This window comes from Brevibacillus sp. NPDC058079 (genome assembly GCF_042885155.1).
Classification (GTDB): Bacteria; Bacillota; Bacilli; order Brevibacillales; family Brevibacillaceae; genus Brevibacillus.
The window spans coordinates 57672-115073 of record NZ_JBHVSO010000004.1 but is presented as its reverse complement, the minus strand read 5'-3'; the positions used below and the strand labels follow the sequence as shown (position 1 = coordinate 115073).

Sequence of the window (57402 nt, the reverse complement as noted above, 5' to 3'; positions counted from 1 at the left end):
TTGCTGGTCCGATCGGCTTTATCGGATTAATGGTGCCTCATGTGACCCGACTTTTGCTAGGAAGAGAGAGTCAGCTATACCTCCCGATTACAGCGTTACTCGGCGCATTGCTGCTCGTCTATGCCGACGTTCTTGCTAGATTCATTGCATATCCGTATGAGTCACCAGTAGGCATCGTGACCGCTTTTCTGGGCGCTCCCTTTTTCCTCTATTTAGTGGGTAAGGAGAGGAGAGCTACATGACACGCAGACAAAGTATTGCACCTGTCCTTCTACTGTTGCTCATCGTCACTGCTGTTATCAGTATCGGAACTGGGGCGGTGTCCATATCGCCGCGTGAGGTAGTCGAGTCACTTTTCGGGACGGGACCGAAAAATCATAGCTTTATTATTGGAGAGTATCGTTTGCCACGTGTTGTCCTCGGCATGCTGGCTGGAGCGGGATTGGCGGTATCCGGGGCTATTTTACAAGGAATGATTCGCAATCCGTTGGCCTCTCCTGACGTAATCGGCATCACCAAAGGGGCGGGGCTCGCATCTGCCATCGTCATTTTTCTTTTTCCCAAATCTCCGGCTTATTTGCTACCGTTGGCAGCATTTGGGGGTGCGGCAGTTGTCGCTGCTATTTTGTATGTATATACCGCGCGAAAACGCGTTCAGCCCGCTACTCTAGCACTGGTAGGGATCGCGATCGGGGTCATTTGTCAGGCGGGCATCCAATACCTGATGGTCAAAAATCCGGGGGATGTCAATGCGGCACTGCTCTGGATGGCAGGCAGCTTGTGGGGGCGGGGATGGGAACACGTATGGGCGGTGCTTCCGTGGATACTCGTCTTTTTACCAATTGCTTATTTATTGGCGTACCGGCTCGACATACTGTCTCTTGGAGATGATGTAGCTGAAGGCTTGGGCGAGGATGTGACGAGACTGCGTGTTGTACTTTTGGTAACCTCTGTCGCACTCGCTGGAGCATGTGTGGCGGTTGTCGGTTCCATCGGGTTCGTGGGTTTGCTCTCACCGCATATCGCTCGTCGATTGGTAGGTGGGAAGCACGCACTTCTTCTCCCGGTGGCTGCTCTGCTCGGTGCTACGCTCATGGTCGCCGCTGATGGGCTAGGCAGATGGCTTTTGCCGCCGATGGAGGTTCCCGTGGGCATCGTGACAGCTGTCATTGGAGCTCCGTATTTCTTGTATTTGATCGGACGAGAGAAAAGAAGAGGAGTATAAAAGAAGGGACCGAATCTTGCAAAAGGACGTGCTTGCGAGATTCGGTCCTGCTTGGTTCTCTTAAGAGAACCAATGGTAAAATATAGTAGGTGGAGCCGGCGAGGCTGCGGCGTTTTTATTTCGTATCTGCTTTTTGCAAAAAGCTGCGGATGACTTGCACGTATTCGTCTGTCTCTTCCAGATAGCCGACATGTGAGCTGTTTTCAAAGACATGGAGCTCGGCGTTTGGCACCAGAGACTGATAATAACCTGTCGATTCAGGCGTCGCTTCATCATGACGGCCACAAACGAACAGGGAAGGGATATTTATTTGATGCAGCTTGGGTGTGTAGTCGAATGTTTTGAGATTCCCTGTCGGGCAAAATTCAGACGGCCCCCACATCGTCATGTACACTTCTTTGTTCGCTTTTGGACGGCTTTCTGTCATGACTGTTGGCATTGGATCAAGGCGGCACACATGGCGCTTGTAGTATTCCTTCATGGCATCCTGGTATTCTTGTGAATCAGTTGTGCCCTGCTCCTCGTGTGTGGCGATGGTTTGTTGTACATCCACTGGCAATTGCTCGATTAAGCGATCTGCGTCCTGTTTCCAACGCTCTGCGCTCAGGCATGGGCTGGAGAAGATGATGCTCTGTACCCCTTCCGGCTTGGCATCCACCAAATAAGCTGCTGCCAGCATCGTGCCCCACGAGTGCCCCAGGATGTGGACCTCTTTTAAGCCAAGGGCTTGTCTGATGCAAGCCAGCTCTTCCACAAAGCGTTCGGTTTTCCAAAGAGTCAGATCAGTCGGGCGATCGGAATTTCCTGACCCTAGCTGATCGTAGAAAATAACGGGTCTGTCGTTGCCTAGGACTTGAAGCGTTGATTTGAGCGGATCATGGGTATTGCCAGGTCCTCCGTGAAGGACGATCAGAGGCGTTTTCTCCCCTTCTCCGACACGACTGTACCATACTCTTCCGCCAGGAACGTCAATATAGCCTTCTTGCATACTCATCGATAATGCCTCCACTTCAGGTTCATACTGATCTCTTCTTCTATCAATATAGCATATGGAATTGTTTTTACACTTTTTTTAGAATTGATTTAGAGCGTGTTTAGACCCTCTATTTATCATCACTGGTATAGGAAGCGATGAAGATTGCTTTCGATGAAAATAGGAGGGATCAACATGCGAAAAAAATGGTTGGGTATCAGCTTGTCGGTTGGAATCACAGGAGCATTGATTTGGGGATACGGGGCATCTGTGAGTGCGGATAGCACGACGATGGGCGTATATGAATCAGCCCTGCATCAAACGAAGGAAGCGAAGAACATGACCGCCCACGCACAGTTAACGCTCACAGACAACGGAGCGAAGCTGCTCACACTGGAGGGAGTCGCAAAGATCGATCATAACCAGCACATCGGAAATATAGATGCGACTTTTACAGACACGCTGGGCGAGAAAAGCATGCAAGCCTTTCTGGAAAAGGATCAAGTTGTGGTTAAAAAAGGGGATAGTAACGTTTATCGGGTCATGGAAAAAATGGATAGAGGACACCACCCAGAAAATGACGTCGATAACAATCGCGGGGCCATGATGCATAAGCTGTTTGCTACGGTATTCGGCGATCTTGGAAAAAACGCGACCGTTGAGAATCTACCGGATGGAGGCAAGCGTACATCGCTTCAGCTCTCCGAAGAGCAAATTCCGGCATTTATCCAGGCAGCCGGACCTATTCTCTACGATAAGCTCGCCGAACATAGTCAAGAAGCGTCTTCCTCTGAAAACCATCTATCTGTCCAACTTCCTCGTTTGCAAAAGGATTTTCAAGTAGACCAAGTTTTGCTAAACGCCAAGATCGACGAAAAAAATCAAATCGAACAGCAATCTGCTGTGGTGCACCTCTCGGGAACAGACGCGTCTGGGAAAGAGCACAAGCTCCAGCTCTCTTTGGATATCCACTTGTCCGATCTGGGTACGACCACACCTGATCGCATCGAACTTACTGGCAAGCAAGTCGAGAAGGTTTCCCGCGAGGATATGAAGAACAAATGGAGAACAGGCTGGACGAAGCATTCCGATTCCGAGTAAACCATGACTGCAAGGGGGGATGAACCATGTCGATCAAAACAAGACTTTTGCTTTCCTATATTGCCATGATTATTATCCCCCTTGTTTTGTTTGGATTGGTGGCATCGGGATTGGCGAATTACTTCTGGGGAGAACGAGAAGCAGGCAAACCGTTCCTTCGTGATACGCTCAATAAACGAGACGAGTTGTTTGCTGGTGTCACATTCATGGCCAAATACGCTCCCGAACAATTGACGAACCAGAACATGCTGACAGAGACGGATGAGCAGCTACAAGCAGTTGGCGGTGCATTGATACTGACAAAGGACGAAAAAGTACTATTCTTCTCCCAGTCTATTGATAGCGCTGACTTGCCTGACTATTTGCAGGATCAGCCGGATCAGGAGCGTATGCACAGCTGGCAGCAGTTTAAACAGGACGGCTACACGTTTGATACGTACGAGTTCACTTTTGCTGATCAGAGTAAAGGAAAGCTCTACTTCCTTGCGAATTCTTTCCCATTTATGCAGACAGGCATTTATTTTTTTATCGCATTGATTCTCAGTCTTTTAACGATTGTGGCGCTGACGAACGGTGTACTAACGTTTCTTGTTTCGCGCAGTATCATTCGACCGTTGTACGCCTTAAAGCAGGCAGCGAACGAAATTAAAGAAGGCAATCTGGAGCATCCTGTTCAACTCCATCGCAAAGATGAACTAGGAGAGCTGGGAGAAGCATTTGAAGAGATGCGTGGCAGATTGTATGATTCTATCCACTTGCAGCTTCAGTATGAGGAAAATCGTAAACAACTGATTTCCAGTATTTCGCACGATCTAAAAACACCCATAACAGGAATCAAAGCCTGTGTGGAAGCAGTTCAGGAAGGAATTGCGGATACGGAAGCGAAGCGGGAAAAATATATGAAGATGATTGCCATCAAATCGGAACAGATGGATCGTCTGATTGATGAGCTGTTTTTATTCTCGAGACTGGATTTGAACAAGCTTCCCTTTCACTTTGAAGAAGTCGATATGCGAGCATATATGGCTCAGTTTGCCGAGGAGCTGCGGCTAGACCCGCGGATGAACGGCGTTCCTATTCGTTACGACGAGCATAATGAAAGTCCGATTCCAGTCATGGCTGACCAGGAAAAACTCCATCGCGTGCTCATGAATATCGTGGACAATAGCCTGAAGTACTTGAACAAGGACGAGAAGCTGATCCGATTGGAAGTGGAGAAAGCTGAAGGTGAAGTGATCGTGGCGATATCCGACAATGGGACAGGGATTGAAAAAGAAGCAATGCCCCATATTTTTGATCGCTTTTATCGGGCGGATCCTTCACGTAATTTGGCCATGGGAGGCAGTGGTCTTGGACTCGCCATCGTCAAGCAAATTGTGGAGGGGCACGGTGGTCGAGCATGGGCGGAGAGTGAGAGCGGACGCGGGACCCGCATTTGTTTTACCTTGCCAGATCTCAAGAGAGCCGGGGGTGACACGGAATGAAACATATTTTAATTATTGAAGATGACACGGTGATCGCAGAGGTGCAAAAGGATTACTTGGAGGCAAACGGCTACTCGGTCGATGTCGCTACTTCCGGCGATACGGGCTTGCAAAAGGCACTGCAAGAGGAGTATGACCTCCTGATTCTAGACCTGATGCTCCCCATCGTAGATGGCTTCGAAATCTGCAAGCAAGTGCGGAAAGCCAAAAATATTCCGATCCTGCTCGTCTCCGCTAAAAAGGAAGACATCGACAAAATCCGTGGCCTGGGTCTGGGAGCCGACGATCATATCAGCAAGCCTTTTAGCTTGGGAGAACTGGTAGCGAGGGTCAAAGCCCATCTGGCCCGTTACGACCGTCTCGTCTCCGATTCCAAACCGCGTACGGCAAAAGAGGAGATCAGGCTTCGTGGGATTCGCATCGACAAGCTGGCGAGGAGAGTTTACATTAACGGAAACGAAGTAGCGTTCACTTCCAAGGAATACGACCTCCTGCTCTTTTTGGTAACCCACCCCAACTGGGTATTTAGCAAAACAGAGCTGTTTGAAAAAATTTGGGGTCTCGACTCGTACGGGGATATCGCGACGGTGACGGTGCATATCAGCAAGCTGCGGGAAAAAATAGAAAGTGATCCGGCTAAGCCCCAGTACATCGAGACGGTGTGGGGTGTCGGTTATCGCTTTTTACTATAGTAGGTGGAAACCTGTGGTAAAGCTTGCGTAACAAAAAATGCGGTATACGTAAACACTTGGGTAATTAGTACCAAGTGTTTATTCTGTTTACCATAAATCGACAGACTTATGTAAAATATAGGGCAGATGTCGAATAGTGTGTGAGTAATGCGAGCTAAGGGAGACACAGATCATGGAGAGAAAAATCAAAATCCTCGGAACAGGGAAATACTTGCCCACTCGGCGAGTGACAGCGGCAGAACTAGAAGAAAAGCTGGGACTTGCGGCTGGATGGGTAGAGAAAAAATCCGGGGTAAGCGTCAGGCATTTTGTGACGAACGAAACGGCAGCACAGATGGGAGCCATTGCTGCTAGGCGTGCTTTGGAAGCGGCGGGCCTCTCCCTTCACGATATCGATTGTATCGTATGTGCAAGCGGGACGGCTCAGCAGGAAATCCCATGCACGGCTGCCTTGATTCAGGAAGAGCTTCAACTAAGCAAAACAGGTATTCCTTGCTTTGATATAAATGCGACATGCCTAAGCTTTGTCACTGCACTTGATGTGATGTCGTGCCAGATGGCGGTTGGTATTTACGAGCGAGTCTTGATCATTTCGTCAGAGATATCCTCCGCAGGTTTGAATTGGGAGCAAAAAGAGAGCTGCGTGCTGTTCGGAGATGGAGCTGCGGCTGTTGTCATCGGCAGGACGCCAGAAACAGAAAGCTCCCGCATCTTGGGTTCAAGTATGAAAACATATAGTGAAGGAGCGCATTATTCCGAAATACGGGGTGGCGGTACGTTGATCCACCCGAGCCAATTTGCGCAAGGAAGAGAAGCAGACTTTGCATTTGATATGGACGGACGGAAAATTTTTCGCCTGACCTCGCAGTTGATTACCGGATTTGTGGATCGCTTGCTGTCCTCAGCCTCCATAACCAAGGAGCAAATTCGTACTGTCGTTCCTCATCAGGCCAGTGGGATGGCGATGCGGATCATGGCAGGTAAGCTCGGATTTAGCGACCAGCAAATGGTTAACATTCTGGTAGAGCACGGCAATGTCATCGCAGCTTCGATCCCGATGGCGCTGCATGAAGCGATTAGGCAGAATCGGGTACAGCGAGGCGATCACCTGATGCTGCTGGGCACATCTGCCGGCTTGTCACTCGGGGGAATTGTGCTTGAATACTAAACAATCAGTCTTGCTGACAGGAGGACGAGCTCCAGCTACGTTAGAGCTGGCGCGCTTGCTGGGTTCTGCGGGACATCGGGTCATTGTAGCGGAGAGTGCGCGGCGACATTTATGCCAGCACTCTCGTTATGTAGAGCGCTCCTACCAAGTACCTCCTCCCCGACAGCAGCCCGATGCTTATATCGATAAGCTGTGCGGAATCATGCAGCGTGAGCGTATCGGTCTTTTGATCCCGACTTGCGAGGAAATATTCTACGTCTCGCGCGGGCGGGATCGCTTGCTTGACTTTGGTGAAGTGCTTGTAGAAGGAATCGAGGTACTACGTTCGCTGCACGACAAATGGCTTTTTGCCGAAATGGCGCGCGAGGTGGGAGCACTGGTTCCACAGACGGTTCGGGTACAATCTCCGGCTCAATTGCGGGAGGCCATGTTGCAAGCAAGGGCACCAGTTGTGCTGAAGCCCGTCTATTCTCGCTTCGCAGCTCACGTACAGATCGTGGCAGACCCGTCCTCTGCGGTAGAGCAGTCCACGTTACCCGAACCGACAGTTAAGCAACCATGGTTAGTCCAACAGTTTATAAAAGGGAAACAGGTGTGCAGCTACGCTGTTGCTCGTGATGGACAGCTCACCTTGTACGCCGATTATGAAACAACACATACAGCAGGGCAGGGTGCCTCGATTCACTTTGCCTATTCAGCCCATCCACAGGTAAGGGACTTTGTTAGTCGCTTCGTGCAACGGCATACGTTTAGCGGACAAATCGCATTTGATTTCATTGAGAATGAGCAGGGAGAGTTATACGTGATCGAATGCAATCCACGCCTGACAAGCGGTGTGCATTTGTTTGCGGGACAGCAAGAGGCTGCGGCTGCTTATTTTTCGGATCGGGGAAAAACCGTTGTTCCTGCTGGAAAACAAGCTTGCATGCTTGGGATGGCGATGCTGACATACGGCCTTGCTGGCATGACGAATGGCAAGAAGGCAAAGCGTTGGGTGAGCGACCTGCTTTCTGCGAGGGATGTACTGTTTCGGCGGGATGATCCGGGGCCTTTTTTTGATCAGTTCTCCATGCTGGCAGATTTGGCTTGGCAGAGCTTTCGAACGAGAAAAAGCATGATCGCTTGCAGTACGAGCGATATCGAATGGAACGGAGAAGAGGCGTAAGGACGTGAGGAAGAAATGAACAAGCGAGTTCTAGTAACAGGGGCGACGGGGTTTCTCGGACAGAAGCTGGCTACACGACTGCATGAAATGGGCTATGAGGTAACAGCGCAAGGACGAGACGAGCGAATCGGCCGACAATTGCAGGAGCGAGGCATTCGATTCCTTCGGGCAGACCTAAGAGACAGAGAAGCCATGTTGAAGGCTTGCCGCGATCAGGACATCGTGCATCACGCGGCTGCTTTTTCCTCCCCGTGGGGAACGTATCGTGACATGTACGAGACGAATGTGACAGGAACGATTCATGTCATCGAGGGCTGCAAGCAACACGGCATCCGGCGTCTGGTCCATGTATCGACGCCGAGTATTTATTTTGCTTTTGACGACAAGTTGGGAATCCGCGAAGATGAGCCGATGCCCGTACTGTTTGCCAATACATACGCACAGACCAAATATCAGGCGGAGCTGGAAGTCGACAAGGCGTTTCTTGCAGGGCTTCCGACGATAACGATTCGTCCTCGGGCCCTGTTTGGCCCAGGGGACAATGCAATCCTTCCCAGATTGATCCGCGCCAATGAAAAGAAATTCGTTCCGCTGATCGACGGAGGCAAGGCGATTATTGATTTGACCTATGTGGAAAATGTCGTGGACGCGCTGATCTTGTGCATGGATTCTCCAGCGCACACATTGGGACAGGCTTACAACATTACAAATGGAGAGCCAGTGACGATGATCGAGGTGTTGTCAGATGTGTTCCGTCGCTTGGGGGTTCCGCTGAAAACGCGCGAGCTGCCATATTGGAAGGCGTATGCGGCAGCTTGGGTGCTAGAGACACTCTCCAAGACCGTTTTGGGTTATCGCGAGCCGGTCCTGACACGTTACTCGGTAGGCGTGCTCGCCAAATCACAAACGTTGGATATCTCAAAGGCGAAGCGCGATCTGGGCTATGAACCGCGAGTGAGCATTGCCCAAGGCATAGAGACGTTTACAGAATGGTGGAGGACGCATGATGGACGTTAAACTGACGCTGATGGACACGGGCTACTGCCAACAACTCGAGATGTTTTCACGAAAAGGCGGCCGGATGAAAAACATTCCGTTTCACGCCATCGCTGGGCTTATCGAGCACCCCGTCCACGGCATGCTGCTCTTTGATACGGGCTATTCGCAGCGCCTTTTTGAAGCCACGAGCAAGCTTCCTTATTCGCTGTACGGCAAAATAACGCCCGTATTCTCGGAGGCACATGAGAGTATTTCTGAGCAGCTCGCGGCACGCGGAATCAAAATGACAGACATAGCGGGCATTCTTATTTCTCATTTTCATGCGGATCATATTGGCGGTCTGCGAGATTTTCCGCATGCGCGACTATACTGCTTCGAGAGTGCCTACAACCATGTGAAGGGAAAGACGGGTTGGGCGGCGCTGAGGGAGGCGTACTTGCCTGATTTAATGCCTGACGATTTCGAAGAACGGGTGACATTCATTGATCGAGGAGGGCTGGTGGCATTGCCTGATGCTTACGCGCCATACACGGAAGGCTACGATTTGTTTGCGGATCAGAGTCTGTACATCGTCGATCTGAACGGACATGCAATCGGGCAGTTTGGTGTGTTCCTGCGTGATCGGGATCGTGGGGATGTATTTTTGTGCGCGGATGCCGCTTGGTCGAGTGAAGCCTATCGCGGCAACCTGTTGCCCCATCCGTTGGCTAGGTTGATCATGGCAGATCGACAAGCGTATCGTGAGCATTTGCACAAGCTGCATGTGCTATCCCGTCAACGTCCCGACATGAAAATCATGCCGACACACTGCGGGGAAGTCTGGCAGGCCAGTAGAGGAGAGTTCGCATGGAGATCATGACGCTCTTGAAGCAGTATGTAAAAACGAAGTGGCTTGCCCGTCGGTTTTCCTCGCGTGAGCAGCTCGTAAAATGGCAAGAAGCGCAGGTCAGAGCTATGTTGTCCCGCATTTTGCCAGCTTCTTCTTTTTACCGAAAGAGATTGGGAACACCAGAACAATGGAGACAGATGGAGCCGATTGATAAAAAGAGCATGATGGACCATTATGACGAGCTGAACACGTGCGGGATCAAGAAGGAAGAAGCATTTGCGATTGCACTGAAAGGAGAAACGACACGCGATTTCACTCCCCAATTAAATGGCGTGACCGTTGGCTTGTCTTCTGGGACATCTGGCAATCGCGGGCTTTTTCTCGTGGGACCGCAGGAGCAGGCGAAATGGGTAGGGGTGATTTTGGCGAAAGCACTTCCTGGTCAGCTATGGTCGACACAGCGGATTGCTTTTTTCTTGCGAGCGAATAGCAACCTGTATACGGCGGTCAACAGGCGTCGCATTCAATTCTCGTTCTTCGATTTGCAAATACCGCTCGATCAGCACCTTGATCACCTGAATCAGTATCAGCCGACGGTGTTGGTTGCGCCAGCCTCGATGTTGAGAATGCTCGCGACTGCTCAGCGTCAAGGGAAATTGGGGATATCTCCTATCAAGGTGATCTCGGTGGCGGAAGTGCTGGACCCGTTGGATCAAACGTACATCGCAGAAGTGTTTGGGCAGATTGTGCATCAAATTTATCAATGCACAGAAGGGCTGCTTGCGGTGAGCTGCTCACACGGGACGTTGCATGTCAATGAAGACCTCGTGGTGGTGGAAAAGGAGTATCTCGATGAGCAAAAGGAGCGATTCTTTCCGATCATCACAGACTTTTCCCGGACGACACAGCCAATTATCCGTTATCGATTGAACGACATTTTGACGGAAAAGCGTACGCCATGTCCGTGCGGCTCGGTGTTTATGGCGCTGGAATCGATTGAGGGCAGAGCAGATGATCTGTTTGTTTTTCGCCATGAAAACGAAGCGCGATGGATATCGGTCTTTCCTGATTTCATCCGTCGTGCCGTCATTACCTCGTCTGATGCGGTCGAAGAGTATGTAGTACGGCAGCTAAGCTACGAGCAAGTTGAGGTAGCACTGCTCATGAAGGATGGGGAAGGACCGTCCACGCAAGAGCAGGAGCGAGTACGCCAAGGCCTGGAGCGAGTCATTGCCGATCAGCAAGGACAATTGCCTGCGATTGTGTTTGCACCGTACGAGTTGAATCTCGGCACGAAAAAATTGCGGCGGGTAGAGAGGATGTTTGTTCAAGGTGAGCAGGCACTTAATTGAATGGTATGAAGGGACCTCGGCGGGGCAAATCCCTTGGGAACAGGCGCAGGACGCCGACTACGTCAAAAGCTATTTGTTGCCCATGATGACGGAACATCCATCCCGCTATGTGCAAAATGTACAAACGCAGATGCATGCACTCCGTGTAGGCGATCGGATCATGCCCGTAACGGTGAACGATACCGAGTACGACAATTCGTATGTCAGTTCAGTGTTTACCCATTACGTGACGTATGCGAAGGAAGAGCTAGGCATGCTCGATTCAGTGGTGCTGAGGCGGGTATTGTCGACTGTACTGACAGGGCTTGGACGCTGGATGAAAAAATGCCATTGCAACCAAATGGTCATCGTCAACAATTGGCTGTTATCGACGAATCTGTATCATGATGTGAGTGCAGATGAAGTGAAGGACCTCACGGAAATAGGCATCCAAAAGTTCCCTGATCATATCATCGCGTTTCGTTCTGTTTGTCGGAGGCTGTATCCGGATTTCCACAAGGGGCTCATAGAGAAGGGCTATCTCATGGTCCCCAGCCGCTACGTCTACCTTTTTCACCCCGACTGGCCATCGCAGGGCAAGTGGCGGGTCCGCAATACGCTCAACCGCGATCGAAAAATGCTTGCCAAATCCGGCTATCGCATCCTGCGTCATGAGGAGCTGGGGGAACAGCATGTCGAGCGAATCGTTGCTTTATATAACGCGCTGTATCTGGATAAATACTCCCAGCATAATCCACAGTTTTCGGTGGAGTTCGTCCAACTGACGATGCAAAAGAGGACATTGACCCTCATCGGCTTGGAAAAAGACGGACGACTGGACGGCATTCTTGGCTATTTTGAACGAAATGGTGTGATGACAACGCCGCTATTCGGCTATGATACGACGCTCCCCAAAGAGACCGGACTGTATCGGATGGTGTCATGCCTCTTGGTTCAAGAAGCACAGAGCAAAGGCATCCTGCTCCATCAAAGTGCGGGCGTAGGCGCATTCAAAGCGGACAGGGGAGCCGAGGGGGAAGCGGAATATACAGCGGTGTATGTCAAACATTTGCCGTTTTATCGTCAAGCGGTCTGGAAGGTGCTCGCTGTCTTGCTGAATCAAATCGGGATCAAAATGGTGGAGAAGTACCGACTGTAAACCATTTGCACACTTCGACCCTCATCGAACTAACCGTCAGGTACACTACATGGAAGAAGAAACAAGTAGCTTGCCTGAAACGGGGGAACAACGTAATGAATCGAATTTTGTTCGGCATACTTGTCGTCGTGACGACATCATTGATGGGCTCGTCTTTTGCAGTAGGAAAGATTGGATTGGCCTATTTTTCACCATTGCTACTGGTAGGACTGCGTTTTACGTTGGCAGGACTGATCATGGGCGCGTGGGTATGGAAAAAGCCGCTCCCGAAGTCGGCGGGTGACTGGGGGAAGCTATGTTTGATCGGATTTTTGCAGACGACCGCCGTCATGGGGTGTATCTTTTTGAGTCTGCGTACAATCACAGCGGGTGAATCCTCGATCCTGACGTTTATGAACCCACTGCTCGTGGTCGTATGGGGAACGTTGTTTCTAGGTATATCCTATCGGCTGACGCAATGGATGGGTGTTCTGATTGGACTGGTTGGGGTGTTCATCACGCTTGGCTTCCATCTGCAATGGGAGACGGGAACGCTGTTTGGTATCGGGTCCGCCCTTGCGTGGTCAATGGCCACGATTCTCGTCAAAAAGTGGGGAGTCCGCTTCAATGTGTGGGTGATGACAGCCTATCAGATGTTGTTCGGAGGAATTCTTCTCCTCGTTATGGGGTTCACGCTCGAAACGCCGAAGCTGATTGTGACACCGACCGCTGTGTTCGTCGTCCTATGGCTCGCGATCATGGCTTCCATTGTGCAGTTTGCGACGTGGTTTTACTTGTTGAATCATGGAGATCCGGGCAGGACGAGTGCTTTCTTGTTCCTCGCTCCGTTCTTCGGTGTTTTATCGGGTTGGGTGTTGCTGGGTGAGGTAGTGCAATGGCATGTGTATGTGGGAGGATTGTTGATTTTCGCAGGGATTTTCCTGGTGAACTGGACGTTTGCTCCACGGAGGCAAGTAAGTGAAAAAGCACAGCTGGCAGAGTAGCTAGCTGTGCTTTTTGCATTCATCTACATGCAGTCCGAACTCGGTCATAAATCCAGAGCTGCCTAACGGCGTGACTCGGACTGCTCTCCCGCCCGGCACTCGTTCGATCCAGCCAAGCTCAAAAAAACGGTTGGTGAGGGAGGCCCCGAGGCTGCCTGCCAAGTGGTGGCGGCGCTCGCTCCAATCCAAACACGGACGGGCAAAACGACGTCTGCTCTTCGGCTTAGCCTGAAGGTCTACGCCGAGTGATTGCAGCTTGGTTTTCCCCGCTTCACTGAGCACGTAGTCTTGGCCGGATGCTTCAATCAACTGCAATTCCAGCAATTTCTGCGTCAGGGCAACGCCCACTTCACCTGCGAGATGGTCGTAGCAGGTGCGAGCATACCGGATGGCTCGCAATTGGTCGGACTCGCGCAAGGAACGGACAGGCTTAGGAGCAGCGATCGTCATTAATGATTCTAGGGCATGGGCGACATCAGGGCTGGCTAGGCGATAGTAGCGATGTCGGCCGTGCGACTCGCTGACCAAAAGACCGCCTTCCACCAGCTTTGCCAAATGCGTGCTTGCCGTTTGGGGGGTGACTTTTGCGGTTCGTGCGAGTTCACTGGCGGGGAGTGCCTTGCCGTTCATCAGGCTGACCAGGATGGAGACACGAGATGGTTCTCCTATGAGGGACGCGACCTCTATAATATTCGGGCTGGTACTCATCAGACAGAGGACCTCCTCCATTATTTTTTCTTCTATTAATGACTCTAGCAGAATCTTACAGCTAAAAAAACTAGAGATGTTCGTATATAGCTGGTGTAAAATATATCCAAACATGAAATGGGGGAGATCTACATGGAGAGCAAGCAATGGCGAGTAGGCATTTTTTTATTTGACGATGTGGAGGTATTGGATTTTGCAGGTCCGCTTGAAGTATTCTCGGTGACGTCTATGGAAAATGGCAGCCATATACCTTTTCGTGTAGAAACGGTATCGGAAAAAGGGAGCATGATTCAGACGCTGAATGGTCTGAAGGTTCAACCTGATTACAGCTTTGCCAATATGCCTGTTTTTGATATTCTCATCATTCCTGGCGGGGTAGGTGCGAGGGAACGAGAAGTACATAATGAGCAGGTGATTAAATGGATTCGTGAGCAAATGCAGCAGGTGGAGCTGATGACCTCTGTCTGCACAGGAGCTTTTTTGCTTGCAAAAGCAGGCTTATTATCGGGCAAAAAGGCAACGACCCATTGGGCCAGTCTCGATCGAATGGAAAAGGAATTTCCAAAAGTTATTGTGCAAAAAGGAGTAAAATTCGTGGATGAAGGAAATATCGTGACATCTGCTGGGATCTCAGCGGGAATCAATATGTCCTTTCACATCATTAAACGATTAGTAGGTGCGGAAGTAGCAGAACAGACTGCGAAGACAATGGAGTATGATATTGTCCTCTAAAAGAAAGCGGCAGTCCATCTCTTTGGATACAAGACCAAAGGATGGGCTGCCGATGTATAACAGCTATACGATTTACTTCGAGGTAATGCTTTCACCTTGACGCGGATTCAATCTGTTCTCCCACTGTACGCGAAGGGATTTACTAGTGAACAAATCTTTACCGTCAGAAACCTGATAATGCAGATGAGGCTCGCTGGAATTGCCAGAGTTGCCACATACCCCAAGCAAATCCCCTTTCTCCACACGATCGCCAACCTTCACCTTGGCGGAGCCTTCCTTTAAATGGGCGAAGTAGCTGAATTCTCCCTTGCCATGATCGAGGATGACGACGTTGCCAGCGGGCTGCTGCGCGTTCATCGCTCCGACAGGGACATTATCCTTGATATCATTGACGACATGCACGACGGTTCCTGTCTGCGGTGCAAGTATTTCTTGCCCGAATGCGAAGTAGCTCTCGTTTTTCGCAGGATCACCTTTGTAGGATAATCCGTCTTTGACCTGAATCAGATCGTATGCATAGCGTTGGCCCTCCACTTCGTAGTGATAGTTTGAAAGGACAGTCTGACCTCCCCAGAACACATACCACTCACCTGCAAACGGTGCGCTATACGCTAGCTTTGTCAAAGCATTGTCGGTGTCAGGGTAGCTTTGCAGCGGCTTTAATAAAACGCCCGTAATGATCCCTTTTTCATCCGTCGTAAGGACAAGGCCCCGTTTGGCGTCCTGATCCACCCAAGTGTCATAATCACTGCCGTTTACGGACGTGTGGGAATGGTGATTCCACGACTTCACCCCCGAGCTAAAAGCAGTATACCCTTCTACAAACTGTGCTTTTGAAATCTGCTGTTTGAATGACGGGCTTGTTTGCTCATATACATCCTCTATTTTTCCGTTAAGGAGAGCTTGCACAAAAGATTCCGTTTTAACCGTCATCGTCTTTGCACCTTCTTCTTTCTTTGTGGGAGATTCAGTAGTAGAGGGGATTGCGGTTGCTTCTGATTGCGCAGCACATCCTGTCAAAAGAATTGCTCCTACCCCTAGTGAAATCCATACGTTTTTCATGTCGCCACTCCTATCTTTTTCTTAGCGCTAGCTCTATTATAGAAAGCCACTCTTATCGGACATGAAACGCTGCCTTACAGGATGCTTAAATCGATCACGGCAAAATTATGATTCCGTTAAGGTTGTTGCGAACGCGCGCTGACACTACGCATGATAAAATGGAGGATAACGCAAAAGCGCAAAAGGAGCGAAGTGATCGTGAAAGATGCAGCTATCCTTCTCGTGGACGACGAGCAAGCCATTCTCCAATTGCTTGAGACTGTACTGCACAAAGAAGGATTCCACTCGATCGACAAGGTGAAAACGTCCGAGGAGGCGCTTTGTGCATGCGAACGAAAAAGCTATGACCTGATTGTCCTGGACGTAACGCTTCCGAACATGAGCGGCATAGAAGCCTGTCCATTCATCCGCCGTCTGACGGATGCGCCGATTTTGTTCTTGAGTGCGAGAGATACCGATTTTGACAAGCTGACTGGATTTGCCGTTGGCGGAGATGATTACGTGACGAAGCCGTTTAATCCGATGGAAATCGTCGCACGCATCAAGGCATTGCTTCGCCGTACGCGCAAACCGAACCCGATCGTACCGACAGCACCCGTTCAAGGGGTCTATGATTTTGGGTGTTTTCAAGTCTATGAAGCAGCAGGGGAGCTCTGTGTGGAGGGGAAAGTCATTCCTTGTCCGTCCCTTGTTTTTCAACTGTTGCTATTTTTGTGCAAAAATCCGAATCGGATATTTTCGAAAAGCGAGCTGTACGAACGAGTATGGGGCGTGAATAGTTTACGTGACGACAACACCATCATGGTACATATCCACCGGATTCGGGAGCGCATCGAGCCCGATCCAGGGCAACCGGAGTTTTTGGTGAACGTCAGGGGACTCGGGTACAAAATGGTGAAAAAGGGCCTTCCTTATGAATATTAAGAGTAGAATCGCGCTCCATCTGATCATGTGGTTGGTGCTGGTTGGCCTCATTCTTTTTGTGTTAGCCGGGTTTACGTTATATTGGACGCTTGAAGAAATGTCAAAAGTACAGTCCTCTCGTCAATTTGAGAGTGTCGGCTTGCAGAGGCTGATCCAGACCATTGAAGTAGAGGGAGAGGATGTCCGTTTTGACCCGAAGCTGCTCGAGGAGGTGCGAGAAAGCGGAGGGTGGCTTCAGCGAATTGATGAAAAGGGTTATGTCACCGACTCTTTTTTTACCCCGCCTGACGTACCCAGCTACTACGGTCCTGGCCAATTAACGGCTTATTGGCTCCGGAAAAGCCCGTTTCCGTATCAGCTATCGCTATGGATACAGGAAAAAGACGGCGTAGTACACACCTTGCTGTATGGAATGACGAACCGCGATGACGACTTCTTGCAGCAGATGATTAAGGAGGCTGATCGTAAAAATAACGAGATCATGCTTCCTCCAAGCGTCCAAAATCAATTGAAGAGTAAAGCGGGCTGGGTACAGCTCCTTGATCCGAAGGGAGCGGAGCTGGCTTCATTCAATAAGCCTGCAAAAGCGATTAAGGATTTCTCGGTGGAAGAACTGGCGCTACGCTCGATATACCCAGATCGCTACGGAGCAACAATCGTATCGCATTATGATCAAAAAAGCGGCCAAACCTGGGTACTCAGTTATCCGTTGCCAGGAACGACTCCCGGGGAAGAACCGCTATTGACACCGGAAAGTAAGGCCCTTTTCATCGGGATGGGCATGTTGCTCTTGTCGGCGATGTTCGTCTTCGGGATTGTGTCCTACTTGTTCGGACAGCGATTTGGTGCACCGATTGTTCACGTTTTACGATGGCTGACCTTTCTGCGTGGAGGAAAGTACGAGGAGCCAGCCAATGCGGATGGTGTTCCGCTCAGCCAAGACAAGCGAGGGAAAAGAAAGCGCAAATACCGTATCTACCAAGATGTGATTGACTCGATGGATTCCTTGTCGCAAACGCTTTATCGCAATGAAAAGCTGCGCCAAGAAACGGAGCAATTGAGAAATGAGTGGATCGCAGGCGTTTCCCATGATCTGAAAACACCACTGTCCTCTGTCAAAGGGTACGCGCATCTGTTAGGAAATGCTGAGTATACGTGGACGACAGAAGAGGTACATACTTTCGCCAAAATTATTTTGGACAAGTCAGCGTATATGGAAGACTTGATCAACGATTTGGCGCTGACGTATCGATTGAGGAACGGACAAGGCGCCCCTACAGTCGAGCTCGTTGACCTGAATGTTTTCACCGCTGAAGCCATTACCGAAGCAGCAAAACATCCCTTGTACCCGGAAGGCTGCATCCGGTTTACCCCCTCTGCTGAACCTGTTTACATGCTCGTCTACAAGCCATGGTTTCAGCGTATCGTGGATAATCTGGTAGCTAATGCCTTGATTCATAACGAGAGTGGTACGATTGTGTCCATCAGCGTACAGGCAGTCGAGCCATCAACAGCAATGCTCATTTTTAGCGACAATGGTAGTGGGATGGATGAAGAAACAGCAGATCGACTTTTCGAGAGGTATTATCGTGGCACAGACACCGAGTCCCGCACGGAAGGCTCTGGCCTTGGGATGGTCATTACAAAAGCATTAGTGGAAGCGTTTGGTGGTTCAATCGAAGTAAAAACAGCTGTCGGGCAGGGGACGACGATTTCGATTACGTGGGAAGCGGAGCAATCGCCTCGGGCTTAAATAGGCTAATATGGAGAGGAAAAGGCTGCGTTTGCGAGGTCAGGGGTGACCAGCAAAGGCAGCCTTTTTCGTTTGAGAGATTATCGTCGTTATACCTTAAATTGCTGAATCGATTCATGCAGCTCGTCCGCCATTTTTGACAAGGAAGCAGCAGAGGACGAAATTTCCTCCATAGAGGCTAATTGTTGTTCAGCGGCAGCAGAAATGTTTTGTGTTCCGAAAGCCGTTGTCTCCGCAGTGGTGGCAATCGCTTCAATGGAATGGACAGCTTGCTCTGCTCCGGTTGTCATGTGATGAGTGGCTGTGGTAACTTGCTGAATTTGACGTGCTACTTCTGTCGTTCCAGACAAAATTTCCTGGAAGGCCTTGCTGGCTTCATGTACGACTTCGATTCCAGCCGAAACCTCAGATGTCGTCGTCTCCATCACGTATACGGCTTTGTTCGTATCGACTTGAATCGCGCTAATGAGGTCTTTAATCTGTTGAGTAGATTTTGCTGATTGCTCGGCCAAGATACGTACTTCATTGGCGACGACAGCAAATCCACGTCCATGCTCTCCAGCACGGGCAGCTTCGATCGCAGCGTTTAGCGCCAACAGGTTCGTTTGTTCGGCAATTGATGTGATGACCTCAATAATTTTGCTGATTTCCGAAGAGCGGTGACCAAGCATTTTGATTGATTCTGCCAGCTCTTGGACAGTAGTGTTGATGGAATTCATTTGAGCGATGCTACCGACAATCGCTTCATTGCCGTTTGAGACCAGCATGTTCGTTGTATCGACTGTCAGAGAGACTTGTTCGGAACTGGATGCAATTTGTTGCAGACTCGAGGACATATCGTTGATCGTCTTAACCGTTCCATCGATCGTTTTGGACTGATCCTCTGCTCCGATGGCGATCTCTTGCATCGTGACGGCAATTTGCTCGGTTGCCTTGCTCGTCTGTTCTGCACTCGCCGTCAGCTCCTCAGAGGTAGAAGCAACATGCAGAGAGCTGATGCGGACGCGAGAGATGAGCTGGCGCAAATTCTCTGTCATATGGGTCACGTCATGTACCAATTGCCCAATTTCATCACGGTTTTTTATCACGATGTCTTTTCCGGACAGATCACCACCAGCAATTTCTTTCACACGCTCGGTAACCAAGGAGATCGGCTTGGAAATGAACCCAGAGGCGTACCACGAGACGACGAATCCGACGATCAAGAAGATTCCCAGCACGAGCATCAAATCAGACAGTACTTCTTCGGCAGGGGCATTGAAGTCTTCCATGTAGCTGCTTGCACTTACGATCCATCCCCAGTGAGGGTCTAGCTTGGAGTAGGCGATTTTCGGATAGAGAATATCTGGCTCCGCTGGCTTCAACCACTGATAGTATGTAAAGCCGCCACCTTCCTGACCGCGCTTAATCATTTCTTGGGTAAAAAAGATACCGTCAGGATCTTTTGCATCCCACTGATTCTTCCCCTCAATTGTAGGAGAGGCCAGCATGACACCTTTCTCATCCAGAACGAACATGTATCCACTGGCACCAGTATCGATATTTTTGTTAATGGAGCGGGTTCCATCTGATTGCTTAGGCCCGAGGATGTGAATTTTTACTTGCTCTTGTGCATCTTCTTTGCTGATTTTGCCAGCTTCGACCTGTTTCTGGAGAACATCAATCATTTCAATCGTCAAGTTCACGTTGTTTTTTAAGATGCGGCTGCCCATGTCGTCCAAGCTGTAGCTCGCAGAATAATAGCCCTGAATTCCAATATTAAGGGAAGGAATCGCCAATAGTAGCAGACATAACAGGACGAGCTTAGTACGAAGAGAGCTTGAACGGGAGAACTTGGTTGTTTTCATAAAGAACACCTCGTTGGTCCATAGTATTTGATCTAGAAAAGAAAACACCAAGATGATTGCCCTAGACTTACGTTCCTATATCGACAAAATGAAAACGTTTTTAAAGAGGATTTTCAAAAAATCTACAAAAAAAATAAGATAAGTAATCGTCGCTGCATAAATGAGCAGATTCGAAAGCAGTACAGACCAGCAGGAAATGGTATGATTAGGAAGATAGGACGCTTACGGATGGAGGCTATCTAATGAAATTCATCGATAATCAAGGGATTACAGATCCACGCATCAATTTGGCGATTGAGGAGTACGCCCTGAAGCATTTGCCCAACAGTGACGACTACTTGCTGTTTTATATTAATGAACCTTCTATTATTATCGGGAAAAACCAAAACACAATCGAAGAAATTAATGCAACTTATGTAGAGGAAAACAATATCCACGTCGTTCGCAGACTATCTGGAGGCGGCGCTGTTTATCACGATCTGGGCAATCTCAACTTCAGCTTTATTACGAATGATGACGGCGAGTCCTTCCACAATTTCCGCAAATTCACGGCTCCTGTGGTACAAGCCTTGAAAACATTAGGGGTAGAAGCAGAGCTGACAGGACGAAATGACATACAGGTCGGGGAACGGAAAATTTCTGGAAACGCGCAGTATTCGACCAAAGGACGCATGTTCAGCCACGGCACGCTGCTTTTTGATTCGGAGATGGAAAACGTCGTGTCTGCTCTCAAGGTAAACGCAGAGAAGATCCAGTCCAAAGGGATCAAATCTATTCGCAGCCGTGTCGCCAACATCTCGGAGTTTTTGGAGACGAAGATGACCATTGAAGAGTTCCGTCTGGCGATTCTCTGGTCGATTTTTGGAGAAGGGGAGATCGAAGAATACAAGCTGACTGAAAAGGACTGGGAGAACATTCACGAGCTTTCCCGTTCCCGTTATCAGACTTGGGAGTGGAACTACGGCAAGTCTCCGAAAAGCAACTATCGTCAATCCAAACGTTTCGATATCGGCACCGTGGAGATTCAGCTTGATATTGAGAAAGGCAAAGTGAAAGAAGCGAAAATATACGGAGATTTCTTCGGTGTACGTGATGTAGCGGAGCTGGAAGCAGTGCTGCGAGATACGCCGTATGATCGTGCCTCAATCAGTGATCGACTGGCCGATATCAATCTCCAAGAGTTTTTCGGGAAGCTGGATCAAGCGTCTTTTGTCGATCTATTGCTCGTCTAAAAAAGTACGTCAAAAACCTAACTTTTGTTAGGTTTTTTTCATTTCCTCCTCTGATAGCATTAGTTTGCATTATTTTGTCATACAGAAGAAAAAGAGGGGGTATTTACATATGGGCAAACAGCAGCCAAAAGCCAAAACAATCTTAACTGCCGTTGTTTCCACTGGTTTTTTGCTTTCCTTTGTCGGCAATGCCTATGCAGCCGTTTCCTATCCGATTAAAGAAATCCAGACAATCGGGACAGCCAGCCCGTCAGTAGCAGAAAAACAAACAGAAGAGGAAGTACGAGAGGTATCAGAGGAAGTAGTAGAAGAAGAGAACCAGTCATGGGAGTCCTTGCTAGAGTCAGAGGGGCATACAGCGACCAACGGCTTTATTGCCTATCGATTGGAGACAGCTCCAGACAAGGCACCTGTTGCAAAGGATTTCCGTTTGAGGGCCGCTATAGATGATCGAAATCCCACTCGGATCAAAATCAAAAGCTTTGTCTGGCTAGAGGAAGAACAGCTAGTTTTGCTCAGTTTTTCACCGATTCGTGCAGCGAAAAAAGAACAGACGGTTTCCCTGCGCTTACAGTATGACGGCGAAGAAGAGGAATTTGAACCATTCGTGATTGCCGAAAGAGGGACAAAAGCAGAGCGGATCGAGCTGGTAGCGGTCGCTGAGGATGCGCGGCTATCAACCAAAGATAATACGGATAAGTCGCTAACGCTGATCGCCGTTGCATTTGATGAAAATGATCGCGTGGTTACTGGACGGGAGCTGCTCTGGAGCTCTAGCAATAAACGAATTGCCTTTGTCAACATCGAGGGCAAGGTAACAGCCAAGAATGAAGGTCTGGTAGAAATTACGGCCAAAATGGACGATGCGGAAGCCGTCTTTGAGATAGCCGTAGATGGAGCGGAACTGCCTGATTTGCCCGCGCTTTCTGTCAGCGAGACGTTGATAGAAGAAGCAGGAGCAAATGATGGCAGCATCACGGCAAAACAAACGCTCAAGCTGTCTAACGGCAAGTTCCTTGATGAACTGTCTGCCGATGATATCAAGGTACATAATCTGCCTGACGGGCTGGATATTGAGGTCAAACAAGAGAGCGACGACGAGCTCACCATTTTGTTTACGGGACAGGCCAGAAAGCATACAGTCGCGGACACTGTAAAAGAGGTCAGCTTCACGATCGACAAGCGAAGCATCAAGCGCGCACAGAAAGATGTCACGAGCGACAGTTTTTCCATCCGTTTCAAAGACCCCGTCATTGTGATTACGCCCCCAAGCGATCCTCCGCCGATCCCGGCTCTGCTAAAAGCGAAGAGAGCAGTCGAAGAGCTGTTTACGGATGGGAAGAAAGAAGAACTACGGGCAGGAACGACCCAGAAACAGATCGATGATGCGAAGAAGCTGGTCGAGGGTCTGGACAATCGTGTATCGGAAAAGCCGGGTCTGCTTGCTGATATCAGGAAGGCACAGGAGCAGTATGACGACTTGCTGCTAGTCGAAGCAAAAAAAGCTGTTCGTGACCTGTTCACCGATGAAAGCCAGGCAGCGCTAAACCCAGAAGTGACACAGAGCACCATCGATGCAGCGAAGGCAAAGGTAGATAGGCTAAAAGATGGGTCGGAGACAAAGGTATTCCTGTTAGCGGCCATTCAAAGAGCGCAGGAGCTATTTGATCAAGGGGATAATCTGCTGGAGGAAGCAAAGCGAGCAGTTGAGGGACTTTATACGACGAATGATATGGTCGAACTGAGGCCCAAGGTCACGCTGGAAATGATCGATGCGGCCTATTCCAAGGTCGAGCTTCTGAGGGAAAGTCCAGAAAAAACACACTGGATGTCTTATGTAGCAAAAGCACAAATGTTGTTCAATAACCCACGCATAGATCGTTTGCCAGATGCCAAGATCGAGCTGCCGATTGCAACGACTCAGTCCCGTCAAGTTACGATTGCCGACAAATGGGAGCCAGCAATGGACAAGAGGGCGTTGAGTGAATATCTTGAGGTATCTGTAAAAAACCAGCCTCTTTCGTACAACTATGACAACCAGTTAGACCGTTTTGTGATCAATGAAAAGGAGTACATCACCGTCGAGGTCGACGAGTCTTTACTGGAAATGACCCATGGAGATTATGGAGTGACGATTAAGGCCAAACCAGCAGTTGCAGAAGATGACAACTCTTATGCAGTGTTCAAGCTGTATCGGGGTGAAAACTTGCTGGATACAGAGGAGATTGGTGTCGGCTTTGACGCTACCAACCCACAATTGTCTCCAGATGTCACCGAAGAGGGAACAACCTATACATTGTCGGCGTCAGAACCACTTCGCAATGACCCGAACCCTAATTTACAGTTGTTATTCTCACCTTCCGGGAATTTTGACGACAAGAGAGAAGTAACGGCGTATGCAAAATTCCAGGTGTCAGGAAACACCATTCGCGTTACGTTTCAAGATACTTTCTATACCATGTTCGGGTCTCTCATCACGGAACAGAGCAAGGTTTCCTTTGAACCGGGCTTCATGAGGGATAAGGCCGGGAATCTTATACAAGGTACCGCAACAGCACCTGTAAAACCCAAGCAATGAGTAAGCCAAAGTCCATCGAGGAGGTACGAACATTGCAACTAGAGGAACTGACTGCCAGCACTGCACGGGCGTATAAATCGTTAGTGCACCCCAAGCATCTGGAGTTGCTGGACCAGATCAATGGCTCATCTGTTTGGGGATTCGGGGCTTCTAACAACAATCAGCCTGCGGGCATCGTGTTGGGGCGATCCGCTGTAAACGAAGGACAGGCCAAGATCATCGAGCTTGTGGTAGCAGAGGGGCATCAACGGCGGGGAATGGGCATGAAGCTGCTGTGGCACGCTGAGCAAAAAATGAGAGAGCAAGGCATCAGCGATGGTCAGTTCGCTGGCTTTATCAAAGCACAAGATTTTTCATGGCTCTCCAAAATTGCGATCAGGGAAGGCTGGCAGTTGCCAAAGGTAAAAACCTATATGTACACACTCGGCTCGATGCGGTTGGGTGAATGCCATTGGGTGGAGAGGCTGGCGCTCCCCGTAGGTTTTACCCTCTTTCCCTGGAAAGACCTGACCCCAGCAGAGCGACTGGAAATTGAACAGGGAGAAGGGCAATGGTACACGCCGCAACTGTCTCCGTTTTTTGAAGAAGGAAAATTTGATCTCGATTACAGTACAGGCTTGCGCTATCAAGGGAAAGTCATTGGCTGGGTGATCGTACAGCGAATGGCCGGTAATCTGCTTTTGTACAAAACGATGTTCGTCCAGGAAAAGTATCAGAAGCAGGCAAGAGGAATTACGCTGTTGATGAAAACCATTGCACAGGTGCAGCCAGTGTTTCCCTTTGGCATGTGCTTTGTCGAGCATGACAACGAGCCCATGCTGCGGTTTATGGAAAGAAGATTAGGTCCGACGATTTTGCACCGGAAGCTCTGGATTGAAACGACGAAGGTACTAGTCAGACAATATTCGGATCACTTCTGTTAAAAATGTATGCTTTAAGATAGAGCCGTTTCCTTTTTCAAGCCCCTGTAGGTACAGCGACGATAGATATAAAAAAAGGATAGAGATTCAGGGCTTCCTGAATGTCTATCCTTACTTTTTTTAGACTACATGGAAGGAACTTTTCTTCCACTCGGTTGTTGCTTTGTGACTGAACGGTATTGTAGTTGCTTTCTTTGGAAGTGATTGTTCCCGATCAGGGCAAGGATCACGAGCAAGGTCCCGCACAATTCGTAACGGCTGATCTCATAGCCTTGAAACGCCATCATGGCAAAGGTCGTGATCGGAACCAGGTTGATAAACAAAATGCCGTTGAGCGGAGTGAGCAGCTTGATACCTGCATTCCAGCTCAAAAGAGCTACAAAGCCAGGTAAAAGAACCATGAACGCCATTTCGTATTTGATGGACATCACCGTTTCGACGGTAGGAACCGGAAGCCATTGAAAGAGGGAGGAAGTCGTGACAATCACGAAATTCACTCCTGTTCCTAAGAGACACGTCAACGTGGAGTAGCGAAGCGTAGACCACGTGTTAAAACGCCCGCCGCCGATCGAGTAGACCACCCAACCCACGACACCGATGAAAATGAAGAACAATGGAATAAAATGCTCACTTGCTGTAGTAAAGAAGGTAAGATTGCCATTGGTAATAACAAGGACAGCGCCGACCAAAGCTACGAGAATCGTCGCCAACGTATAGTACGGCGGCAGCTTTCTAGTGGTAATGGACAAAAGTATAATCGAGATCATTGGCATGAGCACTTCCATAATGGACGCTGCAATCGTGCCTGGCTCTCCCATCAAATCCTGCCCGAGAAATACTCCCATATTGTAGACGGTAAACGCCATTGTTCCAAAAAACAGCAGAGACTTCCCGCGCCCCTCAAAACGAAAAGCAGATAAGCCTTCTTTTGCCCAGAGCAAACCGCACAAAATGATTGTTACGAAAAAATAGCGAAGAAATGAGAAGTAAAATGGATCGATCTCTTGCAGTGCGATGTGCGCAACCGGAAACATCGCCCCCCATGACATACTGGCGACCATGCAGAAAATTGACCCCAAAAGTAGTTGCTTATTCATTATGCGATTTCTCCCTTTTGATATGTGTTCAAAAAGACATTTCTTTTTGAACTTTCTCTATGATGCTGACTTACCACATCATACTGGATGGAAATATGTTAGTATAATGATTGATAATAACTTTATGTATCATTTTCAGTGATAGATGGAATGAGGGGGAGAAACGTGGAGATCAATGATTTGAAAATATTCCAGATGGTCGCCACATTGGGTAGCGTGAGCAAGACCGCCGCCGAGTTGAGCTACGTTCAGTCGAATGTGACGGCGCGGATCAAGCTGTTGGAAAAAGAGCTGGGGACACCTTTGTTTTATCGCAACAAGCGAGGCATGACTTTGAATACAGAAGGGAAGCGCCTGCTCGAATATTCGCGAGAGATCATCGCCAAGTTCGAAGAAATGCAAAAGTACTTTCATCGGGCTTCCGAGCCGTCCGGGGTGCTGGAGGTTGGGATGGTCGAGACGATCAATGCCCTTCCGAGGTTGCTATCCTCGTATTGCAGCCAGTATCCGCATGTGGATATCTCTCTTAAGGCAGGTGTGACAGAGAATTTGCTGCAAAAAGTACTGGATCTCGCGCTGGATGGAGCGTTCGTGAGTGGACCGATCAACCATCCTTTGATCGAGCAGGAGCAAGTGTTTCAAGAGGAGCTGGTGTTGGTAACGAAAAACAGTTCCTTCACTGCCAGTGATATCACAGGGAAAGCTCTTTTGCTCTACAAGAAGGGCTGCGGGTATCGAGAACGGTTAGAGACCTGGATGAAGGTAGAGGGCTTGATTCCGAAAAAAGTGATGGAATTCGGAACGTTTGAGACAATTATCGGGGGCGTGGCAGCGGGGATCGGCATTACCATTTTACCGAAGTCGGCAGTACATCACTTGGTTGAGAGCGGAACGGTTCATATTCATCGCATCCCGGAGCCTTATCATGAGGTGACAACCGTCTTTATTCGCCGAAAAGATTCATTTGTAACGAACACGATGCAAGCGTTTCTGAACGAAATTCGTTTGCAGAAAACGAAAGCGTAAGTGCTGCAATTTCCTCTTCCATATGTCAGAAAAATATGGTAAATTTTATTTCAGAACAAACGTTCTATATTTTGCTGTGCAGAAGAAGGAGGGAGCGGCTCGATTGATGGACAGGTATACCGAAATTGACGAAGTGATCGCTTATATACATCGGCATTTAGACGAGCCGTTGCCGCTTTCCCGGTTGGCGAATCATGTTGCGTATAGCCAGTATCATTTTGCGCGGATTTTTAAAGAAAGAATCGGTCTCCCGCCTCTTTATTACGTATCGACCATGCGACTCCAAAGGGCAAAGGATTTACTGCTAAGGACGAATATGAGTGTTCGCGACATCGGTCTGGAAATTGGCCAGCAGAGCCTGGGGACGTTCTCTACCCGTTTTACGGAGCGTGTCGGGGTATCGCCTAGCGAATTTAGAGAAACCGCCCAACTAGCGGGAGACCGTCTCCTTTCCTTGCAGCAGTTGACAGAGTGGACTCGGTTACATCCGTCCCCCGAGCGACCGATGACCATCGCAGGAACAATCGAGTCCACGGAGCCTTTTCAAGGCGTCATTTTGATTGGATTGTTTGCCAAGCCGATTCCAGAAGGTCTTCCTCTATACGGAACATTGCTGCCCTCACTAGGCAATTTTTGTTTTACCAATGTCAAGCCGGGCACGTATTACTTGATGGCGACGTCTGTTGCCTGGGGCATGCAGGCGATGGATTTTCTCTTGCCGTACGAGACATTGCGCACACGTTCCAAGAAACCAATCATTGTCACACCAACTACGATCGTCCCTCATCAGCAAGTTACACTTCATGTGCCTCATCCGGACGACCCTCCCATCTTGATTTCTCTTTCTTTGCTCATGAACAGATTCATTCAGCGGCTTCCTCAATAAGAACAATAGTCCCTTGTCTCAAAATGGCGGTCTTTACGAATCAGCGGACTGCCTTTTCGTCATGCTTTGGTTAGAATGGAGCTTCTTGGGAAAGCCTACTATCACAATAGTCGAACTTTTTTCTGCGAGCAGGATATTGGACGAAAAAACGAAATGATAACTAGGCGCGAATATCATGCGCAAAAGAAAGGAAAGCAGGGAACGAGAATGTCAAAGCCTTACAAAAAAGTTTTTTGGGCAGCCGGTTTTGGCTGGATGTTCGATGCCATGGATGTTGCACTTTTATCTTTTATTATGGTGGCATTACGACAGGAATGGGGTTTGACAGGGGAAGAGGCCGGGCTACTAGGGACGGGCAATCTCGTCGGCATGGCGATTGGGGCGATTGTAGGTGGCTATTTGGCTGACCGAGTTGGCCGCAAGCCAGTGTTTTTGCTGACCTTGGTCTTGTTTGGCTTGGCGAGCTTTGCGAGCGCTTTCGCAACTGGTTTTGCGACCATGCTGCTATTCCGCTTCCTAATGGGACTAGGCTTGGGTGCCGAGCTGCCGGTAGCCTCGACGCTGGTAAACGAGTTTGCGCCACCGGAGAAGCGAGGAAGTACGGTTGTGCTGTTGGAGAGCTTTTGGGCAGTCGGTTGGATTGCAGCAGCAGTCATATCGTATTTCATCATTCCGGACTACGGCTGGCGCGTGGCTGTTATGATCGGGGCGTTGCCTGTCGTGTACGCCTTGTTTGCCCGGCGGAGCATTCCTGAATCTCCACAGTTTCAAAAGCAGGCCGAGAACATTCCTATTGCAACGCTGTTGACGTCCCATCGGACAGAGACGATTACGCTGTGGGTTGTCTGGTTTGCAATTGCGTTCTCGTACTACGGCATGTTTTTATGGATGCCATCTGTTTTGGTCGACAAAGGCTTTACGATGATCAAAAGCTTCCAGTACGTACTGATCATGACATTGGCCCAACTGCCAGGCTATTTCGCGGCAGCCTATTTCGTGGAAAAATGGGGACGGAAATGGACGCTGGCGACCTTCTTGTTCATGACCGGTGTGATGGCCTTCGCTTTTGGACAAAGCAGTGGCACCATGGAGCTGTTGGTGACGGGAGCCTTCTTGTCCTTCTTCAATCTGGGTGCTTGGGGTGCTTTGTACGCGTATACGCCGGAAAATTATCCGACACCGCTGCGCGCTACCGGTTCTGGTATGGCATCCGGTGTCGGAAGAATCGGCAGTATTATCGCGCCGTATCTCGTCGGTTACTACTCGTCACATCATTACAGCTACACATTCATTTTTAGTGTATTTACCGCAGTGCTGATCGTGGGAGCCATCGTCCTGCTCGTTTGCGGACGAGAAACGAAGGTGCTTGCTAATTCTGGCCCTCGTACAGGAGAAGTATAGCGCGAGCCTGCTCTGCGACCTCACGTTTCAGCTCTTGTGGCTCTAACACTTGAATGTGCGGGCCGAAGCTGAGCACCAGCGAACATGCTGATGCAAGTGTGTGAAATTCAACCTTTGCTTCCATCCAGTCGTCTGTTGCGGCTTGGGTGGAAGCTATTTTTATATAACGCTCCTGTTTTACAGCAGGCAACGTCTCTTTTTTGACTAGCAACCGGGCAGGATAACGTGGGAGGCTGGACTTGAAGTCCATTGTGGATTGTTCCCAATAAGAAGCGAGGTCGAAATCGCTTGGACGGATGAAGCCATCATCTAACAGCTGTGCATCCAACAGTCGTGAAATCCGGTACGTCCGCATGTCCTCGTCCACTTGGGCGACCAAATACCAAATGCTTCGCTTGGCGACGAGGCCGAGCGGGCAGACAATGCGCTCTACGGCTACATCCTCGCGCATGTAACGAATGAACAGCTTGCGGGAAAGCCATACGGCATCTTGAACCATGGATAAGAACGGAAACGTCTCCGTCGATTCATGCCAGCCAGCCCCATCGATATGAAGGAGCTGGCGTACGTGGATGGCGTCCTGCTGAACGGTTTTTGGCAGCGCGGACAACAGCTTGAGAAAAGCAGCTTCATAGTTTTCATGCAGCCCGAGATCATTCAACAAGGCAGCAGGGGAGGCTACGAGAAGTGATTGCAGCTCATCTATTTTCATTCCGGTCAAATTACTGCGATACCCTTCTGCCAGAGCCCAGCCCCCATCTGCACCGCGCAGCGCATAGACGGGAACGCCTGACGCACTCAAAGCTTCCATATCACGATGAACGGTTCGCTCGGACACCTCCAGCCTTTCTGCTAATTGCTTGGAAGTCATGCGACCGTGGTTTTGTAAGAGCAACAAGATCGTAAGAAGTCGATCTGCCCGCATAAGAAGCCCTCCTAGAAGTAAAAACAACATTACTTTGATTGTATCTTAACGAATATGACAGCGGTTGTCATATTTACTTCGTTATTCTTGATGTATGAATCGATAAGGAGGCATTACGAATGAAACCATTACAAGGCAAAGTAGCGGTGGTAGCAGGCGGCACAAGAGGAGCAGGTCGGGGGATCGCGGTCAGTCTGGGAGAAGCAGGGGCGACGGTATATGTGACGGGACGCACGGTGCGTGGTCAGCACTCTGATATGGCGCGACAGGAGACGATCGAAGAGACAGCAGAGCTCGTGACGGCAAGCGGCGGAATCGGGATCGCTGTGCGAGTCGATCATACGCAGGAAGAAGAGGTAAAAGCGTTCTTTGAGCGAGTAAAAGCGGAGCAAAATGGACAGCTCGATCTTTTGGTCAATGACATCTGGGGTGGAGATCCGTTGACTCACTGGGGGACGCCGTTCTGGGAGCAGCCATTGGCAGACGGCCTCTTGATGCAAGAGCGAGCCATTCGTACGCATATGATCACCAGTCATTATGCGGTTCCACTCATGGTGGCACAGAAAAAAGGGCTGATCATCGAGATTACGGACGGAATCGACTATCGGTACCGCGGCAATCTGTACTACAGCTTGGCAAAAATCTCGACGATTCATCTAGCTTCGTCGATGGCAGAGGACCTGCGCCCCCACGGGGTTACCGCGTTGGCATTAACACCGGGCTTCCTACGCTCAGAAGCGATGCTTGATCTTTTTTGCGTGACAGAAGAGACGTGGAGAGAGGCAGTTAAGCAAGATAAGCACTTCATCATGTCGGAAACACCTACGTACATCGGTCGAGCAGTGGTTGCGCTGGCTTCGGACCCGGCTGTCGCAGAAAAAACAGGGAAGACGGTCAGTACATGGGGCTTGTCGGACGAGTATCCTTTTAGGGATAGAGACGGTAGCCGCCCGCATTGGGGAAATTACGCAGAGGAACAAGGGTTTTACCGCTAGTTTCAGGGAACATACAAAACGGCTCCTCAGATTCATTCGAGGAGCCGTTTCTTAGATTGCATCCAGTACATTATCTTCCGTAATAGATGGAATCTCGTCTGACACAAACACGTTCTTATACTCGGTGTCGCTGACCCCACCAGTCGCTTTAAATAACTGATTGGGGGTATTTGGAAACCATCTCACTTGACCAACTTCTTCATCATAACCACCGTTGAGAAACAGAAGATACTCTCCTTCAGGAATTTCAGTCTGCTTATGATCCGCAATCGGAGCGATCTCTTTATCTTTATCAGGTTGATAACCTACGATGCGATACAGCTTGATCGTATCTCCTGCCTCAATCTGGTGATCGGTGAGGTTTTGAAACACATTGTCCACGGCTACTTCATACACATAGAATACGAGGGATTCGGTTTTTTCTTCTTTGTATGCTTTTGGAACGGTACCTTTCAAAATAACCATGGCGTCTTGGGTGATTTCTTCTGTGGATGAAAAAGTTTTCGATAATGCAAAACCACTCGAGGAGTGTGTGGATTCCTTCGTCGTGCAAGCAGAGCCGACCGCTAAAAGGAAAGCTGAAAGAGTGATGACACCAAACCATTTTTTCACGGGACACTCTCCTCACGTTTAGGCACTTATGCCAACGGCTGCGTATCCTTCTTTTTCACAAACCAGCGTTTCACATTGCCATTCAAAATCAGATGGGTGATCACTCCCGCAATTAAGCCCCAGAAAGCAGCACCGATTCCGCCAATGGAGATGCCGGAGATCGTGACGAGAAACGTAACCAAGGCGCATTCCCGTTCCTTCGCTTCGCTCATCGCCTGTGCGAGGCTGGAACTGAGCGAGGCAAACAGAGCCAAGCCAGCAATGACGGCAATCAATTCTTTGGGCAAGGCAGCGAACACCGAAGCCATTGTAGCGCCAAACATCCCGAAAAGTAAGTAAAAGCCGCCACAGGCAATTCCGGCAATGTAGCGCTTGGCATGATCCGGATGAGCTTCTTTTCCCGTGCAAATCGCAGCTGTAATCGCCGCGAGATTGATGCCTGGTGAACCAAAAGGAGCGAGCAATAGCGAAGCGATGCCAGTAGTTGTTACGAGCGGTCCAGCAGGTGTATCGTACCCGTCTGCTTTTAAGACGCTAATTCCTGGGGCATTCTGAGAGGCAAGCGCGACGATGCACAATGGAATCCCCAAGCCGATGATCGCATCGAGAGAAAACGTCGGCATCGTAAAGATGGGCTGGACGAGGGACATCTGGACATTGTCCATTTGCAAACGTCCCAAAAGAAAGGCGACACCCAAGCCGACGAAAAGCGTAAGAACGACAGCATACCGTGGAGACCAGCGCTTGGCGAACAGGTAGCAAAAGATCATCGGCAGAGCCAATGCAGGCAAGTGCTGCATGGAAACAAAGACTTCTACGCCAAAAGACAGGAGAATCCCCGCGAGCATGGCGGTCGTAATCGACTGCGGGACGTATTTCATTAAGACGGAAAACAAACCGGAAACACCGACGAGCGTAATGACCACGGCCGAAAAAATATACGCGCCAATCGCGTCGGGAAAGGAGTATACCGTCAAGCTGGTGACTAACAGAACGGCCCCCGGCGTCGACCAAGCCGTGATGATCGGGGTGCGAAACCAGATACTGAGCACAATGCACGTCAAGCCGCTCCCTATCGAGATGGCCCAAATCCAAGAGGCGAGGACTGCATCGCTGAGTCCGGCACCCTTGGCAGCTTGAAAGACGATCAGTAATGGTCCTGCATAGGAGACCATCGTGGCGATGAGTCCAACAATAACGGCAGATAGAGAGAAGTCAGCAGGGATTTTTTTCAGGGTCGAGAAAGGTTTTTCGGGTACCACGACGTGAATGCCTCCTAGATGCGCCAATGCAGACGTTATGCTTTTTCGTTCAAAATGTAGCGAATCGTCCGTTTGGTGATGTTTAATTTTTTGCTTAAAAGCTGTCTGTTTCCATTCGTTTCGGTCAAGCCCTTTTCGATAATCGTACGCCCGATCTCGCCTTCGAGCTGTTTAACCCGCTTGATTAAATAATCGAAGTCGATCCCGTCTACAGAGGTGACAAGGCGGAGTATCGTATCGACAAAGCGCTCGCATTCGTGATCGATAACTTGTTCTATCCGTTTGGGGACAGTGGGTGGATGCACCTGTACCGTGCGGCTCCGTAAATTCGCTGGCAAATGCTCGGCACGCAGTCGCTCACATTCGTGCAACGCGATGGTTTGATTCAGTACGTTGATCAGTTGGCGGACGTTGCCCGGCCAATCATAGCGCTGCAAGAGCTCGATGGCATCCTGGTCGATTTCGCACGGGCCTCCACTGCGCTTTTGCAAGTAGTAGTGCGCGATTGTGGGGATATCCTGAATCCGTTCGCGGAGAGGAGGAATCGATAGCTTGATCCCTTCCAGACGATACAACAGGTCACTGCGGAAACGATTCATCCCGACTTCATGCTCCAGATCGCGGTTGGTAGCAGAAATAAAGCGAATATTGCTCTGGCCGATCTGCTCGCCACCGACGCGCATGAACTCTCCTGTCTCTAGCGTACGCAAGAGCTTCACTTGGACGGAAGGGGGAGCCTCCCCGATCTCGTCAAGAAACAGCGTTCCGTTATGTGCCAGCTCGAACAAGCCTTTACGAGATTTGAGCGCTCCGGTAAAAGCGCCTTTTTCATAGCCGAACAGCTCACTTTCCAGCAAGGATTCCGGCACTGCCCCGCAGTTAAAAGCAACAAAAGGCTGCTGGGCGCGATTGCTTGCTCCATGGAGAAAACGGGCCATTAGCTCCTTGCCGGTACCCGTTTCTCCTTCAATGAGCACATGGATCGCCTTTTTTGCTAATTTTTTGGCAATTGCGCATACATTGGCCATCGGACTGTCAGATGAATACACGATACCATATTGGGCGGCTTCTTGGGATAGGTGATCACTTTGTTTGCTGGAAGAAGAGAGCACCGTGTCGATGACCTGCTCCAGACTGTCCAGATCGTCGAACGGCTTCTCCAAGTAATCGCGTGCGCCCCATTGCATCGCTGTCACAGCCGATTTAATCGTACTGAAGCCCGTCATGATCAAGACTTCGCAGGCGGGAAATACTGCCTTGATCTGTTTGAGCAGCGTCAATCCGTCGGCATCTGGCAGCTTCAGGTCCACGAGTGCAGCGTGAAAGCCGGTAGAATCCGAGTGAAGCAGCCGTTCCACGTCCTTGCCAGAATTGGCGACGACGATATCGCAGTCTTTTTTCTTGAGGAAATAGGTAAAAAAGGTAGTTACTTCTGTTTCATCATCCACAATCAAAATCCGTTTTTTCTCCATCGTTGCCCTCCTCGTCAGCTAACAGTGGCAAAAGCATCGTAAACTTGCTGTACTCTCCCTCCACGCTTTCGGCAAACAGCTTCCCGCCGTGTGCTTCTGCAATTCCAAGACTGACGGAAAGCCCGAGACCTGTCCCTTTTGTCCGTTCCTTCGTCGAGAAGAAGGGCTGAAAAATCTGCGAAAGCTGTTCTGCACAAATGCCTGTGCCGTTATCGTAAACGGATAAGCCTACGAAAGAGCTATTCTCCTCTTGTACGAGGAAGGAACGGATGACAATGTGTGGAGATTCCCTGCCTGCCACAGCGTCTCGTGCATTTAACAGGAGATTGATCACAATTTGCTCGATCTGATGACGACTTCCATGAAACAGCAGAGGAGGCTCGGACATTTCCCGGGTTATGGTCAAGCCGGAAACAGATAGCTGGTAGCCAATCAGCCCGAGTACGTCCTCCACGACTTCGTCAATAGAGGTGGTGGAAAACAAGTACTCTTCCTGCCGCGAGAAGGTGAGCAAGTTTTGAATGATCTTTTTGCAGCGCACCCCGCATTGATAGATGTCTTTCATCAAGGGAGACTCTGAGGCATCTGTCATCTCGCGCATGAGCAATTGAGAGTTTCCGAGGATGGCCGTGAGCGGACTGTTCAGCTCATGGGCAATGCCGGCAGCCATCTCGCCAATCGCCGCCATTTTTGCGGATTGAATCAGTTGGGCTTCGATTTTGATCTTTTCATTCACGTCTTGAAAAAGCAGGCTATTTTCTACGACGACACCGACATGGCTGGCGACTAGCTGGATCAATTCGACTTCGTCCCGATCGACTGGTTGCTTTGTTTGGCGTAAGAGTGTCAGAAAACCAAAGGTCTGATTCAATTGACTGCGCAGCGGAACAGAGGTGGCGTGATGCTCAGGCAGCACTTCGGCAAGCGTAAGATGAACCTGCCCGGTAAGCACAGGGGCTTCCACTGAAACGGTCTGTGTCAGCGTATGGCATTGCCAATCCCCGTCAGTCCACTTGGCGAGATAGGAGGAGAGCATGCCTCCCTTCACGATGGTCAGGGCAAAATGCTCGAATACGAGAATTTGCGAGAGCTGTGCGGCGATATAACTGGTTGTTTGTTGCCAGGTGGCGCTGATCTGAATTTGTGTCAGCTGGTTAATGACGGCGAGCTGCTTGTTTTTCTTTTTCATCTCCTCGATCAGATAGACGAGCTCACTGTAATAGCTTTTTCGCGAGGATTGAATTCCGGTCAATTTTTCCAAAATCTCTTGTTTGGTATGCATGACGAACCTCCTACAAGGCTTGGCGAAACAACGTCGCGACATCGTGGATGGTCATGTCACGGGGATTGGTCGTCATGCACACGTCCAGTACGGCGAGACTACTGAGCAGGTCGATTTGCTCTGGATGCAGCCCGATGGCCGACAACGATTGGGGCACCTCCAGATCGCTTACCAGCTCCTTGACCGCTTTGAGTGTGAGACGAGAGGCGGCATGTGTGCTCAAGCCCGCCGTGTTTTCCCCGAGGCATTCTGCGATTAGCCTGTATTTTTCCGGTGCTGCGATGTAGTTGTACTCGAGTACGTGGGGGAGCAGGATGGCATTCACCTCGCCATGCGGAGCGTCGAGGAATCCCCCGAGCTGATGGGACATGGCATGCACAGCACCAAGTATGGCGTTGGAAAAAGCGATTCCTGCTTGAAGACTCGCCATGGCCATCGCTTGCTTGGCCTCTGTATTGTATTGACTGGCGACAGATGGGCGCAAATGCTTGGCGATGAGACGCATGGCTTGCAGCGAATGCACCTCGGTAAGCGGCGTTGCAGCGAGCGAAATATACGATTCAATGGCATGTGTCAGCACATCTATGCCTGTATTGGCAGTGAGCAGCTTGTCTTTGGTCATCAAGGTTTGCGGGTCGATGATGGCGATATCGGGTATGAGTGACTTGGAGATGATCGCCATTTTCACCTTGCGTGTACTGTCTACAATGATGGAAAATTGCGAAACCTCCGAACCGGAGCCGGCTGTCGTCGGTACCATCACCATGGGAGGAAGGGGATGCTGGATATTGTCGACGCCTTCGTATTGGACGATGCTGCCCGCGTTGGTAGCCAACAGCGCGATAGCCTTGGCTGCATCGATCGCACTACCTCCACCGACACCGAGAATCGCATTGCATTCCTTGGCGCGATATTCGGCAATCCCGGCATGAATCTCGTAATCTTTCGGATTGGCTGTCACGTTGGTCCATAGATGGTAGTCGAGCTTTTGCTGCTGTAAGTAAGAGATGATCCGCTCGACCCAGCCTGCGTTTGCGACACCAGAATCACTGACAAGAAAGACGCGAGAAGCTCCCAATCGGCGCAAGCTTTCCCCTACCTGGCCGAGAGACTGGTTCCCGAAAATGATTTCCGGTGTCATGAACTTGGATATTTGCATGCGTTCGCCCCCTTTTTCCACTACGTAGTAATACCGCAGGCAAGGATGAATACCCTTTTTCGGCCAAAAGGTTGGCAAGCGGGCCGTTTTTTCGGCCCATGTGCCGCAATATCGGCTGCTTCGAAGAAAGGAAACGGCTAAATGATTGAATGGTTAGGCGCTTTCCTGTTGGCATACTGCTTGCAATTAGTAGGAGGCGGGAAGAACACCTGCCCTTTACGCACATGCCTGAAGGGGAAAAAAGAGGAGGAAGGTCAAGATGAAAGCAGCAGTAGTCAACGAGTTCCATCAAAAGCTGGAAGTAAAGGAAGTCGCCATTCCAGAGGTCGGACACGGTGAGGTTCTGGTAAAAATCAAAACGTGTGGTGTCTGCCATACGGACCTGCATGCGGCACACGGGGATTGGCCTGTGAAGCCAAAGCTGCCTTTGATTCCTGGACATGAGGGTGTAGGTGTTGTCGAAAAGCTGGGGGAAGGTGTTACCTTGCTGAAAATTGGTGATCGTGTAGGCATTCCGTGGTTATTCTCCGCTTGCGGTGAATGCGACTACTGCCTGACAGGCTGGGAGACACTGTGCATGCAACAGTTAAACGGGGGCTATTCCGCTGACGGTGCCTATGCTGAATATTGCGTAGCGCCTGCTGCTTACGTGGCACGCATTCCTGATGAGCTGGGCGATGTGGAAGCAGCGCCGATCCTGTGCGCAGGGGTAACCACTTATAAAGCATTGAAGGTAGCAAACGTGAAGCCGGGTGAATGGGTTGCGATCTACGGCATCGGCGGCTTGGGACATGTGGCTCTCCAATATGCCAAGGCGATGGGCTACAACGTCGTAGCGGTCGATATTCACAAGGAAAAGCTGGACTTGGCAAAAGAACTAGGGGCAGATGTGACAGTAAACGGCAGTGAGGTTGATCCGGTACAAGCTATTCAAGAGCAGGTGGGCGGTGTCCACAGTGCGATCAGCGTGGCAGTCACCAAGAAGGCATTTGAACAAGCATACAAATCCGTTCGACGCGGTGGTTCTCTAGTCGTTGTTGGCTTGCCGAATGCAGAGTTGCCCATCCCGATTTTTGACACGGTGTTGAATGGCGTGACGGTGAAAGGCTCCATTGTGGGGACGCGCAAGGATATGCAAGAAGCACTTGATTTTGCAGCACGTGGCAAGGTTCGCGCGATCATCGAGACGCAGCCGCTTGATCAGATCAACGAAGTATTGGAGCGTTTGGAAAAAGGTCAAATTAATGGCCGGGTTGTTTTGACGATGGAGTAGTCGAGGGATATGTGAAGCTGTTGTCGGGCTATGCTTTTCTGGAGCATGGTCCTGGCTACAGCTTTTTTTATGAAAGGAGCTGTTGTGGGGGGAAGAAGCGAATTTCCAGTCTCCGCTTCAGCCTACGCGGCTTTTCTTTTTTGATTGTAAATCTAAGAGGGCGAGAGATTCATTTCTACTAGAACACTTATTGTTGAGCAAACGCTTGCATGCTAAGAAAAGCTTTTTGCATAATGGTAGTAGCACCAAATCAGTAAAAAAGTGTAATCTATTTAAAAAATGATTCAAATCGATTATATCATTCGTGGGTTATTGTGCTATCATATCCATAAAAAGGAATCATCAGGAGGGTGTATTTGCTGTGATTTCAGAGGGAAAAACCTTTGGGGGCATATTACGAGTATATCGAAATAGAGCAAACTTAACACTGACTGAGTTATCAGAAAGAACAGGTGTAGCTTCTGGAACCATTAGTAAGATAGAATCCGATGCTTTTACTTTACCAAATATGCAGCATGTAATGAAACTGGCAAAAGTACTGGATATTCCACTTTATACAGCGATCGTACCCTATTTACATAAAATTAAGCGCGAAGCGACACTTCGGACTCTATTAGAGGCCGTGATGCAAGAGAAGAATGTGGTTCTTACCAACAAAGTAGCTTTGCAATTGCTAAATTGTCCCAAAAGCAATACATTTCTTTCTTTAGACTATCTGTATCAAACGGCAGGAACGGAAGGGAATGAAGAACTGCGCTTGGCTCTTTATGACGTGATCTGTGACTACTCACGTGAGCATGGAATTCCTCTGTACCTGGCAAGATCGCTTTTCCAACGATATATGATTCGACGTGAAAATCTAAGCCAATTAGATCAAACCTATGTAGAGGGCAAGGAGCTATTACACTACACGTCCTATCTGCATATCAATGAGCGAGTTTTGACCTACTATAAATTCTCCTTCCATGCATTGCGTCTTGGATTTTATTCAGATTGTATTCATCTGTGTAAACAAGGACTTGAAATCGACCATAGTCAGAGTGAGCAAAAAGCAGCAGCGATCCTTGCGATCATCATTTCCTATTTTGAGCTGGAAGACTACACATTGGGACATTTTTATCTGGAGAGATACGAAATGTTCGATTATCCCGAAGTACATAAACATGCCAGACATATTCGGGGGAAACTATACGGAAAGACAGGGAAATTTGATAAGGCCATTCCAGTATTACAAGAATGTCTTGCGCAGCAATCACAAGATGACAAGATTGTGATCGCGAATGATTTGTTGGAGATTTATATACAGGTAGGAGAAGAAGCGAAAATCCGAGAACTATTTTTGGCAGAAGCAGCTATCTTGCCGAAGAGTCTCACTACTCCGAATCAATACAATCAATTGGGACTGTATTTTCGAACGAAGGGCATCTTTTGCATTCAAAATAATGAAGTAGACTTAGGAATCGAGAGTCTTGTGGAAAGCGTGAATCACTATCGCGCAATCAATGAGATAAAACAAGCAGATAAGAGTCTTAGCGTTCTTTTTGAATTCTATGTGTCACAGAAAAAAAATCTTCCATTTGATATACTCCATAAATTGGTAAACGTGTATAATGGAAGTAATCATAGAACCAAACAGGAGGTATAGGTCATGAAGAAATGGATATTGTCTTTGTGTATGTTAACCGCCTTCATTACATTACCAGTTTTAGTAGAACAACCAGCCAAGCAAACAACTTCGATTATACAATATGGTTGGCCGGAGCCTTGGTAATCATCTGAACAATACGATCAATGCCCTCCAATTGGAGGGCATTTGTTTTACTTGCCAAACTGACCACAACAGTCGGAAGACAACATTTTTACTTGAGTAATTCGTTATAATTAATTATAACTAGTTATATATAGTTATAATTGGTATGGGGGTAGCGGATGCAGATGGTGACGACGACGATGGTCAATTCGCAAAAATTATGGATGGTGGTTAAGCGGATGGAGCCTCATTTGATCCGCAATCAGGCCAATATGGAGAAGCTTTTGAAAATGCTGATGATCCACGATGTCGCCTCCGTCTCAGGGTCCTCCTTTCGCGGACTGCGAATAGACGATGTTTCGAATGGCGATATCAAAGAGCTTTGGAGCGAGTTCGAAAGCAATGAGACGTATGAAGCGAAAGTCGCCCATGCCATTATTCGTCTGATCGACCAAATAGAAATCGAAGTCTAGTCGACTACCATATGCTGTGTCCCGTGCGGACTGGCTATGGTAGTTTTTTTCTGCTTTCGCACACAATGGGCGCATGTGCCATAGGCTGATGGTAGCTTTTTTGCTGAGGTGATACACATGAGACGCCTGGATAATCAGCCAGATTTTATCGGTGCCCTTCTAAGTATGATCCTTGGAGTCTGCATATCGTTCGAGGCCTATCGTCTGGAGGCATTTTCGACGTCGTTGTACGTAGGGGATCACACGCTGCCTGCGATTCTTGGCTTAGTGTTTTTCATGCTCGGAGGTGTGCTGCTAGTTCAATCATTCCGTGTGACGGAGGAAGCCTCTTCGCCAAATCCTGGACCGCTTCTTCTTGGAAAAAGGCTGCGCCTGCTGCTTTGCTTTTTATTCCTGTTACTGTATGTCTGGCTGCTCGGCGCGATCGGTTACACAATGGCTACGCTCTTTGTCTCCTTTGCATTTTTTATACTGATCGGCAGTTACCGGTGGCGCACGTCCATTGTGTACTCCGTCCTTTTGACAGGGGGTCTGTATGTGGTGTTCATCTACTCGCTGCATATCACACTGCCTGGAGGAGATTTGTTTTAGAGCACGCATTTTTAGGAGGTGCTGATCATCGAGACGTTCCAACTATTACTGGCTGGTTTTGCTTCAGCCCTCACCCCGGAGCATTTGCTCATGGCAGCACTCGGCGCTCTTATTGGCACCTTTGTAGGTGTATTGCCCGGTCTCGGTCCCACTTCTGCCATCGCGATTCTGCTTCCGGTGACAGCCGTACTGGAGCCGACACAAGGCATGATCATGTTGGCAGGTATTTATTACGGTGCCATGTACGGTGGCTCGACGACGGCGATTCTGCTCAATATCCCTGGGGAGCTATCGTCAGTCCCCACGTGTCTGGATGGCTATCCGCTCGCGAAAAAAGGGAGAGGTGGGCCGGCATTGGGGATATCCGCACTGGCTTCGTTTGGTGCAGGGGTACTCGGGGTAATCGGCCTCGTTTTTTTCGCTCCCATTCTGGCAGATCAAGCGTTAAAATTCGGACCGCCTGAATATTTTGCGCTGATGATTCTGGCTCTCACGCTGATGGTCAGTTTATCAGGAGGATCATTGGTCAAATCGTTTTTGATGGGGGCATTCGGCTATTCGCTCGCTCTAGTTGGGCTGGGACCATCCTCTGGCATGCCGCGCTTTGATTACGGCGTCCCAGCATTGGTCGGCGGTTTTGACATGATTAGCATCATCATCGGGTTGTTTGCGATTACGGAAGTCCTCAAAGGGATTGATGAAAAACGCACAGCTACCCTGATTGGCAAGCCAGGTAGTGTCTACCCGAAAAAGGAAGACTTGAGAGTAAGTGCCGGGCCTATGCTGAGGGGCGGGATTATCGGCTTTTTTCTTGGATTGCTGCCTGGCTGTTCGGCTGCGATCACGTCGTTTTTGGCGTACGATATGGAAAAAAAGCTATCGAAGCATCCCGAGAAGTTCGGTCAGGGAACGATCGAAGGGGTGGCGGCACCAGAAGCAGCGAATAATGCGACCAGCAGTGCGGGCTTCATCCCGCTGTTTTCGCTCGGGATTCCCTCTTCACCGCCATTGGCGATTTTGTTGGCAGGCTTGATGATCTACGGATTGACGCCAGGCCCTGTTTTGTTTGAACAAAATGCGGGCTTTGTCTGGACGGTCATCGCCTCGATGTTCGTGGGAAATGCGATGCTTCTCGTGCTGAACCTCCCGATGGTATGGGTGTGGGTCAAATTGACGAGGGTACCATATGGCATCATGGCTCCGATCATCCTAATGTTCTGCACGATTGGGGCATACAGTGTGCGGAACAGCATGTTTGATGTGTGGGTAGCGTTTTTGTTTGGCGGACTTGGGTATGTTTTTTCCAAATATAAATGGCCAGTTGTTCCGCTGGTTTTGTGCTTTATTTTGGGACCTCTTCTGGAAGAATCCTTCATTCAAACGATGGCGATGGGCTCAGGTGATCTCAGCATTGTTTTGTTTCGGCCTTTATCGTTGACCATCTTGCTGGCAGCAGGAGCACTCTTGATCATCTCCATGATGTTGAACCGCCGGACACAGCAACGTCTGAAAGAAGAGCGAGACCGGGGAGTAGATGTCGCGTAGGGAGGAAGAGTCATTGAAAGGGTATAAACAATGGGCGGCTGTCATGATGTCGTTGCTTTTGGCGGCAGCCGTTAGCGCATGTGGAAATCAAGGTACCGAGTCGGCCTATCCATCGAAGCAGGTGGAGTATATCGTGCCGTATTCTGCCGGGGGCGGAGTCGATCTCGTGGCCAGAGCAGCAGCTGATTATTTGAGCAAGGAATGGGGGCAGCCCATCGTCGTCGTCAACAAGGCGGGAGGTGGTGGGGCAGTTGGAGCGGAGTATGCTCTAAAACAAGCCAAAAACGATGGTTACACAGCGCTTGCTGTCAATGTATCCAATACGACGATGCTCGCTGCTGGGATGAAAACGCCGCCGATTACAAACGAGGATCAAGTCTATACGACCAGGATTGGCAAAGGAACGCTTGCTTTTGCAGTAAAAGCCGACGCGCCTTGGAAAGATTTCGCCGAATTTTCCACGTGGGTGCGCGCAAATCCGGAGCAGTTAACATGGACTTCTGTAGGGCCAGCAGGTTTTTCCGCTTTTGGGGTAGCAGAGTGGTTGGATGCGATCGGAGCTGACTTCGCCAAGACGAGAATGATCGTGACAAAAGGCGCCTCCGATTCCGTTCCAAAAGTCGCTGGAGGGCACGCGATTTTGGCGGTGCATACAGTGGGGGAGATCATGCCGATGCTGCAAGCGGGCAAGGTCAAAATCCTTGCCGTATCCGGTGACACGCGAAGTCAGTTCCTGCCTGGCATCCCTACTGCGGAGGAGCAAGGGATTCAAGGGTTGTCGGTTTTTTGGTGGACGGGAGTGTCTTTTGCCAAAGGAACGCCAGAGTCGGTTATTCGCAAATGGGAAGAAGCGATTGCCAAGATGGAAAAGGACCCAGCCTTTTTGCAAAAGCTGAGTGAAATCCAGGTGGAGCCGGCCTATGCGGCCAGTGAAGCATTTACGAAGGAAACAAAGGCAGAAACGACGTACTACTTGGAATTGGCGACCAAGAAGGGTATTCGAAAATAGGGGCGACGAAGGAAAAAAAGGAGAATGGCCTGTAGCCGTTCTCCTTTTCCATCTATCTATTTAGGTATCCGTTTTTCGTACCTGAATTTATAAAAACCACTCACTACGTTCGGCTCAGTCTCGCCGATCTTTTTGTAACCGCATTTCTCGTAAAAGTGCTGGTTGCGTACGGCTTCATAGCCGGTATCGAGCGTCCACTTCTTGATGTGTGGATAGGCGGCCTCCATGAACTGCATGGTTTGGCTTCCGATACGCAAGTTTTGCTTATCAGGATCGACATAGATGATCCCCAGCTCCAAATGCTCATGATCGACTGGAATGAGGCAAAAACCGCCAACGATCTGGTCATCCAGCAAGATCGTATAGTAATGGGCCTTTTGCATGAACAAAATGTGCTGGTCAGGCTGGTCATGTCCGGCAGGGCCCTCTCCGTACTTTTGGACTTCTTCTGCGAAGCAGCGAGTGGCAATTTGGGTGAGTTGCTCCGCGTTCGCGGGGACAGCTTTTTTGAAAAAAACCATAGGACTCATGAGATCATCTCCAGTTCGTCTGACTACTTCGAAATTGGTGTATGTATGATTAGCAAAATTCTCCTATATAGCAGACGGATGAACCCACAGAATGGTTACCCACTTATTTTTCTCATGAAGCTCTCCAACGGTCCCCTCTCGAACCAACGTCTCCATACAAGTGTGAGTACAATGGAAAAGAGGAAGAAGCCTATGGCGTAGAGGATTGCAAAAGCGAGCGTTTGATCTTTGAATCGACCAATCAAGGCGAGGAAGCCGAGCCCGACAATGATATGGCTGACCATGGAAATGAATGTTGGAGATGGATAAGCACAACTGTCCTTTGCCCGGACACAGATGTCTCATACCTGTCTGGATTTGAGAAGGTCTAGAGTTCTTATCACTTGTAAAAACCACGTGCCACAAGAGGGGACTCGATTGGTATCCAACTTGCAGAGCTTTTTTCTGAATGCGGATGCAATTGTAGAGGAAGGGAGAGAATGGCTTGGATATGCGGGAAGTGGTTGCCATTGTAACGGGTGGTGCTTCCGGTTTGGGAGAAGCCGCTGTGAGGAATGTAGTTCAACACGGGGGAAAAGTAGCCATTCTTGATTTGACGGTGGAGAAGGGGCAAGCGCTGGCGAATGAGCTGGGGCGCGAAAATGCTTTGTTCGTGCATACGGATGTCATGAGTGAGGCGAGTGTGCGGGAGGCAATCGATCAGGCTGCTGGCACATTTGGTACGATTCACGCCGTGGTCAACTGTGCGGGGATCGGTTTGGCACAGAAAACGCTGTCGCGAAGCGGTCCACATTCACTGGAATCCTTCAGCAAAGTCATTTCAGTCAATCTGATCGGTACTTTTAATGTCATTCGGTTGGCGGTGGAGCAAATGGCAGGAAACGAGCCGAACCAACAGGGGGAGCGAGGTGTCATCATCAATACCGCATCGGTGGCGGCTTTTGAAGGGCAGGTGGGGCAGGTTGCTTACAGCGCCTCCAAGGGCGGAATCGTAAGCATGACGCTGCCGCTAGCAAGAGACCTGGCTTCGTATGGCATACGTGTGATGGCGATTGCTCCAGGGCTATTTGACACGCCGATGTTCGATCAGCTCCCGCGCTCTGAAAAAACGGCGTTGGGTGCGACTGTTCCTTTTCCTCCTCGCATGGGTGATCCGCTAGAATACGCGATGCTCGTGAACAGCATCATCACCAATCCGATGTTGAATGGAGAAACGATCCGGCTGGATGGGGCAATCAGGATGGCACCGAAATAGAGAAGCCGTGTTGACAGAAAAATAGTTAGGTGCCATACTATATCCATGACAAACCATTCAAACGGAAGAAAACAAGAAGACGCGATCCCATCGCTTGTTCAATCGCAGCGCCAGATTGATCGATATGGACTCGATGTTGATGCGCAAGCTGTACTCGTTGCCGCCAGGCTGATGGAGGCAGGAGCCAAGCTTGGGCATGCGGCCGAAATACATTTTGCCAGATTTGGCTTATCTACGGGACGATATCGGTTATTGGCAGACCTTGAAGATAACGGTGGGGAAGTGCTACCGTCACAACTGGCAGAGCATCTGGGGGTAACACGTGCTACTGTTACTGGTCTGATCGACATCCTGGAGCGCGATGGCCTTGTTTCACGACGAGCGAGTTCAAAAGATGGCAGGCAAAAATCGGTCATTTTAACGGAGCTCGGGGCAAGCAAGCTGCGTGAAATGGCGCCTGAGCACTTTGCGAGATTGGAAGCGATGGTCGGATTGCTCAATACCCAGGAGCGCAGTGTGTTTCTCGACCTGCTTGGCCGCGTGACACAAGGCATCTCGGCACTGACAGACGAATAGTAAGCAGGAAAGCGGGCTAGGCAGCTAGCCCATTTTCATCCACATATAGTTAGGTTCCTAATTGTTTTTCTGGAAAGGGGAAAGGAGGTGAAAAACATGCATGACCCTGCAAAATCGGAAGGTGTTTATCCAATCAAGAGGGCACGTTCCGAACGAAAATCGTTTATTGTATGGCGAGAAGTCATCATGGCTTATTTGTCTCCTGCGATCATGGCGAGCATAGGAGGATGGATCACCGCTGACAAAGGGCTGCAAATAGGGGCATTGACCACGATTGGCGGAACATCCGCATTGATTGCCGCACTACTTGGGCGATGGTTACAGAGTCATGGTATACATAAACGCTGGGTCACCCGTACGCCTCATTTGGCGTTGGTAGCGGTTATGGGGATGACAATGGCAGTGATTGGTCTATTGGCAGCATGGTTAACAACGGAGTTACTCGTCATCTTTGCTCCCGGTGAATCGTTGGCTTGGCTAAGTCGTGTCTGGATCGACTTCCCGCTATCAGCGATAATCGCCAGCACGTTAATCACATGGCGGTGGCGTAGTGCCATCAACCATGATTATCAAAATAGGAATTACGGAGGAGAGAGAAAATGATCGTAGTCATGGGAGCAACAGGAACCATAGGTAGTGCACTTTTGAAACGATTGATAGAGCTTGGTGTCCCAACCCGGGCATTGAGCAGAACGCCGGAAAAACTTCAGATGCTAATGGGAGAGCGGGCAGCATCTACGGTGGAAGTCGCAGCAGCGGAAGCTTCTGACCCTGAATCGTTGCGCCGAGCGTTTGCAGGGGCGAATCAGCTCTTCCTTTCCCTTTCAAACAGTCCCAATCAGGTTGAGCTGGAATCATCGATGATTCGCATAGCAGCTGAGGCTGGGATCCAACACATCGTGAAAATATCCAGTCCAGCCTACGACGAAAAGGCGCCAGTCGCCGTAGCGGGATGGCACCAGGAAATCGAGAGCGCTTTATCAGAATCGAGTATGAAAAGTACCGTGCTGCGACCGTACGCCTTTATGCAAAATCTGCTCCGCTTCGCATCGACGATCCAGTCGCAACATGTTTTCTTCGGCACGATGGGCGAAACAGCATGCAATTTTATCGATTGCCGGGATATCGCCGATGTTGCCGCAGAGGTATTGACCCATCCCGAAAAGGCAGGTCGTGTATACACACTGACGGGTTCTGAGGTTTTCAGCTATCCGCAAATTGCGAGCAAGCTGTCCGAGCTGCTCGACCGCCATATCACGTACATCAACAAGGATAGCGAAGCACTCCGACATGATCTGATGGAGTACGGAAACATGCCGGAGTGGCTCGCCAGTCATGTCGTTGAAATTCAAGCTATGTCAGTAGCGATCCTAGAAAAGCCGACAGACGATGTAGGGCGCGTCCTCGGCAGAGAGCCTCGCAAGCTGGACGCTTTTCTGCATGAACATATTGAAAAGTTCCGTTAATCAACAGGGCTATTTTCTAACAGCGAAATTTCTTGAGCTTTCAAAAGAGCTTGTGTGCGATTGGTGACACCGAGTTTGCCATAGATCCGATGCAAATACACCTTGACTGTCCCGAGCGTATTCCCTAGCTCATCGGCAATCTTCTTGTTAGATGCTCCTTCGGCCAGCATGGAAAGGATAATCATTTCCTTTCCAGTTAACGGCTCGATTAAAGGAGCTTTTCTTTTTTCCATTTTCTTGGGGAAAAGGGATAGCAGTTGATTGACATACGCAGCTGATACGGACGGAACTGGTTGTTGGGATCGTTTTCTCAATCGTAGTTGGTAATCGTGCAAAAGGTGTGACATCGCCGTTCCCTCGTCCAGAAAGCTACGGACGTAGCAGTTGTTTCCGCCAATCAAGAGTGCTTCGTGGAGGAAAGCCAGCGCTTCTTTTTTGTTGCCGCACTGCTGGTGGGCGAGTGCTTGCAGAATGGCGATATCTACCTGACTGATCAATAGCTCCTCACGAATGCTGGATGGCTTTAGGATCGCTAAAATACGCAAGGCTTCCTGTTCCTGCCGCTCGGCGAGCAGCAAACGGACATAGGTCAAAACCTCTAATTCTCTCTGGATGCTTGGTTGATTCAAAATGGAAGGGGGGAGCTTGGACAACTCCACTTTCGCCAAAGCGATGTCGCCTTCTTGGATCGCGATGAGTGCGAGAAAGGCTTGTAACGGGCTGAACCAATACGAAGCACCCCAGCTCGCGAGCATTTCTACTGTCTCCGAAACGATTTTGCGGGCCGCGACAAAATTCCCCTCTACCAGCTTGATTTTGGCGGATGTCAGGACATAAGGGACGAGTAGGCCAGGAATTTGCTTGTGCAGGGCAACGTAGCGAACGCGCTGCAGATAATCAAGGCTCTCTTCCAGCCTGTTTTCCTCATAAAACCCCTCCGCTAATGCCTGAACGACATACAAGTTGATCAAGGAATCCTTCCATCCATTTGCTTCGAGTATGTCAGAGAACTGATTGCCTACAACCTCTGTCTGCTCGGACAGGATGCCTTTTAACCCGAATCTCGTACGCCGAATAAATGGTTCTGTCGTGTTGTAATTAAAGTGGTAAAACAACGGACTTTCAGGCAACCCTCCGCTAAGCTGTGAAGAACTGGCGATCCAGCGATCAAAATCCATAGTGGCGAACACCAAATTCGCTCGGACAAAAAACAGACCGCTCAAAAACTGCCGATGCTCTGTTGAGTCTTCTATGGACGGAATCGTTTGCTCCAATTCAGTGAGGGCCACCTCCGCCCTATCTATTTGAACGCAGGTAACCAAGAGGAACGTATAGATCAGACGAAAAAGTGGTGAAAAATAATTCGCGTGATCAGGGATGCTGTCCAGCGTTCTGAGAAAGCTGGAAAACTCGCCGCGTTGGAGCAGTACCTGAGTATGTTGCTCCAATAATCTTACAGCCAACGGGTAATCGGCAGCGGCAATCGCATGATCGATCGCTTCGTCCATTATTCCACGCTCCGCATAGCTCTCACTGGCTAGCCGGTGCAGCTCACGTGCTTCTCCGGGAGCTGTCTGCTCCAATTGACTGCGCAAAAAATCGGCAAACAAATGATGGTACCGATACCACGTCCCGTAATCATCCAGCGGGATTAAGAAAATGTTTTGGCGGTGCAAGTTGGTTAGCATTTGTTGGCATTGGGGCAGGCCAGTCAGAGCGTGGCACACGTGAGCGTCCATTCTCACCAGCACAGAGGTTTTGAGCAAGAAGCCGCGCTCCTCTTCTGGGAGTCGCATGATCACTTCATGAAACAAATACTCCGAAATATTGCGATGAGAGCCAGTGAATCCGGCAAAAAATTGATCGTAGTTCTCCATATTCACGAGTGAAATGGCAGCGAGCTGCAAGCCGGCGACCCAGCCCTCCGTGCTTTTCACCAGCTGCTCGATTTGCATTTCGGTCAGAGGTAAATCGTGAACCTGCCGGTAAAAGCTGTCCGTCTCTTGATGACTGAAAAGAAATTGTCCCGACTCAATGTGACATACTTCATGACGTACGTTCCATTTGACTGTAGAAAAAGGCAACGTGTTGCGACTGGCGATGTACAAATGGACGTGGCTCGGGACATATTCCAAAAAATAAGCGAGACTGTTGTGAATCGTCTCATCCGAGATCACGTGGTAGTCATCGAGAATGATAGCAAGGGGCTGTGTCGTAGAAGCAAGTTCATTGAGCAGGGAATCGATGAAGGTAAAGATCGAGGTATGACTGGTCGCCTTCATGGCTGGTTCCATTCGTTCGGAGAGTTCTGTGAAGTCAGATGCAGATAGCGTAAATACGATGTATCTCCAAAAGCGAATCAGGTCATTATCCATCTCATCGAGTGAGAGCCATACAGTGGTACCGCCGTACTGATGCGCCCATTGACTGAGCAAGGTCGTTTTTCCATAACCGGCTGGGGCGTATAACGTGGTCAGTCGGCATTGCAGACCAGCGTCCATTTTTTGCAGCAGTCGGCTCCTATGAACGCTATTTGACCGAACGGCGGGCATTGCTGTTTTGGTTTTCAGCATAATGGAATGATGGAGCATGTTTGTACCGTCCTATGTATTAGAATCTTATTTGACCATTATACTTGGTATCGGCAAAAATCGACATTTGAAAAAAGAAAGAATCTTTTGTCCAAAGAAGCTGGCCCTAAACCGCCATCTTTTGCATGGTCGTCACTTTTCGGCGAGAAATTTCCATGGAAGCCAGACATGCTTCAACAGGCTTCACATCCCACGCCTTCTAGAATGGAAGCAAAAAAGAGAGATGGGCGATAGAGGAATGAAGATTGGACGATGGAAATACGCCGTAAATGTGGTAGCTGCTGCGATGCTCTGTGTTGCAATGGGAACGGAATCGGTCGCCGTCCAGGCGAGCAGCGAAGGGGATGTGCAGGAGCAGGATTCCATTCAAGTAGCGTTTGTCGGGGATATGATTTTGGATAAGAGCGTCGGGAATCAGATCGGGCGGTACGGCGTAGATTATCCGTTTCAAAAAACAGCGGATTTTCTCAAGCAGGCAGACCTGACGATTGGCAATCTGGAGACACCAGTCAGTACGCGGGGACGTCCGGAGAAAAAGGAATATACCTATCGTGCGAAGCCAGAGTCGTTGAAGGGGCTCGTGAACGCGGGTTTCGACGTGGTCAACCTGGCGAATAATCATTCGCTGGATTACGGAATGGACGCGCTCTATGACACGATGGAGCATCTGAAAAAGGTGAAGATCGGCTACGTGGGGGCGGGGAGAAACGAAGGAGAAGCATTCGCTCCCTACATCCAAACGATCAAGGGGAAACGCGTGGCAGTCATCGGGATTAGCCGTGTCCTTCCAAATGAGCGTTGGTATGCGCGAAAAAACAAGCCAGGTCTCGCACATGCCTACTCTTATGAGCCGATGCTGTCCCATGTAAAAAAGGCAGTGGCGGAGTCAGACATAACGATTGCAGTCATGCACTGGAATCGGGAATATAAGGATTACCCAGAACCATATGCGCGCGAAATGGCGAAAAAGCTGATCGACAGCGGTGTAGATGCCATTGTCGGGTCGCACAGCCATTCGATCATGGGCGTCGAGTTTTATAAAAAGGTGCCGATCTACTACAGCGTAGGGAATTTTGTGTTTACCACCTCGCGCAATCCGAAAGGTCGCGAAGCCATGATGGTCCAACTGACTTTTTCAAAAGACGGGAGCAAGAGCCGCGTGATCCCGGTGAAGCTCACGAACGGTCAGCCTGCTCCGATGGACGAGAAAAACACAAAGAGGATCATCGACAAGCTCAACCGCATTTCCTATGGGGCGAGCGTTGACGCAAAAGGCGAGGTTAGCGAGTCTAAGCCTCAATAACGAGTCGCCGCATCATTTCTCTTCGTGTGAAACCATACTGTTCGTATAAACCATGAGCATCCCGAGTAGCGAGTATCATGCTCGTATGACGGATGTCTGGATGTTCCACCATCGCCTCCATGAGCCATTTGCTCAATCCCTTACCTCGATGCTTTGGGTCGACGAAGACATCACACACCCAGGAAATTGTCGCGTAATCACTCACGACCCGGACGAACCCAGCCTGTCCATCCTCACCATACAAGCCGAAACAGAGTGAATTTTCGATACTTTTTATGATCATTTCTTTGGAGCGTTCTGACGCCCAATACGTTGTCGACAGCCAATCGCTGATGCGTTCGACATCGAGTAAAGCTTTCTCATCACTGATTTTGTAAGGCAGTGTCGCGTGTCTTGTTTCCATCTGTATCCCTCCGTATTTGTATTTACTCCTTTGCTTACGATTCACTATACTCAAGGGACTAGGGCGCATAAAGGAGAGAAAAGTGAATCTGTACCCACACAGATGACGGGGGAGTGAACGGGATGAAGAATAAATACGAAGTGGTGAAAGACAGCATCAAAGAGCAGCTTCGCACCCATACAATCAAGCCAGGGGAGAAGCTGCCGTCGATTCGTACTGCATCCGAGCGTTGGTCGTGCAGTTTGAATACGGCGATACGGGCGTATCAAGAGCTGGAAAAGGAGCACCTGATTTACTCCATTCCCAAAAGCGGTTATTACGCGGTCCTTCGCCCTCTTCAAAGGGCGCGTTTTCCAGAGGAGCGAATTGACTTTACCGCAGCCAGCCCTGACTCAGAAGTCATGCCATTCAAAGATTTCCAGCATTGTCTAAACCGTGCGATTGAATTGTATGAGGATCAGTTGTTCTCTTATTCGGACCCCCAGGGCTTTTTTTCCTTGCGACGGGCATTGGAGAGCCATCTCGCCCAATCACAAGTATTTGCATCCCCTTCGCAAATTTGCGTCGTTTCCGGCGCTCAGCAAGCGCTGCATCTGCTCGCCTCGATGCCGTTTCCAAATGGAAAGAGTGCAGTGCTAGTCGAACAGCCCACCTTTCACGGCATGCTGCGTTCACTCGAGCTACTGGGAGTTACCGTTCTGGGCATCCAGCGGACTGCAGCAGGCATCGATATGGATGAGCTGGAGCGGCATTTTCGCAACAACCAAATCAAGTTTTTCTACACGGTTCCCCGGTTTCACAATCCGTTGGGGACAAGCTATACAACGGAGCAAAAGAAACAAATCGTAAAGTTGGCTCAGCGCTACGATGTATACATCGTCGAGGATGACTATCTGGCAGACATGGAAACCAGTCTGAAGGCAGACCCGATCTACAGCTACGATCAATCAGGTCGAGTCCTGTACGTGAAAAGCTTTTCTAAGATCATGCTGCCCGGACTTCGATTGGCGACAGTCGTCCTGCCCCCTTCCGTGATGGAAACGTTTCGGTTGTTTAAAGCATCGTGCGATTCCAGTACGGCTGTCTTATCTCAGGCGGCCTTGGAGCTGTATTTGAATAGCGGGATGTACGACCATCATGCTGCCCTTGTTCGGGAACGTTATCGCCTGCGGATGGAGACATTGGCAGAGTGTTGCCGGCGCTATCTTCCCCCGCAGCTTCACGCACAAATCGGAACAGGCGGGATTTTTTCGAGAGTGCTGCTTCCCGATGAGCTGGACGCTCAGGATATCATCGCAGCGTTGCACCAACAAAACGTGCGGATCATGTCCACGAACCAGAGCTATTTGCCTACCTTCCCGCGTGAAAACGGCTTGCGAATTAGCATTATCCAAACAGATGCAGATAAAATAGAGAGAGGGATCGCCTTGTTAGCTGAGACTGCTACTGGACTTTTGCAGAAGCAAAGAAAAGAGGGGCAGTCGCGGATCATCGATTGGATCTAGTGGTTATGTATACTTGAGGAATGGGCAGAATGGAGACGTATATCATCACGAAAAGGAGTGATTGTCAGTGCAAGCCATCACTACGTTTTTCATGTTCCATGGACAAGCGGAAGAAGCGATGAAGCTTTACACTTCTATTTTTGATCGCTCAGAAATCAAGCAGGTCATGCATCACGAGAATGGACAAGTCCTGCACGCTACTTTTACATTAAAAGACCAGACCTTCATGTGTATCGACAATACAAACGGTGACTATCATGCCTTTACTCCGGCGATTTCGTTGTTTGTTGACTGCGATACAGAGGAAGAGGTTGACCGGGTTTTTGGACAGCTTTCTTCGGATGGACAAGTCCTTATGCCGCTTGGACAATATCCGTTCAGTGAAAAATTCGGATGGGTTCAAGATCGTTACGGAATATCGTGGCAGATTAATTTACCGAAAAGATGATAGTTGAAAAGCCGGTACCCCTCTTGGTACCGGCTTTTTCGTTTTTATGAAGTAGCTGTAGTGGGGGGAAGAAGCGAATTTCCAGTCTACGCTTCGGCCTACGCCCTGCAAGGGGTATCACTGTCCGCTTCTGAATAAATGGCGGGAGCGCTTCAAACCAGAAAACGCGCAGGCGTTTTTGTATGTAATAAAAGCTGAAATTCCCCGCCATTTTTTCCTACGCTAGGGCGGGCTCCAGAGGCGCTTGGACTGGAATTTCGCTTCTTCCTACGTAGCTTTTCGTTCATTCGTTGATAGGGATTCTAAGGTGTTTCGTATCAGGCATTTAGCTTTCACTGTGTTGACTTGCAAAACGTCTTAAAAACACGAAAGAATTCACAGCTGTTCGAAAGTCCTGTCACATGTTTGGAAGGAGACCGCCCGAACGTAGAGAGGATACAGGCGACTGGAAAACATGTGGCAGGGCTTCTCCCGACCACAACCGATGGAATATAGTCTTTTTGTCTACATCGTCATCAACTGACGAAAACTCCGCCGATAGCTCCACAGTAAATACACTTCCAAAATTGCAACAATCAGTCCCATGGCGAGCATATTGGGATCGACAAACAGGTGGAACGTCAAGATGTTGACAGCAAGAGGAGCGGTGGCGGTTAGAGCCAGTGGGACGAAGCGGTTAGTCAGGAATAGCAATCCACAGATGATTTCGACGGTTTTGACCAGAACTAGCAAATACCCTTTTAGAAGCTCCATGGCAGCAGGGCTAGTTGGAAAGATAGGCTCGAATCCAAATAAGACAATGTAGCCATTCACACCTGCTCCAAGCAAAATCAATCCAAGGATGATACGGGCTAATACGGGCAAAGTCCGTGTCATCAGGCATCACTTCCTTGTAGTGGAATATGGATGATGAAGTCTTCGAGGAAAGTATAACTCCACTTTGACCACCTGGTCAATATTCGTTATGATAGGGCAAAGAAGAACGGAGAGAAGGTGACGGACATAAAAGGAATCTGGCAAGACGAAACGCTGGAGCCGAACAAGCGAAAGCTGTTGGATGCGGCCCTTGTTGAATTTTCCGCGAAAGGCTATGAACGAGGCTCCACCAATCAAATCGTTCAGAACGCAGGCGTATCAAAGGGGATGCTGTTCCACTTTTTCGGGAATAAAAAGGGACTGTTTCTGGCGATTGTCGATGCTTGTATCGAGCATTTTTTTGCCTATATACAGGCGCGAATGGAAGCGGCGCCGCAAGACTTTTTTGCACGATTTCTTCATGTCAACCAAGCGAAAATGTCCCTCTTTGCCGAGGAACCAGCTATTTATCAAATGGCAGTTGCGACCTTTTTCGATTATCCCGAGGAATGTCGTGCTGAGATCGAAGACAGAGAAACACAGTTCAATGCCCGATATCTTCCCTTATTTCTGGATCAAGTCGATACGTCATTGATCAAAGTGCAGTTCGATCCACAGAAGGCGCTGCATTTTTTGCTGTCGGCTGTAGAGGCATTGACGCAAAAGTACGTCCGCGCAAACTACGAAGCCAGCGATAAAGGCTTCGCACATGTCCAATCCTTTTTTGCGGAATTAGAATCGTACATGGATATGATGAAGATAGGGCTGTACAAACAATCAGACAGTGAAGCATAAAGGTGGAAAAAATAATGGATGAGAAATGGACGCGCCTGATACATAACATGAACCCGTCAGCCAAGCTCCTTCGTGCATGGGAGCTAAAAGGAGGGATCTCTGCACAGGTCACCGCGCTAGAAATAGAGACCCCTGACGGCACAAAGAAAAAAGTAGTCGTCCGCGAGCACGGTCAGGCTGACCTCAAGCGAAATCCGCAGATCGCATCAGATGAATTCAAACTTTTGCAAATACTGAAGTCCGCTGGCTTGCCGACTCCAACGCCTTATCACCTCGAAGCATCCAGCGATATGTTTCCCACACCGTGTCTTGTCATCGAATTCATAGAAGGACAGACAGTCACTGCACCAGCCGACTTGTCCAGCTTTTTGCAACAAGCAGCTGAGGTGCTGACTCGCATCCATTCGGTAGACACTTCTAGACTGGCGGGTACTTATTTGCCGAAACAAGAAGAAGCGATAACGGAAAAGCTCCACAAAAGACCTACGATCCTGGACAAATCATTGGATGAGGGACTCATTCGCGAAGTGCTGGAGTCCGTTTGGCCGCTGTCCCAAGCGAATGCAGCATCGCTTTTGCATGGCGATTTCTGGCCGGGAAATACGATGTGGAAGGAAGAGAAGCTGGCTGCTGTCATCGATTGGGAGGACGCTGCGATCGGCGCCCCCTTATCTGATCTCGGCAATGCCAGACTGGAGATGTTGTGGGCATTTGGAGTGGAGGCCATGAATGACTTTACCCTTTACTACCAATCTGCCAGCAAGACACTCGATTACACCCAGCTTCCGTACTGGGATTTGTGTGCCGCACTGCGACCAGCTTCGAACCTATCTGATTGGGGATTGGAAAAAAGTATTGAGAAAACCATGCGTGAGCGACATTCTCTATTCGTGATGCAGGCGTGTGAAAAACTAGGCATTCCGTATAAAAGACATGCCACTGATGAGAGCCTCGAATAATCGGGGCTTTTTTTGTTTGGAAAAAACTGTTGACCGATCCGGTGACGATACCTATAATCTAATTCATAGTAAACAGGTAAGAATTATAAGTTATTATCTTTTGATCCGACCGGACCACCGGAGGAGCTGGTTTTACTGATGTGAGTGGATATGAAGGAGGATCACCATGAAAAAAAGGCTTTCGCAAATCATTTCAACTTTGTTGCTAGGGACGCTACTGGTCACAGGTTGCAGCTCCGAAGGCAGTGCGCCGGCTACCTCGACACAAACGGCAACTCCGTCGACAGAAGCATCAGCACCCGCTGCCAGCAAGGTGCAAGACATAAAAGACGGCATCAATTTGGCTACGGATTTATCCAAGCTGCCGGAAGCAGCAGCCAAAAGAACCGATACATTCATTGCGGGATTGACGGAGCCAGGCGGCGTGTTTAACCCGTTTTTTTACCACAACGGCTACGATGGCAACGTCTCCTCAGCGATCTTCGAATCACTGGTGGATGTCGATGCGACAGGAAAGCCAGTACCCAAGCTCACGGAAAAATGGGACGTATCTTCTGACCAGCTCACGTATACGTTCCACCTGAGACCGAATCTGAAATTCAGTGATGGTTCACTGCTGACGGCAGAGGATGTAGCCTTTACACTGACGATTCTGCACGACAAAACGTACGACGGTGAAACGGACATTTTCATAGCAAGTATCAAGGGTGGTCGTGAATATAAGGAAGGCAAAGCGAACACGATCGAAGGAATCAAGGTGATTGATCCACAGACGATCCAGATCACGACGGAGAAAGTGAACGCCAAATCTCTCGTCCTGTTAGGTGGGCAGGTGCTCTCCAAGGCGTACTACGGCAAGGAGTACAAACCAGGCAATCTGGAGTATCTCCGCACCTTGCATGGCAAGCCATTGGGAGCTGGACCTTACAAATTCGAGGCGTACATTCCTGGACAAGAAGTCCGCTATCTCGCAAACGAACACTATTATGCGGGCAAGCCGCAAGTCGAACACTTTATCTACAAGACGACCGAGGGCGACGCTTTGCAGTTCATCCAGACAGGGGAAATGGATTACAACTCCTTTACCGTCAAC

Annotated in this window: 55 protein-coding genes (2 of these 55 running past the window's edge); 39 read left to right on the top strand and 16 right to left on the bottom strand. The window is 49.4% G+C overall.

Features of this window, described 5'->3' with window-relative positions; translation table 11 throughout:
* Positions 1 to 242 carry the end of a FecCD family ABC transporter permease gene (locus tag ACFVS2_RS13710; RefSeq protein WP_390234733.1) on the top strand. 751 nt of this gene lie to the left of the window's left edge, so only the last 242 of its 993 coding nucleotides appear in the window; its start codon lies beyond the left edge, outside the window; its stop codon occupies positions 240 to 242.
* Positions 239 to 1225, top strand: coding sequence for a FecCD family ABC transporter permease (locus tag ACFVS2_RS13705; RefSeq protein WP_390234731.1), 987 nt, complete (start codon positions 239 to 241; stop codon positions 1223 to 1225). The genes ACFVS2_RS13710 and ACFVS2_RS13705 overlap by 4 nt, the downstream gene beginning before the upstream one ends.
* A 115-nt stretch (positions 1226 to 1340) precedes the next feature.
* Here ACFVS2_RS13705 and ACFVS2_RS13700 read toward each other — a convergent pair whose 3' ends face one another.
* On the bottom strand, positions 1341 to 2219 hold the full coding sequence (locus ACFVS2_RS13700) for a proline iminopeptidase-family hydrolase (RefSeq protein WP_390234729.1): 879 nt from the start codon (positions 2217 to 2219) through the stop codon (positions 1341 to 1343).
* Positions 2220 to 2393: 174 nt separating this feature from the next.
* Here ACFVS2_RS13700 and ACFVS2_RS13695 point away from each other — a divergent pair, with 174 nt between their 5' ends.
* From ACFVS2_RS13695 to ACFVS2_RS13650, 10 genes are all read left to right on the top strand, one after another.
* Positions 2394 to 3299 carry a hypothetical protein gene (locus ACFVS2_RS13695; protein WP_390234726.1) on the top strand — a complete coding sequence of 302 codons (906 nt, stop codon included), beginning with the start codon at positions 2394 to 2396 and terminating at the stop codon, positions 3297 to 3299.
* A gap of 26 nt (positions 3300 to 3325) precedes the next feature.
* On the top strand, positions 3326 to 4783 hold the full coding sequence (locus ACFVS2_RS13690) for a sensor histidine kinase (RefSeq protein WP_390234723.1): 1458 nt from the start codon (positions 3326 to 3328) through the stop codon (positions 4781 to 4783).
* Positions 4780 to 5475, top strand: a complete 696-nt coding sequence (locus tag ACFVS2_RS13685; RefSeq protein ID WP_390234720.1) for a response regulator transcription factor — start codon at positions 4780 to 4782, stop codon at positions 5473 to 5475. Before ACFVS2_RS13690 ends, ACFVS2_RS13685 begins: the two co-directional genes overlap by 4 nt.
* Before the next feature lie 172 nt (positions 5476 to 5647).
* Entirely contained in the window at positions 5648 to 6643 is a 996-nt protein-coding gene (locus ACFVS2_RS13680) for a beta-ketoacyl-ACP synthase III (protein WP_390234717.1), read from the top strand.
* Entirely contained in the window at positions 6633 to 7808 is a 1176-nt protein-coding gene (locus tag ACFVS2_RS13675) for an ATP-grasp domain-containing protein (RefSeq protein ID WP_390234715.1), read from the top strand. Before ACFVS2_RS13680 ends, ACFVS2_RS13675 begins: the two co-directional genes overlap by 11 nt.
* 15 nt (positions 7809 to 7823) lie before the next feature.
* Complete coding sequence (locus ACFVS2_RS13670; protein ID WP_390234713.1) at positions 7824 to 8825, top strand: NAD-dependent epimerase/dehydratase family protein; 1002 nt, start codon at positions 7824 to 7826, stop codon at positions 8823 to 8825.
* Positions 8815 to 9666 carry an MBL fold metallo-hydrolase gene (locus tag ACFVS2_RS13665; RefSeq protein ID WP_390234711.1) on the top strand — a complete coding sequence of 284 codons (852 nt, stop codon included), beginning with the start codon at positions 8815 to 8817 and terminating at the stop codon, positions 9664 to 9666. Before ACFVS2_RS13670 ends, ACFVS2_RS13665 begins: the two co-directional genes overlap by 11 nt.
* On the top strand, positions 9654 to 10988 hold the full coding sequence (locus tag ACFVS2_RS13660) for a F390 synthetase-related protein (protein ID WP_390234709.1): 1335 nt from the start codon (positions 9654 to 9656) through the stop codon (positions 10986 to 10988). The genes ACFVS2_RS13665 and ACFVS2_RS13660 overlap by 13 nt, the downstream gene beginning before the upstream one ends.
* On the top strand, positions 10969 to 12126 hold the full coding sequence (locus ACFVS2_RS13655) for a GNAT family N-acetyltransferase (protein ID WP_390234707.1): 1158 nt from the start codon (positions 10969 to 10971) through the stop codon (positions 12124 to 12126). Before ACFVS2_RS13660 ends, ACFVS2_RS13655 begins: the two co-directional genes overlap by 20 nt.
* A gap of 95 nt (positions 12127 to 12221) precedes the next feature.
* Positions 12222 to 13109: a DMT family transporter gene (locus tag ACFVS2_RS13650; RefSeq protein ID WP_390234705.1), complete on the top strand. Its 888-nt coding sequence runs from the start codon at positions 12222 to 12224 to the stop codon at positions 13107 to 13109.
* On the opposite strand, the gene ACFVS2_RS13645 is transcribed toward ACFVS2_RS13650, so the two are convergent.
* On the bottom strand, positions 13110 to 13817 hold the full coding sequence (locus tag ACFVS2_RS13645) for an ArsR/SmtB family transcription factor (protein ID WP_173620572.1): 708 nt from the start codon (positions 13815 to 13817) through the stop codon (positions 13110 to 13112).
* 132 nt (positions 13818 to 13949) lie between these two features.
* On the opposite strand from ACFVS2_RS13645, the gene ACFVS2_RS13640 reads away from it, so the two are divergent.
* A complete protein-coding gene (locus ACFVS2_RS13640) occupies positions 13950 to 14549 on the top strand; it encodes a DJ-1/PfpI family protein (protein WP_390234703.1) in 600 nt (199 codons plus the stop codon).
* Between the two features lie 72 nt (positions 14550 to 14621).
* On the opposite strand, the gene ACFVS2_RS13635 is transcribed toward ACFVS2_RS13640, so the two are convergent.
* Positions 14622 to 15611, bottom strand: a complete 990-nt coding sequence (locus tag ACFVS2_RS13635; RefSeq protein ID WP_390234701.1) for a M23 family metallopeptidase — start codon at positions 15609 to 15611, stop codon at positions 14622 to 14624.
* A gap of 198 nt (positions 15612 to 15809) precedes the next feature.
* Between ACFVS2_RS13635 and ACFVS2_RS13630 the strand changes: the two genes are divergently transcribed.
* Both ACFVS2_RS13630 and ACFVS2_RS13625 read left to right on the top strand, forming a co-directional pair.
* Positions 15810 to 16535: a response regulator transcription factor gene (locus ACFVS2_RS13630; protein WP_390234699.1), complete on the top strand. Its 726-nt coding sequence runs from the start codon at positions 15810 to 15812 to the stop codon at positions 16533 to 16535.
* Positions 16525 to 18288, top strand: a complete 1764-nt coding sequence (locus ACFVS2_RS13625) for a sensor histidine kinase (protein ID WP_173620568.1) — start codon at positions 16525 to 16527, stop codon at positions 18286 to 18288. Before ACFVS2_RS13630 ends, ACFVS2_RS13625 begins: the two co-directional genes overlap by 11 nt.
* Before the next feature lie 89 nt (positions 18289 to 18377).
* Here ACFVS2_RS13625 and ACFVS2_RS13620 read toward each other — a convergent pair whose 3' ends face one another.
* Entirely contained in the window at positions 18378 to 20135 is a 1758-nt protein-coding gene (locus tag ACFVS2_RS13620; protein ID WP_173620567.1) for a methyl-accepting chemotaxis protein, read from the bottom strand.
* Positions 20136 to 20377: 242 nt separating this feature from the next.
* On the opposite strand from ACFVS2_RS13620, the gene lplA reads away from it, so the two are divergent.
* The 3 genes from lplA to ACFVS2_RS13605 all read left to right on the top strand — a co-directional run bounded on the left by lplA (position 20378) and on the right by ACFVS2_RS13605 (position 24868).
* Positions 20378 to 21367, top strand: coding sequence for a lipoate--protein ligase (gene lplA, locus ACFVS2_RS13615; protein ID WP_390234695.1), 990 nt, complete (start codon positions 20378 to 20380; stop codon positions 21365 to 21367).
* 109 nt (positions 21368 to 21476) lie between these two features.
* Positions 21477 to 23945: a toxin Cry1Ac domain D-VI-related protein gene (locus ACFVS2_RS13610; RefSeq protein WP_390234693.1), complete on the top strand. Its 2469-nt coding sequence runs from the start codon at positions 21477 to 21479 to the stop codon at positions 23943 to 23945.
* A 32-nt stretch (positions 23946 to 23977) separates the two neighbouring features.
* Positions 23978 to 24868 carry a GNAT family N-acetyltransferase gene (locus ACFVS2_RS13605; RefSeq protein ID WP_390234691.1) on the top strand — a complete coding sequence of 297 codons (891 nt, stop codon included), beginning with the start codon at positions 23978 to 23980 and terminating at the stop codon, positions 24866 to 24868.
* Positions 24869 to 24990: 122 nt separating this feature from the next.
* Here ACFVS2_RS13605 and ACFVS2_RS13600 read toward each other — a convergent pair whose 3' ends face one another.
* The gene (locus tag ACFVS2_RS13600; RefSeq protein ID WP_390234689.1) at positions 24991 to 25962 is read right to left on the bottom strand and encodes a DMT family transporter; all 972 of its coding nucleotides are present in this window, start codon (positions 25960 to 25962) and stop codon (positions 24991 to 24993) included.
* Between the two features lie 165 nt (positions 25963 to 26127).
* Between ACFVS2_RS13600 and ACFVS2_RS13595 the strand changes: the two genes are divergently transcribed.
* The 3 genes from ACFVS2_RS13595 to ACFVS2_RS13585 all read left to right on the top strand — a co-directional run bounded on the left by ACFVS2_RS13595 (position 26128) and on the right by ACFVS2_RS13585 (position 29275).
* On the top strand, positions 26128 to 26988 hold the full coding sequence (locus tag ACFVS2_RS13595; protein WP_144612636.1) for a LysR family transcriptional regulator: 861 nt from the start codon (positions 26128 to 26130) through the stop codon (positions 26986 to 26988).
* Positions 26989 to 27094: 106 nt separating this feature from the next.
* Positions 27095 to 27874, top strand: a complete 780-nt coding sequence (locus ACFVS2_RS13590; RefSeq protein ID WP_390234687.1) for a helix-turn-helix domain-containing protein — start codon at positions 27095 to 27097, stop codon at positions 27872 to 27874.
* A 207-nt stretch (positions 27875 to 28081) separates the two neighbouring features.
* Positions 28082 to 29275, top strand: a complete 1194-nt coding sequence (locus ACFVS2_RS13585; protein WP_173620560.1) for an MFS transporter — start codon at positions 28082 to 28084, stop codon at positions 29273 to 29275.
* On the opposite strand, the gene ACFVS2_RS13580 is transcribed toward ACFVS2_RS13585, so the two are convergent.
* Positions 29244 to 30200 (bottom strand): helix-turn-helix transcriptional regulator, encoded by a 957-nt coding sequence (locus tag ACFVS2_RS13580; RefSeq protein WP_390234685.1) that lies wholly within the window; start codon positions 30198 to 30200, stop codon positions 29244 to 29246. The two genes, ACFVS2_RS13585 and ACFVS2_RS13580, sit on opposite strands and share 32 nt — an antisense overlap.
* Before the next feature lie 119 nt (positions 30201 to 30319).
* On the opposite strand from ACFVS2_RS13580, the gene ACFVS2_RS13575 reads away from it, so the two are divergent.
* Positions 30320 to 31195, top strand: a complete 876-nt coding sequence (locus ACFVS2_RS13575; protein WP_390234683.1) for an SDR family oxidoreductase — start codon at positions 30320 to 30322, stop codon at positions 31193 to 31195.
* A gap of 51 nt (positions 31196 to 31246) precedes the next feature.
* Here ACFVS2_RS13575 and ACFVS2_RS13570 read toward each other — a convergent pair whose 3' ends face one another.
* Genes ACFVS2_RS13570 through ACFVS2_RS13550 form a run of 5 tightly spaced genes read right to left on the bottom strand, consistent with a single transcriptional unit; the run spans position 31247 to position 36982 of the window.
* Positions 31247 to 31807: a hypothetical protein gene (locus ACFVS2_RS13570; RefSeq protein ID WP_390234681.1), complete on the bottom strand. Its 561-nt coding sequence runs from the start codon at positions 31805 to 31807 to the stop codon at positions 31247 to 31249.
* A gap of 26 nt (positions 31808 to 31833) precedes the next feature.
* Positions 31834 to 33069 carry a benzoate/H(+) symporter BenE family transporter gene (locus ACFVS2_RS13565; protein ID WP_390234678.1) on the bottom strand — a complete coding sequence of 412 codons (1236 nt, stop codon included), beginning with the start codon at positions 33067 to 33069 and terminating at the stop codon, positions 31834 to 31836.
* Between the two features lie 35 nt (positions 33070 to 33104).
* A complete protein-coding gene (locus ACFVS2_RS13560; RefSeq protein ID WP_390234675.1) occupies positions 33105 to 34541 on the bottom strand; it encodes a sigma-54-dependent transcriptional regulator in 1437 nt (478 codons plus the stop codon).
* A complete protein-coding gene (locus ACFVS2_RS13555; protein WP_390234673.1) occupies positions 34510 to 35823 on the bottom strand; it encodes an ATP-binding protein in 1314 nt (437 codons plus the stop codon). Before ACFVS2_RS13555 ends, ACFVS2_RS13560 begins: the two co-directional genes overlap by 32 nt.
* A 10-nt stretch (positions 35824 to 35833) precedes the next feature.
* Positions 35834 to 36982, bottom strand: coding sequence for an iron-containing alcohol dehydrogenase (locus ACFVS2_RS13550; RefSeq protein ID WP_390234670.1), 1149 nt, complete (start codon positions 36980 to 36982; stop codon positions 35834 to 35836).
* Between the two features lie 259 nt (positions 36983 to 37241).
* On the opposite strand from ACFVS2_RS13550, the gene adhP reads away from it, so the two are divergent.
* The 7 genes from adhP (at position 37242) to ACFVS2_RS13515 (ending at position 43623) form a co-directional block, all read left to right on the top strand.
* The gene (adhP, locus tag ACFVS2_RS13545; protein WP_390234667.1) at positions 37242 to 38255 is read left to right on the top strand and encodes an alcohol dehydrogenase AdhP; all 1014 of its coding nucleotides are present in this window, start codon (positions 37242 to 37244) and stop codon (positions 38253 to 38255) included.
* A 361-nt stretch (positions 38256 to 38616) separates the two neighbouring features.
* A complete protein-coding gene (locus ACFVS2_RS13540; protein ID WP_173620551.1) occupies positions 38617 to 39900 on the top strand; it encodes a helix-turn-helix domain-containing protein in 1284 nt (427 codons plus the stop codon).
* A gap of 3 nt (positions 39901 to 39903) precedes the next feature.
* The gene (locus ACFVS2_RS13535; RefSeq protein WP_255653922.1) at positions 39904 to 40026 is read left to right on the top strand and encodes a hypothetical protein; all 123 of its coding nucleotides are present in this window, start codon (positions 39904 to 39906) and stop codon (positions 40024 to 40026) included.
* A 158-nt stretch (positions 40027 to 40184) separates the two neighbouring features.
* The gene (locus ACFVS2_RS13530; RefSeq protein WP_390234664.1) at positions 40185 to 40478 is read left to right on the top strand and encodes an HD domain-containing protein; all 294 of its coding nucleotides are present in this window, start codon (positions 40185 to 40187) and stop codon (positions 40476 to 40478) included.
* Positions 40479 to 40595: 117 nt separating this feature from the next.
* Positions 40596 to 41069, top strand: coding sequence for a tripartite tricarboxylate transporter TctB family protein (locus ACFVS2_RS13525; protein ID WP_390234661.1), 474 nt, complete (start codon positions 40596 to 40598; stop codon positions 41067 to 41069).
* Positions 41070 to 41087: 18 nt separating this feature from the next.
* Positions 41088 to 42614: a tripartite tricarboxylate transporter permease gene (locus tag ACFVS2_RS13520; RefSeq protein ID WP_173620548.1), complete on the top strand. Its 1527-nt coding sequence runs from the start codon at positions 41088 to 41090 to the stop codon at positions 42612 to 42614.
* Complete coding sequence (locus ACFVS2_RS13515) at positions 42604 to 43623, top strand: tripartite tricarboxylate transporter substrate binding protein (protein ID WP_390234659.1); 1020 nt, start codon at positions 42604 to 42606, stop codon at positions 43621 to 43623. The genes ACFVS2_RS13520 and ACFVS2_RS13515 overlap by 11 nt, the downstream gene beginning before the upstream one ends.
* 56 nt (positions 43624 to 43679) lie before the next feature.
* On the opposite strand, the gene ACFVS2_RS13510 is transcribed toward ACFVS2_RS13515, so the two are convergent.
* The gene (locus ACFVS2_RS13510; protein ID WP_173620546.1) at positions 43680 to 44153 is read right to left on the bottom strand and encodes a GNAT family N-acetyltransferase; all 474 of its coding nucleotides are present in this window, start codon (positions 44151 to 44153) and stop codon (positions 43680 to 43682) included.
* A gap of 95 nt (positions 44154 to 44248) precedes the next feature.
* Positions 44249 to 44437 carry a DUF418 domain-containing protein gene (locus tag ACFVS2_RS13505; protein ID WP_390234655.1) on the bottom strand — a complete coding sequence of 63 codons (189 nt, stop codon included), beginning with the start codon at positions 44435 to 44437 and terminating at the stop codon, positions 44249 to 44251.
* Positions 44438 to 44637: 200 nt separating this feature from the next.
* Between ACFVS2_RS13505 and ACFVS2_RS13500 the strand changes: the two genes are divergently transcribed.
* From ACFVS2_RS13500 to ACFVS2_RS13485, 4 genes are all read left to right on the top strand, one after another.
* Positions 44638 to 45408, top strand: a complete 771-nt coding sequence (locus tag ACFVS2_RS13500; protein WP_390234653.1) for a 3-hydroxyacyl-CoA dehydrogenase — start codon at positions 44638 to 44640, stop codon at positions 45406 to 45408.
* 45 nt (positions 45409 to 45453) lie between these two features.
* Positions 45454 to 45984, top strand: a complete 531-nt coding sequence (locus tag ACFVS2_RS13495) for a MarR family winged helix-turn-helix transcriptional regulator (protein WP_390234650.1) — start codon at positions 45454 to 45456, stop codon at positions 45982 to 45984.
* Positions 45985 to 46080: 96 nt separating this feature from the next.
* Entirely contained in the window at positions 46081 to 46587 is a 507-nt protein-coding gene (locus ACFVS2_RS13490) for a hypothetical protein (RefSeq protein WP_390234647.1), read from the top strand.
* Positions 46584 to 47450, top strand: coding sequence for an SDR family oxidoreductase (locus tag ACFVS2_RS13485; protein WP_390234645.1), 867 nt, complete (start codon positions 46584 to 46586; stop codon positions 47448 to 47450). Before ACFVS2_RS13490 ends, ACFVS2_RS13485 begins: the two co-directional genes overlap by 4 nt.
* Here ACFVS2_RS13485 and ACFVS2_RS13480 read toward each other — a convergent pair.
* Positions 47447 to 50041 carry a winged helix-turn-helix domain-containing protein gene (locus ACFVS2_RS13480; protein ID WP_390234643.1) on the bottom strand — a complete coding sequence of 865 codons (2595 nt, stop codon included), beginning with the start codon at positions 50039 to 50041 and terminating at the stop codon, positions 47447 to 47449. The two genes, ACFVS2_RS13485 and ACFVS2_RS13480, sit on opposite strands and share 4 nt — an antisense overlap.
* Before the next feature lie 238 nt (positions 50042 to 50279).
* Here ACFVS2_RS13480 and ACFVS2_RS13475 point away from each other — a divergent pair, with 238 nt between their 5' ends.
* Positions 50280 to 51344 (top strand): CapA family protein, encoded by a 1065-nt coding sequence (locus tag ACFVS2_RS13475; protein ID WP_173620541.1) that lies wholly within the window; start codon positions 50280 to 50282, stop codon positions 51342 to 51344.
* Here ACFVS2_RS13475 and ACFVS2_RS13470 read toward each other — a convergent pair.
* Positions 51331 to 51747: a GNAT family N-acetyltransferase gene (locus tag ACFVS2_RS13470; RefSeq protein ID WP_390234641.1), complete on the bottom strand. Its 417-nt coding sequence runs from the start codon at positions 51745 to 51747 to the stop codon at positions 51331 to 51333. The genes ACFVS2_RS13475 and ACFVS2_RS13470 overlap by 14 nt on opposite strands.
* 122 nt (positions 51748 to 51869) lie before the next feature.
* Here ACFVS2_RS13470 and ACFVS2_RS13465 point away from each other — a divergent pair, with 122 nt between their 5' ends.
* Entirely contained in the window at positions 51870 to 53252 is a 1383-nt protein-coding gene (locus ACFVS2_RS13465) for an aminotransferase-like domain-containing protein (protein WP_390234639.1), read from the top strand.
* Positions 53253 to 53313: 61 nt separating this feature from the next.
* Positions 53314 to 53700 (top strand): VOC family protein, encoded by a 387-nt coding sequence (locus tag ACFVS2_RS13460; RefSeq protein WP_390234636.1) that lies wholly within the window; start codon positions 53314 to 53316, stop codon positions 53698 to 53700.
* A gap of 504 nt (positions 53701 to 54204) precedes the next feature.
* Here the strand turns inward: ACFVS2_RS13460 and ACFVS2_RS13455 are convergent.
* Positions 54205 to 54576: a hypothetical protein gene (locus ACFVS2_RS13455; RefSeq protein ID WP_390234634.1), complete on the bottom strand. Its 372-nt coding sequence runs from the start codon at positions 54574 to 54576 to the stop codon at positions 54205 to 54207.
* Between the two features lie 117 nt (positions 54577 to 54693).
* Here ACFVS2_RS13455 and ACFVS2_RS13450 point away from each other — a divergent pair, with 117 nt between their 5' ends.
* The 3 genes from ACFVS2_RS13450 to ACFVS2_RS13440 form a co-directional block, all read left to right on the top strand.
* Positions 54694 to 55350, top strand: a complete 657-nt coding sequence (locus ACFVS2_RS13450) for a TetR/AcrR family transcriptional regulator (RefSeq protein WP_390234632.1) — start codon at positions 54694 to 54696, stop codon at positions 55348 to 55350.
* 14 nt (positions 55351 to 55364) lie between these two features.
* The gene (locus ACFVS2_RS13445) at positions 55365 to 56309 is read left to right on the top strand and encodes a phosphotransferase family protein (protein WP_390234629.1); all 945 of its coding nucleotides are present in this window, start codon (positions 55365 to 55367) and stop codon (positions 56307 to 56309) included.
* Between the two features lie 166 nt (positions 56310 to 56475).
* Positions 56476 to 57402: the 5' portion of an ABC transporter substrate-binding protein gene (locus ACFVS2_RS13440; RefSeq protein ID WP_390234626.1), read on the top strand. The gene runs 822 nt beyond the window's last position; 927 of the gene's 1749 nt are visible here — the first part of the coding sequence; the start codon lies at positions 56476 to 56478; its stop codon lies off the right edge, out of view.

Coding starts and splice junctions, on each gene's coding strand:
- ACFVS2_RS13705 (WP_390234731.1), top strand. CDS start 239: ATGACACGCAGACAAAGTATTGCACCTGTCCTTCTACTGTTGCTCATC.
- ACFVS2_RS13700 (WP_390234729.1), bottom strand. CDS start 2,219: ATGAGTATGCAAGAAGGCTATATTGACGTTCCTGGCGGAAGAGTATGG.
- ACFVS2_RS13695 (WP_390234726.1), top strand. CDS start 2,394: ATGCGAAAAAAATGGTTGGGTATCAGCTTGTCGGTTGGAATCACAGGA.
- ACFVS2_RS13690 (WP_390234723.1), top strand. CDS start 3,326: ATGTCGATCAAAACAAGACTTTTGCTTTCCTATATTGCCATGATTATT.
- ACFVS2_RS13685 (WP_390234720.1), top strand. CDS start 4,780: ATGAAACATATTTTAATTATTGAAGATGACACGGTGATCGCAGAGGTG.
- ACFVS2_RS13680 (WP_390234717.1), top strand. CDS start 5,648: ATGGAGAGAAAAATCAAAATCCTCGGAACAGGGAAATACTTGCCCACT.
- ACFVS2_RS13670 (WP_390234713.1), top strand. CDS start 7,824: ATGAACAAGCGAGTTCTAGTAACAGGGGCGACGGGGTTTCTCGGACAG.
- ACFVS2_RS13665 (WP_390234711.1), top strand. CDS start 8,815: ATGGACGTTAAACTGACGCTGATGGACACGGGCTACTGCCAACAACTC.
- ACFVS2_RS13660 (WP_390234709.1), top strand. CDS start 9,654: ATGGAGATCATGACGCTCTTGAAGCAGTATGTAAAAACGAAGTGGCTT.
- ACFVS2_RS13650 (WP_390234705.1), top strand. CDS start 12,222: ATGAATCGAATTTTGTTCGGCATACTTGTCGTCGTGACGACATCATTG.
- ACFVS2_RS13645 (WP_173620572.1), bottom strand. CDS start 13,817: ATGAGTACCAGCCCGAATATTATAGAGGTCGCGTCCCTCATAGGAGAA.
- ACFVS2_RS13640 (WP_390234703.1), top strand. CDS start 13,950: ATGGAGAGCAAGCAATGGCGAGTAGGCATTTTTTTATTTGACGATGTG.
- ACFVS2_RS13635 (WP_390234701.1), bottom strand. CDS start 15,611: ATGAAAAACGTATGGATTTCACTAGGGGTAGGAGCAATTCTTTTGACA.
- ACFVS2_RS13625 (WP_173620568.1), top strand. CDS start 16,525: ATGAATATTAAGAGTAGAATCGCGCTCCATCTGATCATGTGGTTGGTG.
- ACFVS2_RS13620 (WP_173620567.1), bottom strand. CDS start 20,135: ATGAAAACAACCAAGTTCTCCCGTTCAAGCTCTCTTCGTACTAAGCTC.
- lplA (WP_390234695.1), top strand. CDS start 20,378: ATGAAATTCATCGATAATCAAGGGATTACAGATCCACGCATCAATTTG.
- ACFVS2_RS13610 (WP_390234693.1), top strand. CDS start 21,477: ATGGGCAAACAGCAGCCAAAAGCCAAAACAATCTTAACTGCCGTTGTT.
- ACFVS2_RS13600 (WP_390234689.1), bottom strand. CDS start 25,962: ATGAATAAGCAACTACTTTTGGGGTCAATTTTCTGCATGGTCGCCAGT.
- ACFVS2_RS13590 (WP_390234687.1), top strand. CDS start 27,095: ATGGACAGGTATACCGAAATTGACGAAGTGATCGCTTATATACATCGG.
- ACFVS2_RS13585 (WP_173620560.1), top strand. CDS start 28,082: ATGTCAAAGCCTTACAAAAAAGTTTTTTGGGCAGCCGGTTTTGGCTGG.
- ACFVS2_RS13580 (WP_390234685.1), bottom strand. CDS start 30,200: ATGCGGGCAGATCGACTTCTTACGATCTTGTTGCTCTTACAAAACCAC.
- ACFVS2_RS13575 (WP_390234683.1), top strand. CDS start 30,320: ATGAAACCATTACAAGGCAAAGTAGCGGTGGTAGCAGGCGGCACAAGA.
- ACFVS2_RS13560 (WP_390234675.1), bottom strand. CDS start 34,541: ATGGAGAAAAAACGGATTTTGATTGTGGATGATGAAACAGAAGTAACT.
- ACFVS2_RS13555 (WP_390234673.1), bottom strand. CDS start 35,823: ATGCATACCAAACAAGAGATTTTGGAAAAATTGACCGGAATTCAATCC.
- ACFVS2_RS13550 (WP_390234670.1), bottom strand. CDS start 36,982: ATGCAAATATCCAAGTTCATGACACCGGAAATCATTTTCGGGAACCAG.
- adhP (WP_390234667.1), top strand. CDS start 37,242: ATGAAAGCAGCAGTAGTCAACGAGTTCCATCAAAAGCTGGAAGTAAAG.
- ACFVS2_RS13535 (WP_255653922.1), top strand. CDS start 39,904: ATGAAGAAATGGATATTGTCTTTGTGTATGTTAACCGCCTTCATTACA.
- ACFVS2_RS13530 (WP_390234664.1), top strand. CDS start 40,185: ATGCAGATGGTGACGACGACGATGGTCAATTCGCAAAAATTATGGATG.
- ACFVS2_RS13525 (WP_390234661.1), top strand. CDS start 40,596: ATGAGACGCCTGGATAATCAGCCAGATTTTATCGGTGCCCTTCTAAGT.
- ACFVS2_RS13515 (WP_390234659.1), top strand. CDS start 42,604: ATGTCGCGTAGGGAGGAAGAGTCATTGAAAGGGTATAAACAATGGGCG.
- ACFVS2_RS13510 (WP_173620546.1), bottom strand. CDS start 44,153: ATGAGTCCTATGGTTTTTTTCAAAAAAGCTGTCCCCGCGAACGCGGAG.
- ACFVS2_RS13505 (WP_390234655.1), bottom strand. CDS start 44,437: ATGGTCAGCCATATCATTGTCGGGCTCGGCTTCCTCGCCTTGATTGGT.
- ACFVS2_RS13495 (WP_390234650.1), top strand. CDS start 45,454: ATGACAAACCATTCAAACGGAAGAAAACAAGAAGACGCGATCCCATCG.
- ACFVS2_RS13490 (WP_390234647.1), top strand. CDS start 46,081: ATGCATGACCCTGCAAAATCGGAAGGTGTTTATCCAATCAAGAGGGCA.
- ACFVS2_RS13485 (WP_390234645.1), top strand. CDS start 46,584: ATGATCGTAGTCATGGGAGCAACAGGAACCATAGGTAGTGCACTTTTG.
- ACFVS2_RS13480 (WP_390234643.1), bottom strand. CDS start 50,041: ATGCTCCATCATTCCATTATGCTGAAAACCAAAACAGCAATGCCCGCC.
- ACFVS2_RS13475 (WP_173620541.1), top strand. CDS start 50,280: ATGAAGATTGGACGATGGAAATACGCCGTAAATGTGGTAGCTGCTGCG.
- ACFVS2_RS13470 (WP_390234641.1), bottom strand. CDS start 51,747: ATGGAAACAAGACACGCGACACTGCCTTACAAAATCAGTGATGAGAAA.
- ACFVS2_RS13465 (WP_390234639.1), top strand. CDS start 51,870: ATGAAGAATAAATACGAAGTGGTGAAAGACAGCATCAAAGAGCAGCTT.
- ACFVS2_RS13455 (WP_390234634.1), bottom strand. CDS start 54,576: ATGACACGGACTTTGCCCGTATTAGCCCGTATCATCCTTGGATTGATT.
- ACFVS2_RS13445 (WP_390234629.1), top strand. CDS start 55,365: ATGGATGAGAAATGGACGCGCCTGATACATAACATGAACCCGTCAGCC.